Here is a 57671-nt window from a genome sequence, read left to right on the forward strand (position 1 = left end):
GTGACGGGACTTGAACCCGCGGCCTCCGGCGTGACAGGCCGGCGCTCTAACCAACTGAGCTACACCCGCATGGTGTGTGGCGCGGTTTTTAGCAGCCACCCCATGGGGGCGCAAGCGGTTTTTGACCGGAATTTCAAATTTCTTTGTCGTTTCTTCTGTGGGTAGAAACCCGCCGTGATTGAGAAGCGTCAGGGTTCCGTTGTATCGGGCATTCCGGCATGCAGGCAGACGTCATGGTGCCGCGATACGGGGCGCAACGGACGGGATCAGGCAGGGATATTCGGATCGGGATCAGAAAGGCGGAAACGCAAACATGAAGGTTGCGTCTCCAGAAGCCTATTCGCGAGGCTGTTCGTAGCGTTCGGCGAGTTTGGTCAGGGCCGCAACAGTTGCCTGTTCAACGGTCGAGCCAAAGCCGGTCACGCGGCCCGCAAGAATGACATAGAGTGAGTCAATATGCAGCTGGATGACCAGCAGCTGTTTTTCATTGGCGGTGGTGCGGTCCGCCACGAAGTTTTCCATTGATTTGGCGATCTGCGTCATCAGCGGATACTGGAAGGTGCCGCCAAGGGCCTTGACCGAATAGGCAAGGTCGGAGCTGGTCGCAACCGCATCCTGGCGTTTGGTTTTGTCGCCAAGCGCCTGAATGATCATGCGACGGCAATCCATCAGATCCTTGCCGATATCACGCACAAAGGTTTCCGAGCTGCGCTGCACGACTTTTTCCAGCTCTTCGAGCTGTTCAGGCGACAGATTGATGTCAAAGCCCTTGACGAAGTTGACAGCCCGCCGCTTCAGGTCAGTCTGTGCGGGGATGATCTGAACATTCTTCTTTTTCATAGGCTCTTCCGGTTTCACGATTGCTCCGCTTCCCCAGTCATAATGGGTCATTCGTCAAGGCTCCTTCGGTCAGGGCCGTCGAACTGGACCTGTCTGCGGCGACGGTCGGGGCCGAAATATGTTCCGGTATTGATGAAACGTCTGGGCCGCGCGATCACCGACACCAGTCGGCTATAAAGTGCCTTGGCATTGAAAGGCTTGGCAAGAAATTCCGTAATGCCAAGGTCACGTGCAGTGGTCACGTAACGGTGTTCCGAATGTGCAGTCAGCATAATCACAGGAATGAACCTGTTGGGCGAATTGGTCGAATTGCGCATGACGTCAAGGAATTCAAGGCCATCCATGCCCCGGAGTCGCCATTCGCACACAACGATATCAATCTTTTCACTGCGCAGAACATCAAACGCGTCATTCGGTGTCTTTACGCGCTGAATGTGACTGGCGCCGAGATAGGCCAGCGTGTCGTACACTACTTGAGCTGAAATCTTGTCCCCGTCAACGATCAGAAAACTGATTTTACTAAAGTCGATTTTCGCGTTCATCCGGCCTCGTTTCCTGAGCATCATCACGAAATGCGTCGCTGTTCAGGGACCAACAGCAGCAAATCATTTCGGTTGCTGTTGTATAAACCCTTATACCTTTGTCTGGTTTCCAGCAAGGTCAAACCGCCCGTGAGAAGCCCCGAGAATCTGACAAATACTGACGCCGGACCAGCCGCTGGTTGTGAACAGAAAGCGCGATAGTCTTTTTTTTATTGGTGCTCGTACCCGAGTTGCACGCCCACCATATTGGGGGCTTTGGGCAATAGTAAAGGGGCTGATAGATTATTTCATCGGTTCGGTTGTGCCATCATCATCAATGACTTGCACGGCAACGCCGGATTCCTCGAACATCTCGGTCGAGATTTTCATATCCTGTTCCCAGCGTTCCAGAAAATCGGCGGTCAGTTTGGTTTTATCGACGAAAACCTCGGCGATGCCGGCCTGGATAATGGCGCGCGCGCAGTCGCAGCATGGAAAATGGGTCACATACAGCGAACAGCCATCAAGGGATGTGCCGGTATAACTTGCATTATAAATGGCATTGCGTTCGGCATGTTCGGTATAGGCGTATTTTTCAGGACGCTGATGGCGGCTTTCGACTTCGTCATCGACGCCGCGCGGGAATCCGTTATAGCCGACTGCGCGGATTTCCTTTTTCGGGCCGATGACAACGGCACCGACCTGGGTGCTGCGGTCTTTTGACCAGTCTGCGATGTGGGCGGCGAGGCCCAGAAAACGGTGGTGCCATTTGCTCATCGAAAGAAGCCCTGTTTGCGTCACTGAAAAGCGGCAATCGACAGGTGATTGCCCATTGCCCGGATGCGTGTCCGGTTACCTTTTAAGAGGGGGCTTCTTGTAATTGTCCAGTGAAAAATCACATTTTTGTAAAGGCATTTAATGAAAAGCCCCTGTTCAAATAGGGGCTGATTGACTATTAAGGGGTTACCCCCAGAAAAAGATCAGGACGCCTTGACGCCTCGCCGCAGATGCAGGCCGAAGCGGCAGGGCTCACGTGTAAACCAAATAACAAGAGGTAGTAGCCGATGCGCCGTCAACGTAAGGCGAAAATCATCGCGACCCTGGGGCCGGCGAGTTCCAAGCCAGAAATCCTTGAGAAAATCGTAAAGTCGGGCGTCGATGTATTTCGTCTGAACTTTTCGCACGGGGAACACGCTGAACATCTGGCCCGGTTCGAAGCCATCCGCGCGGTCGAAGAAAAGCTCGGCCGTCCGATCGGAATTCTGATGGACCTTCAGGGGCCCAAGATCCGTGTTGGCACCTTTGCCGATGAAAAGGTCGAACTCGAAGCCGGCGATACCTTCACCTTTGATATGGACAAGACCCCGGGCACCAATAAGCGCGTCTCCTTGCCGCATCCCGAGGTCTATGCCGCATTGAAGCCGGGTGCGAACCTGTTGCTTGATGATGGCAAGCTGCGCATGCGCGTTGAAAAATGCGATGACAAGTCAGCCGAATGTACCGTGATCACCGGTGGTCCGCTGTCGAACCGCAAGGGTGTCAATCTTCCCGATGTGATGCTGCCATTGTCGCCGCTGACCGAAAAGGACCGTGCCGATCTGGTGTATGGTCTTGAGATGGGCGTTGATTTTGTCGCCCTGTCATTCGTGCAGCGCCCGGAAGATGTCGCCGAAGCCCGCAAGATCATTCAGGGTCGTGCCGCCATCGTTTCCAAGCTCGAAAAGCCGCAGGCGATCGAGCATCTCGACGAGATCGTCGATCTGTCTGACATGGTGATGGTCGCCCGTGGTGACCTTGGCGTTGAATGCCCGCCCGAAGATGTGCCGATTCTGCAGAAACGCATCATCAAGGCCTGCCGCGAGGCCGGCAAGCCGGTGATTGTTGCGACCCAGATGCTTGATTCGATGGTATCCAACCCGGCACCGACCCGCGCCGAAGCATCCGACGTTGCAACCGCGATCTATGACGGTGCCGATGCCGTGATGCTGTCAGCAGAAAGTGCGGTTGGTAAATACCCGCTTGAAACCGTTTCGATCATGGACCGTATTCTGGTGCGTGTGGAACAGGATGAGCTGTATTTCCGCATGCGTGACGCCAACCGCCCGGATCCGGAACATAACGCACCGGATGCGATCAGTGCGGCGGCCCGTCAGGTGGCAAAAACCATCGGGTCCAAGGCAGTTGTCAACTATACCACGTCGGGTTCAACCGCATTCCGTGCCGCGCGTGAGCGTCCGGAAGTGCAGATCCTTGGCCTGACGCCGCGGATTCAGACCGCACGTCGTCTGGCGCTGTGCTGGGGCGTGCATCCGGTCTTTACCCGTGATGCGACCAACTTTGCCGAAATGGTCGGCATTGCCTGTGAAGTTGCCCAGCGCGAAGAATTCGCCGGACCGGGTGATTCGCTGGTGATTACCGCCGGTGTTCCGTTTGGTACTCCGGGGGCGACCAACATCCTGCGTATCGCATGGGTCAGCAACTGATCTGATATGATTTGATCCGGTAACGGATATCAAAACGGGCGGCCACAACGGTCGCCCGTTTTTTTATGCCCGAAATTTCCAAACGTGTCGTATCCGGGGTCTCGCCCGGAATTGGAAAAACCGTGAAGCCGGGACGGTCAGCAAATGGGGGCGAAGCGGACCGGGGAGGTGACCAAACCGGATAACTATCGAGTAACTTCCGGGCGATGATCGGGGGCGAATATCAGCGGTTTGTTTAGGGCGCTGTATTGTTAATGTTTTTTTGAGTCTTTCCGCCGATAGTCTAGAGGTAATCAAGGCTGTGTCTGATGGCATCGGTCCTTGATGTTGGGGATTTAAATTTAGACGTCTTGTCTGGTTGTTTATCACGGTCAGTTCTGGTTAAACTGTTCTGACAAAACATAAAAACGACGGGTATCTGCACTAATTGATACCCGATCCGCCGCCAGGCAAGGGACCAGGGGAATTGCTGCGATAATGCTGAGTTGGATGTTCAATCGGCAGAAAAACACCGGCGACGGGGGGCTTGACGATAAAGCCACGGCGAAGCTGCGTGATCTTGCTGACACTGTCCGTACAGTCGCACCCGATGCTTTTTCGGCTGATGCAGGAAATGCACGTGGGCGGTCGATCCCGCGCAAGAATTCCAGCGAAGAAATTTCAGAACAGACTGCTCTTGAGCATGCGGCCCGTTTGTCGAACGAAATGGCCTATGCCGAAGAAGACGAAGACGCACCGGATTTTGACAGCGATGTCCGTATGGATGTTGCCCGCCGTTTGCGCCGTCATCTCAATGATGTCAGCCCGTCAGAACGCCTTGAAATGGTCGAGGAGTTTGTCGCTGCCATTGCCAATATGGGTGATTGCTATCGTCCGCAGGTCATCAATCTGATCGAGCAGGAACTGGGACACACGCCCTATATGACCCGTCAGGCGGCAAGCCGTCTGCGTCAGGATATTCAGGCGATTGGCCGTGTGTCGATTGGCGAATATATCGAACTTCTGAGTGATTCCGACTTCCTTGATATCATGCGCGGGCGCGGTGAATTTGTTCAGACCGCCGCAGAACGCGCACGCGAAGAACAGGAAGCCGCGGCCAAGGCACGCCTGATCGAACAGCAGGCCGAAAAAGAAAAAAGCAGTCTTTTGAACCGGTTGTTGTCATCTGATGATGCGCCGCGCAACGTTGTTGCGATGACGCCCCATTTCACAGAGCGCAAGGTTGCCAAGCCCAAATCACCGGAAGGAGATCTTTTGGGCGGGCAGAGCCGCATTTCGCGTCAGGCCCAGCGCCGTATCGCCCATTTCATCATGGCATCGCTGTTTGATACCCTGGTTGAGCAGGGGCGTATGCGCACCGAAGTTGCCCGCGCCTTGCGCCAGTCGGTTCGCCAGCGGATTGAAAAGGCACGGTTTGAAAACCGCATGCCGCTGCATCCGGCGGATGCCGGGATGCCGGTCGAGATTGCCGATGACGTGATGCTTGATCACGATCATGAAACGGCATCGAACCAGAAGATGACGATCGACCAGTATATTCTGGACGCGGTTTCGCGGAATGAAGATGCGCTGGTTGTGCAGTCGCTGGCCCATTATGCGCAAATCCCGATCAGTGCGGTTTCCAAAATCCTTGATTCCGGAAGTGCGCGTGCGATCACGGCACTGGCATGGCGTGCGGGCATGACCGCCCCGTCATCGGTCGTGCTTCAGATCAGCAACGGTATCCCAGAAGCCAATATCGAAAGCCCGGCCGCCGGGGGACGTTATGCCATGGCATCGACGGATATGGATTGGTATATCGACTTCTTTAACGATACCAAGCCCGCCGCATCGGCATCACGCCCGCGGGCCGAAAAGGAGAGTGCGCAAGCACCGGCTGCGTCGAACAAACGCAATCCGAACCCGAATATTCGCCCACGGGCAGGCCGCAACAATGGCGGCCTTGAAGGGCTGGTCTCTGACAGGCGGCTCAGCAAGGGGCCCAAAGGGGACTGAGTGCCATGAGCAGCAATCACGGCATCTCATATGACGCGTTGAAATACGCGCTGACCATCAAGGAAAGCTATCAGAGTGGCGAGCCGCTGACAGTGACCGGGGCGGCGAAGCAACAACGTCTTTTGATGCCGGAACATTTGCTGAGCAATGATCTGGCCTTGATGCAATATGATGACCCGCTGGCGCTTGCTGTTATCGCGACCCGCGATCCGGAAAGCCCGATGGCACTGGCCGCGGCGATCCGCATGGGGCCGCATGCAAAATGCAAGGAACTGATTACCGGCGTGTTTGAAGTGGTTTCGGATGCCACCAAACATGAACTGGTGGCCGATTGCGCCAAGCTTCTGACCAAGAATGCGTTCAGCCCCGAAGCATTCCATCTGGTGCGGACCCGCGCATCCAACCATGTTGTCGAAATTCGCGAAGCATATCGCCGGGCGATGGCCGACAATCTGCGTGCGCTTCTGGATGGCAAGATGGCAGCACGCGAATTTGTCGAAGAATTCATCGAACTGGCATCGAACGGAAACCTGCGTATTGATATTTATCGCCGTCTGGTGATGAAGCTTATGCGGTCCGATGCGGTGCGTCCGAGCGTGAAGTTCATGTTGCTGGAACGCCTTGACCGGTTCCCACAGATGGTGAAGTTGCAGATTGTTAACGAGGTTAACTCTGCACCTGATACGCCGGAATATCAGACCCTGAAACAGGAACTGCGCTGGATCTACGAGACCAAGCAGAAACAGCAAACCCCGCAACCGATCAATGCCAGCAAGCCGCAGCCCAGTGCTGCTGATCTTGTGGCGCGATCCCAGATCGATTTCGGTGCCGCTGCGGGCATGCATCAGCGCAACAGCATCATAAAGCCGGCCGAGCCGACCCTGCGACGCAATGCCAACCCGTCAATCATGCGCAGCGGCGGGTTCAGCACGCGCGAACTTTCATCCTGGCTGAACTAGCCAAGACCAGGCTTACCACCACATCCACGCAAAATCCCATCCCGATAGATGGCCGAAGTCACGCGATGTGACGTTCAGGCGGGCGGGTGTATTTACTTTAAAAGTCCCGGGTCTTTTGGTCTAGCTGACCAGGCGCGAGCGTGTCTGGGCTTCGTTAAGTGTGGTGTGCAGTCCGATCTGCTTTTCCAGATAGACCGTGCAAATGACCCGCAGCAGGGAAGCAAAATTCGGGATGTCGCCACGTTGCGCGACAACCTCGTCATAAATCTTGCCCAGAAATTGCGGGGTGCTGAAGCCTTCGCCAGCCGAAATTTCATCGAGAATCTGCCAGAAGCGCAATTCAAGGCGCAGACTGGTGACAACGCCATTGATCCGCACGGACCGGCTGACGCATTGATAGAGTTCGGGTTCGGTACCGGAATAGATTTGACACATGAGGACGGCCTTTCCTGCAATGCTGCCCGTTTTGCGTCCCGCGAAAAAGGTGCCGGGCAGCTTATGGTCCGGGCCTGTTGCCAAGTCTGCGCAGACCCGTCAGTGCATGGTCAGGGAAAAATCGCCCAAGCGCAATCAGCGAATGGGCGATTGATCATCACAATTTTATGTCGGTCCCGAGGACGGCAAGGAAAGCTGCGAGCCATTTGGGGTGGGCAGGCCAAGCCGGTGCGGTGACAAGGTTGCCATCCGTGCACGCATCATCAATCGCGATATCGGCATAAATCCCGCCGCCAAGTTTGACTTCGGGGGCGCAGGCCGGATAGGCGGAAACCTTGCGGCCCTTGATGATATCAGCGGCCGCCAGAAGCTGTGCGCCATGACAAACAGCAGCAATCGGTTTGCCGGCATCGTTGAAATCGCGCACCAGTCGAATGACGTCTTCGTTCAGGCGAAGATATTCCGGCGCACGGCCACCGGGGATAAGAAGGGCGTCATAGTTTTCAGCACGCGCTGAAGCGAAATCGGCATTCAGTGCAAAGTTATGACCGCGCTTTTCGCTATAGGTCTGATCGCCTTCGAAATCGTGAATGGCGGTTGCCACGGTATCGCCAGCCTTCTTGTCGGGGCAGACGGCATCGACTTTGTGCCCGACCGCAAGCAGGGTCTGGAACGGCACCATGGTTTCGTAATCTTCGGCGAAATCACCGGTGATCATCAAAATCTTTTTGGCAGACATCGTTTATATCCTCCCGGGCGTGTTGTGATTGTCGTTGAGGGATGGAAATCATACGCCTGCAAGTAACCGGGCGGGTAACAGCGGGCTACTACATGCCCGGTGCAAAGGCCATGGGGGTGTATGGCGGGGGATATATACCGGGCCGTGGGATTGCCATGGGAGTGCCGAGGGAAAGAACAGGGGCGCAGGGAAGGGCCAGGTATGCGCCTTTGCGGTCGGGCTGCCAGGGGGATGGCATGGCATTTGACAGGCATAGTGCGTGATGTTCCTTCCTGTGCCTGTGCCTGTGCCTGTGCCTGTGCCTGTGCCTTGTGCTCCAGTGTTCAAGGCAGCGGGCGGTGCATCGGCCCCGGCCTTGAAAATTGCCATAAAAAAAAGAGGCCCGTTATCGGGGCCTCTTTCATGTGATCAAGGATCAGGAACCGGTCAGCTTTTGCTTTCGGGTGCCTTTTTCGCAGCGGTGGTTTTAGCCGCCGTGGTTTTGGTGGTCGATTTTGCAGCGGTTGAACGCGAACGGGTGGCCGGTTTCTTGGCCGGTGCCTTTGCAGCCGGTTTGGCTGCTGTTTTGGTCGCGGTGCTTGCAGTTTCCGAAGATTCGATGATGTGCAGGTCACGCTGCGGGAACGGAATCGAGAAGCCGGCAGCTTCCAGTTCGGTTTTCGATTTGCGTGTCAGATCAAAGAAGGTCGGCCAGAATTCGGACGTTGCCACCCAGCCGCGTGCGGTCAGGTCGACCGAGCTTTCGCCAAGGGTCGCGACGAAGCTCATCGGTTCCGGGTCCTTGAGAACGCGCGGATCGGATGCCACCAGGTTTTTCAGGAAATCAAGTGCCGCATCAACATCGTCGTCATAGGCGATGCCGACCTTGATATCGAGACGACGGGTCGGGTTGCGAGAATAGTTTTTGATCGCGCTGTTCCAGATCTGCGAGTTCGGGGCAGAAATGAACACACCGTCGGGCGTCTTGAGCAGAGTGGTGAACAGGGTGATTTCAACGACGGTACCGGAAATTGAACCGGCTTCGACGAATTCGTCAATCTTGAGCGGACGCAGGATCAGGATCATGACACCGGCGGCGATGTTTGACAGCGTGCCTTGCAGTGCCAGACCGATTGCCAGACCGGCAGCACCGAGGACGGCGATGATGCTGGTTGTTTCCACACCAAAGTTCGAAAGAACCGCGACGAGGACGAATACCAGGATTGCATAACGCACAATGCTTGCTGCCAGCGGCTTGAGAGTCGCATCGACAAATTTTGCATTTTTAAGCGAGTGGCGTACCAGTGCCGAGGCGCGTCCGGCAAGCCACCAGCCAACGGCTAGAATGACAATTGCGCCTAAAAGATCCATGCCAAAGCCGAGTGCGAACTGCTTTAGCATCAGTGTGATCTTGGATACATCGGTTTCAATCATTTCATCCTCGTGCGCTCAGTGTCATGGTTGTATTATTTGCTACTCATACATCAGTATGACACAATAAGAATTACAGGTTTATGTGTTCTTGAAAAGTGTGTAGCAAAACACAATTCTTTTTACACGTATGGAACAAATCGCGTTTTCGGTCGTTTTGAGACATAATCTCACCATCTTTGGTGATAAAGTATTTGCTGAATAACAACCTTAAGACAGGGGTAAGACATGCAGATTCGTCCGACTATTCTTTGTGCTCTTGGTGGCGTTGCGCTTCTGAGTGCGTGTAGCAGCGTAGATAATTCCGGGACTGCGGTTATGTATGGCGGTAACCCGCTGACATACAGCAATTCTGTATCATCTGCGATCTCTGGCACCGAGCCGACGACCGCATTCGGCAAGGCGCTGAAAGCCGAGTATATCGCTTATGCACAGCGCGAAGCTGACGAGTGGTACGACTTCTTTGATGCCGATTTCTTTGCGAAAAAGGCCGGCAAAGTAGCAAGCAACGAAACCATTCTTCCGGAAGATCCGGCAAACTGGCGTTTCTCGGCTGAAGAAATTGCACAGAAACGTGCAGTTCGTGACGAGCTGATCGGTTTGCTTGATGATGGCAAGCGCGAAGAAAAGCCTGACACCGCAGCAGTTGCACAGGCCCGTTTCGATTGCTGGATCGAGGAAAGTGAAGAAGGCTGGCAGACCGAGCTGATCAGCCAGTGCTGGAAAGACTTCGAAGCTGCGATGGCAGAACTTCGTGCGGTAGAGCCGGCACCGGCTGCTGCGGCACCGGTTGCTGCGAAAGAAGCACGTCTGTTCACGATCTTCTTCGATTTCGACAGCGTTGCAATTACCCCGGTTTCGGAGCGCGTTCTTGATGCAGCGGCCGAACAGTGGGCAACTTCGATGGGTAATGTTGCGATCGTCGGTCACGCCGATGCATCGGGTTCGGCAGCCTATAACCTGAAACTGTCCGAACGTCGTGCACAGGCTGCTCTGTCGCAGCTGACCGGTCGTGGTATCAAAGCTGACATGATCGAGAGCGACGCGGTTGGTGAAGGTGAACTTCTCATCCCGACTCCGGATGGTGTTCGTGAGCCGCGTAACCGTCGTGTGACGATTTCTGTCGACTAAGCTTCGACATTTACCAAATCTTTGGCAACGAGGTGGCATTATGCCACCTCGTTGTTTTTATATGTGCTTTTACCTGTGCCGAAGAATTTCGCAGGAATTACAGTTGAAATTCGGATTAATCTGCATAATCTCAGCGAAGTATTCCGACACGTATCAGTGAGAGGCGGGGACATATGCTAAAGGCCATTGCGGCGGTCTTTTCGCGACGCTCGGGGGGCGTGACACTTGCACTGGCGATTGCGTCAGCGGCAATTACACCGGCTGCGATGGCAGCGGATAAAACCCCAATCGTACCTTTTGAAAAGTTTTATGCTGATCAGCGAGGTGACGGAAAGTTGCTGCGCTTTAATGCGTTTTCCGGGGAAATTCCGGGGAAACGAATCAAGGCGCTGTTGCGATCGGGTCAGGTTGTTGGTGACCGCATCCTTCTTTCCGAAGATGTGGCGGTCTATTTCCCGGATGGCTATATCGTCCAGTCACAAGCCCGGTTCAGCAAATATATCCCCAAACCCAATGTCGTCCCCGGTACTGTTGCCAGCCGGGATCATCTGTCGGAAAATCCGCGTTACGCGCTGGTGGAACGTTTTGACACGATCCTTGGCCGTGAATGCGCCCGTACAGAATATGCCAACGGTTTTGCCGCATTGCGGATCAAGTCGGACGGGGTGGTGTCGCTGGTTCTCGAAACATCGGGGCTTTATGACCAGATCGTTGACGAACAGACCACGACCTATAGCGTGACCAGTGCCGTACAGCCGGTCTTTATCGGCAATCAGGGCCTGATGCCCGAACTGATGGCAAAATGCGGTCGCGGCTGATCGCGCATTTGTCTGACTGAATTGCAAAAGGCACCGGGTTCCGGTGCCTTTTTATTTTGGCGACTCGCCATAGCAAATTTTGAAAAATCAGCGGATCAGAACAGCCGGGGAATTTCGATGGCCGGGCAACGGTTCATCACGGCGACCATGCCATGATCGATTGCCCTGGACGCCGCATCGGGGTTCAGCACGCCAAGCTGCATCCAGACCGATTTGGCCTTGATTGCGATGGCTTCATCCACGACGCCGGCGGCATCGTCACTATTGCGGAAGATATCGACCATATCGACCGGCTCGGAAATGTCGGCAAGGGTGGCGACCACCGTCTGACCGTGAATTTCCCCGCCTGCCTGACCGGGATTGACCGGGATCACATGATATCCGCGATCAAGCAGGAATTTCATCACCCGGTTTGACGGGCGATCAGGCTTGGGACTGGCGCCGACAAGGGCGATTGTTCTGGTCGTTTCCAGAAGCGATTTAAGGGCGGTATCATCCGGGTTTTCGAACTGGGGCATTTTGTTCAATCCATCAATTGTTCTTGGTTGATAGTTATATGATCGGCGATCCTGTGCAACTGTTTGGCGCGGGTCACAGGTTGAAAGGCGGGCTCGCGGAAAGTTGATGGCGAGTTTAAATGACGCGGCACATCAAATGCGCTTTGAGTAGGTCAAGGCAGTTTCCGGCTTTGCCGGGATGCCGTGTTTGAATTTGGCGCGCGCTTGCGTGCGCTACAACACCATAGGCTTGACTGCATGTATCCATGGCTTGATCCGTCCGGACGGTTTTCCTTTTTCAAACTGGTGGTCTTTGTCGCGCTGCTTGTGCCCGGTGTGGTTTTGCTGTGGCCGGTGATTGCACAGGGCGGGGCGACGATCCCGGTCAAGGAAGCCATCCTGCAAAGTGGTGACTGGACGATCAGAATCCTTTTGATATCGCTTTTGATCACGCCATTGCGCCGGATTACGCGATTTTCAAAGCTGGTGCAGGTGCGCCGCCAGATCGGTGTTGCGGCCTTTTGTTACGGGATGGTTCATCTTGGGCTTTATGCTATCAGTCAGAACCTTGATCTTGGGCGGATCGCAAGCGAGATCGTCCTTCGGATTTATCTGACGATCGGGTTTGTCGCCCTGATCGGACTTGCTATCCTTGCCGCAACCTCGACCAAGGCGGCAATGCGCCGGCTTGGTGCGAAATGGGCGCGCCTGCACAAACTGGTTTATCCGATTGCGGTTCTGGGAGCGCTGCATTTCTTTATGCAGTCCAAGGTCGATGTCAGCGAAGCCACCCTGATGGCCGGGTTGTTTGTGGCCCTGATGCTGTATCGGTTTGCGCATTGGCGGGGCTGGTCATTGCGGTCGGCCGTGACGCTTGTTGTGATCGCGGTGATCGCAGGCCTTGCGACAGCGGGGATTGAATATGGCTGGTACGCGCTGGCGACCGGTATTCCGGCCGGGCGCGTGGTGGCGGCCAATCTTGAATGGATGTGGCCATTGCGCCCGGCATGGAATGTGTTGCTGGCCGGTCTTGTGATGGTGGTGATTTACCCGTTTGGCCGCGATGGCGCGGGACGGGCGATGTTATCGGCGCTGATCGGTGCCGGGTCTAGACCGCAGCACTCGCGCGGCGGGTAAGGGCAGTCAGCAAGCCCGCACCAATCATCACCCCGCCACCAACCCGGGTCAGACGACGCATGGCATCAGGATGGCGGAACCGTTCACGCAGGGCGGCGGCCATCACCGCCCAGATGGCGACATTGATCGCAGCCAGAATGACAAAGGTTGCGGTCATGACGACGAACTGTGGCAAAACCGGGCTTCCGGCCGTGATGAATTGCGGCACAAAGGCAATGAAGAACACGATGCCCTTGGGATTAAGGGCGGTGACCACATAGGCCTGAAGGAACATGCGCGACGGGCGGTTGCGTTTGGCATCCGGGTTGTCCTGCAACGCGCCGGGATTATCGCGCCACATCTTGATGCCCAGATAGACCAGATAGGCAGCGCCGCAGAATTTCAGGATGGTAAAGGCCTCGGCCGAGGTGGCAAGAAGCGCACCAGCCCCGGCCAGCGAAATGGTCATTGCAGTCAGATCGCCCAGGGCAACGCCGGGAACAGTCGCCCAGGCGGTTTGCCGTCCCTTGCTCAGGGCGTAGCTGACCACCAGCATGATGGTCGGGCCGGGAATGATCAGTATGACGGTGCAGGCAACGACAAAGGCAAGCCACAATTCAAACGGCATCGGAGTTACTCCATCAGGGCGTGATAGGTCGCCACCATCGCAGGACCAATGCCGGGCAAACCCGACCGGGCACCCGGGCAGAACCGCGATGGCAGCAGATATATGAGCAAACGCAGAGTTCAGATGCGAATGCAACCCTTCAATCCGTAATCAGGCGGTCATTCATGGCGCCATGTCGGGTGGCGCTTTTCAACGAAGGCGCCGATGCCTTCGCGGGCGTCGTGTTTTTGCATGTTGGCGGTCATGACATCGGATGCATAGGCATATGCATCGGGCAGGGGCATTTCGATCTGTTTGTAAAATGCCTGTTTGCCAAGGCGCACGGTCATGCCGGATCTTGCGGCAATGCCCGCGGCAAGGTCATCTGTTGCCGTTTCAAGATCATCATCATCAACCACGTCCGATACCAGCCCCATCGCAAAGGCGGTGTCGGCCGGGACCGGATCGCCTGTCAGCAACATGCGCATGGCGTGCTTGCGCGCGATATTGCGGCTCAGTGCGACCATCGGGGTCGAGCAGAACAGACCGATATTGACCCCGGGGGTGGCAAATTTGGCCGAACGGGCGGCAACGGCAAGATCACAGCTTGCCACCAGCTGACAGCCAGCCGCGGTTGCCATGCCGCGGACACGGGCAATGACCGGCTGGGGCAGGGTGACGATCCGCATCATCAGACGGCTGCACTGGGCAAACAGGCTGGCATGCTGATCACAGTCGGTGACGCCGCTCATTTCCTTAAGATCGTGACCGGCACAAAAAACCGGGCCATCGGCGGCAAGAATAACGCACCGGATATCGGGGTTTTGGGCGATGTCGTCAAAGGCATCCTGAAGGGCGGACATCATTGCCGCTGACAGGGCGTTGCGCCGGGCGGGGTTGGACAGGACAAGGGTGACATAACCGTCGTGATCATGGCGGGTCACCAGCGGGGATGACGGGGTGGCGGTGGTCATGGTGTTCCTCCTTGATGCGTGTGCGTGGCATCGTTTTTGATTTTCTTCTACTTGTGATCGTAGTAGAATTGCACGCATCGGGTCATCAATAAAACCGTTTACAAGCATCGGGATATTCGGTGTTTGAAGAATAAACCGAACGGTGAAAAACGCATGGTTGTGGATGAGTGACAGTCAAACGCGGCGTCCTGGTCGGGCGCCGAACCGGTTTGTTTCAGCGCGTAAATGGCAGGAAACGATAAAGTCGCAAAAGCCTGTCCGGGAAACGCCGATCAAACGGTTTGATCGCAAGGACGTAATGGAGCGCGATCTTGAACGGTATCGCGCCGAAGCGCGTGCGCGGTTGCTTCGTAACGGTTTTGACATCCCGCCCTTTTTGATGCCCAAGCCCAAAATCATCGATGATGACAACGAAACCCCCGATCCTGAAACAGTCGAGGTCACGGAAACCCGTCCGCCGGCGATGCTGGGGCCAAAGCCGTCCCCGATGGTCAGCGACAAACAGATCGCCGCAGCCAGTGCCGCCAGTGCCGAACGCGCACAAAATGCGACACGGCCCAAGCCCAGCCGCCATGTTCATGTGCAGAACGCCGCATCCGGTGCCGCAGCACTGCATGGAAACCCGGCCGCCCAGGCCAGCCACGAAGCGGCCCAGGCCGCCGCATTCGCCGAAGAAAAGACCGCGTATGACGAATATGTCGAAAGCCTGAATGGCGGGGCGACATTGCTTGATCGGGTGCGACAGTCAGACGATGGTGACGCATCATCGGGCAATGACATTCAGGGACGTGTTGATGACTTCAAGGAAAAGGAAGTCCGGCAGTCACGCATTGATTTGCCTGATAACACGGCCAACTGGGCCGCGCGTGGCGAAATGGACCGCAAGCGTCTGGAAATCCTTGAAAAACAGGAAAAGGCCAAGGCAAAAGCCGCGCGGTCAAAACGCAAGGCACGCGACCCCATCACCTGGGACAAGTTTCTGCCACGTGCCGCGGCCTATATGATTGCAGCGGTTGCCATCGGCTATGTGCTTGTTCTGACAGTCAGCGAGTTTTCGGCAATTTTGGGGAAATAGTCGGCTATTGTCGAACTGTTGCCGTAATCCCCATATAAGTATCAGGATAGTCAGACGGTTCCGGCCCACTGGATTTGCCCATCGGTTTGCCCCACAGGTTTTGTGCAGGCAGGCCGGTTGCGGATAACAAATCCATACACCTGAAAATCAGGGATCGGTCGGTGATATGCTGCTTGGGGCATGCTGTTTGGGGGCAGCATCCGGATCATCGTCAGCCTTTGAAAAGGCAAAGCATCGGGACAGACGCGACAGACCATCAATGAGGGGGCCGTCATTTTCGTGGTGCACAGCATCGCAGCGTGAAAATGACCGGAATTTTCGACATACCCTTGTTGCAGGAGGCAGCGAGTGACGCTGTGAAATCGCCATGATGCGTGACGAAACCGGTCAGGAAGACCGCCGCCCTGTCTATCTTCCGGAAAACCGCCATCATTGGGCATCCAATGATGAGGTCGACAAACCTGTTGTGGATTTGTCGCGCGGGCCCGTCCGGGCAAGGTTCAAACATAAAGCAGCCTCGCAACCGCCGATGTCATCGGGTGAATGGATGCGACGCAAATTGCCGCATATCGGTGCGACGGCGATTGTCGCCATTGTTATCGGGGGTGTGGTGCTGGCCACATTTACCGATCTGGCGTCGATCGTTTTGCGGTAATCGTGATTCCGTACCTGTACCGTGATATGGCCGGGTGTGAACCGGCTTTGCTGCGGGCGCGCCATTGTTGCCTGATCCAGGGACGTCAATAAACAGATGGCGATAAACAGATGGCGAAAAACACACGGTGACAAAATGGATCGCGGCAAACAGTCCGCATCCAATGGTGGGGAAGAGATGCAGAAACCGTAAAATATTGACGTTAACGTAAACGTTATGTCAGGCTGTCGATCTGGATCAATAATGCCAAAGCAAAACTGGCAATTTGGGGAGGTCTGCTGTCATGAACAATTCGCACGCCCGCACCGGGATCACCCCGGCCGATTTTGATGCCATCATGCGCGAAAAGGTGCCGTTTGTCGGCGATATGGGCGTTATCACGGAAAGTCTTGAAAATGACACGGCGGTCCTGCGGTTGCCGTTCAGGGAACGCTATTTGCGGCCCGGCAATGTGGTAACGGGCCCGGCGATTTTTGCTTTGGCCGATATTGCGCTTTATGCGGTGGCCTGGCTTGTGGTGCCCAAGGCGGATCTGGCGGTAACGACCGAGGCGACGGTACATTTCCTGTCGGGGGCGAAGCCGGGCGACCTGATTGCCGAGGCCAGGATCCTTAAGGCGGGCAGGCGGCTTTTGATTGCGGAATGCCATATTCGATCAGCCGTTGATAACAGTCTTTGTGCGCATGTGATCGGCACATATGCCATGCCGCCGGCGGAAAAATAGCGCGAAATCGTGTGGTAAAATAATACCTCTTTACGTAACTAATTGATTTACAATGAAATATTCCTGTTGTTTTCCTGTTGAATGCTGGCATAATGCGCCGACTTTCAACGAGGGAAGATTCCCTCCGTGAAACCCAGTTTTCGAGTATTGAAATAATGAAAACCTTCACTGCGACACCGAGCGACATCGAGCGCAAATGGTTCGTGGTCGACGCTGAAGACGTCGTCCTTGGCCGCCTTGCTGCTGTTGTTGCCAACCGTCTTCGTGGTAAACACAAAGCTATGTTTACCCCGCACATGGACTGTGGCGATCACATCGTCATCGTCAATGCCGAAAAAGTCAAACTGACCGGCCGTAAACTTCAGAACAAGAAGTTCTACTGGCACACCGGTTACCCGGGCGGCATTAAAGAACGCACCATGGACAAGCTCCTGAATGGTGAGCACCCGGAACGTGTGATCATCAAAGCTGTTGAGCGTATGATGTCCCGTGGTCCGCTGCGCAGCCAGGTTCTTTCCAAACTGCACGTCTATGCTGGTACCGAGCACCCGCATGAAGCTCAGAAGCCGGAAGTCCTCGACGTTGCGGCTATGAACGAAAAGAACAAGCGGAGTGGCAAATAATGGCCGACACCAAAACTCTTGAAGATCTCAAGGATCTGGCACAGGGCGGCGAAACCGCAGCTGCTGCTGAAGGCACCCTGCCGGAACCGAAGATCGACGCACAGGGCCGTTCCTATGCAACCGGTCGTCGTAAAAACGCAATTGCACGTGTCTGGATCAAGCCGGGCTCGGGTAAAGTCACCGTCAATGGCCGCGAGTTCGAAGACTACTTCGCACGTCCGGTTCTGCGCATGGTCATCAACCAGCCGTTCGGCGTAACCGATCGTAAAGATCAGTTCGACGTCGTTTGCACCGTATCTGGTGGCGGTCTGTCTGGTCAGGCAGGTGCGGTTCGTCACGGTATCTCCCGTGCGCTGACCCTGTTCGAGCCGGCACTGCGTGGTTCGCTCAAAGCTGGCGGGTTCCTTACCCGTGACTCGCGTGCAGTCGAACGTAAAAAATACGGTCGTGCAAAAGCTCGTCGTAGCTTCCAGTTCTCGAAACGTTAATACGTTTCCAGACATCTGGTACGATACAGTATTGGAAAAGCGTCACTTTCGAGTGGCGCTTTTTCTTTTGCGGGGCAGGGTGCCGATACCATTGGTTCTTCAAACCTGCACAAAAAAGAAAACGGCGCTCTTTCCAAGGAAAGGCGCCGTTTTTTACGGACGAATTGTGGGGAAGCTTGGCGCGTGCCCCAACAATCTTGTGCGTTACTGCCAGCGGTCCGAGAAATCGCGCGGGACCATCAGGATGTCACGATCAACCGTGTTGATATCGGTGTGACCACAGAATGCCATCGAAACTTCAAGTTCCTTATGGATCAGTTCAAGCGCCTTGGTGACACCTGCTTCGCCCATGGCCCCCAGGCCATAAACATAGGCGCGCCCGATATAGGTGCCTTTGGCACCAAGGGCCAATGCCTTGAGCACGTCCTGACCGGAACGGATACCGCTATCAAGGTGAACTTCGATCTTGCCGCCGACCGCATCCATGATTTGCGGCAAGGCGCGGATCGAAGACAGCGCCCCGTCAAGCTGACGCCCGCCATGGTTTGAAACGATAATGGCGTCGGCACCGACATTCAGGGCTTCGACCGCGTCACGCGGGTCAATGATCCCCTTGATGATCAGCGGGCCATCCCACATTTTGCGGAATTCGCGAATACGATCCCAATCAAGGGAATCATCAAATGCCTGGGCGGTCCAGTCACCAAGCGATGAGGGATCAGCAACGCCCTTGGCGTGACCCACGATGTTGCCAAAGAAACGGCGCTTGGTGCCAAGCATGCCAAGACCCCATTGGACCTTGGTCATCATGTCGGCGACCGATTTGATCGTCAGTTTGGGCGGAGCAGACAGGCCGTTTTTCAAATCCTTGTGACGCTGCCCCAGCATCTGAAGATCGACCGTGATGACAGCGGCCGAACATTTTGCGGCCTTGGCCCGGTCAAACAGGCGCTGCATGAAGTCATCATCTTTGAGCGTATAAACCTGCAACCAGAACGGCTTGGATGTGTTTTCGGCCACATCCTCGATCGAACAGATCGACATGGTCGACAAGGTATAGGGCACGCCGAACTTTTCGGCCGCACGGGCGGCCTTGATTTCGCCATCGGCACACTGCATTCCGGTCAGTCCGACAGGGGCAAGGGCGACCGGCATGGAGACGTCCTGACCGATCATCTGGCTTTTGGTGGTGCGGCCCGACATGTCGATTGCGACGCGCTGACGCAGGTGGATATCCTGAAAATCGGTGGTGTTTTCGCGGAATGTCTGCTCGGTCCAGCTTCCGGATTCTGCGTAATCGTAAAACATGCGCGGGGTGCGCCGTTTATAGATACGTTTAAGGTCATCGACGCAGGTAATCACTGGCATGAGTTCAACTCCGAATAAGGTGCGCGTGGTAATGGTAATACCACTTTCCCAAGTTATCGCAAACCGAATTGAAAAACAGCCCCTTACTGACCATTTCCACATGCTGGAAACAGCGCGATGCGATCACGGGAAAAGAATTTTAAAAAGAAGGGTCGGAAATTGCGAAGTTTGTGATAAGAACAAGTTCAGGAACGATAATTTCCGATTTGCAAAGGATCACAAAATGGTTGGGAACATGCGACGAATTTTCAAAACATAGCTTTTTGAAACTCTGTTGGACATCCTTGCTGTTTGTGAAGGGCCGCTAATAGAGCGGTCTTTTTTTATGCCAATTCGAAATCCTGAAAATCCCAGTTAACCCCCAAAGAAAGGGACCACCGATATGCAGTACAGAAAGCTGCACGACGCCGATCTTGATGCCGCAAACGCATTTCTTGCCGACCATGCTGCGACCAGCATGATCCTGCGCGGAAATCTGCGAACTGCCGGTATCGAGCGACGCCGTCATCCGCTTTCTGGAAGCTGGTTCGGTGCTGTGGCAAATGATGGTGCGATCCGGGCCATTATTGCACAGTTCGGCAATGGCAATGTCTTTGTCCAGGCGGCGGATAACCAAACGGTCCCGATGCAACTGACCGAAGCCTTTCTTGCCGATCCGTTGCGGCCCGTAGCTGGGGTGTTCGGCGAGGCCGATCAGGCGGCGGATATGCTGGTCCAGCTTGGCCTTGCGGGCAGTGAATTTGCGATCAATGCATCGGATATTCTGTATGGGCTGGATCTTGCCAATCTGGTGGTGCCGGTCAATGCGCGCGCGGATGACTTTCAGATGGTTGATGCCGAAAAGGTTGAACGCAGCACATTGCTAAGCTGGCTGCGGGCCTATGAGATCGAGGCATTGGGGGCCGAAGACACCCCGGTTCTTGACAGCAAGGTCGCATCGCGCCTGGTGCAGTCCCTTGATGCGCGCAATCTGTGGGCACTGATTGTTGAAGGAAAGGCGGTAAGCCTTTCGGGCTTTAACGCCCAACTGCCCGACATGGTACAGGTCGGCCCGGTCTGGACACCACCTGAATTCCGGTCAAACGGCTATGCCCGGATACTGGTTGCCAAAACACTTCTGGCCGCACGGGCACGCGGGGTAACCCGCGCGATCCTGTCCACAGACAGCGAAGCCGCGGCAAAGGCCTACGAGGCTCTTGGTTTTGAGAAAATCGGGCGCTACCGCTTGGCGCTTCTTAAAAGCCCGATGCAGCTTGGTAAAATGTCCGCTGCATAGCTCAAAGAAGCCTGCATATCGCAAGGACAATGCCCGATTTGACCATCGAATATGTGCCTGCCGTCCGGTATGATCGGGGGCAGGCATTTTTCCATCCGGTGCTGGATGGGCATGTCGCACAATGGTTAAGCTTGCATAAAGGGTGCGCGGCGATAATGGCCGGCAAAGGGTACTTGTGAAAAGCGGCTGTGTTGCTGCTGATTGTTGTTAGAGGAAGGTTCATGACGAATTACTTCGTGATCACCGCCGGTCGAACAGGCTCGGCCTGGTTGGCTGATTTTCTGTCGGCGAACCTCAAGATCGAGGCGATACACGAACCGCTTGGTATCGAGGATTTCGGCACCCGGATGCCCGACATCCGAACCATGCGGACCTATAACAACCATGGAAATACCCGCTTTGTGCAGGAATTCTGGGAGCGGAAATTTCAAACCATTCCCGATGGGACCTATGCCGAAACCAACCATACCCTTTGCAAGTGCGGTTTGGTCGAAAACGTGATTTCGAATGGTCGGGCGGATTTCACGACGCTGATCATTTTAAAAAGAAACATCGTCAAACAATGCGTCAGTTATCTGGTTCGTAATGATTTCGGGAATATTACGCTTGCCTGGCAGTGGTACTTGCATCCGTCCTATTCGCGAAAAATCATCAATGCTGATGCATTTTCGCAATTCGGGCCGTTGGGCATGCCGCTTTGGTATTGCTATGAAATGGCCACGCGGCAAGAATATTACCGCCAAAAATATGCCGATCAGATCAAGATGGTCGATGTGTCACTTGACGAGGCGGTCCATGAAGAAGGGGCGAAGGCCTTTTTGACTGACCTCGGTATTGATGGCGCGTGCGTGATGCCGCCCAAAAAGAATGCAAACAAGGCACAGCCGAGCCAGGAACTTGTTCAGCAGGTTACGACAATCGTTGAAAAAATCACATTTGACCCGGCCAAGGTCGCAGGGGATGCCATCAAGGCCGGGTTTACGTTTGAGCCCTGAGTAGTGGGCGCGTCTGATTAAATCGCCTTGCAAGCGGTAGATCACGGGCGGGGTTCCGAGTATCGGGTAAATATGAACCGGATTGATGTCTGTTGTGATCCAAAAACAGTTATCGCATTTGATGTCAGGTTTTTGGCGCCAAACCGTCGCGATGGTTTTGGCTGTTGCGGTCATGTCGGCATGTTTGGTGATATCAGCACAGGCGCAGGACCTGGCGCAGGTGTTATACCGGTTTGAAAACCGTGCTTTGACACTTGGCCGGTATGGGTCGGTGGCGACGTTTCAGCAGCGGTTGTTTGCCCAGGCTGCCAATTGTGCGGGAAAGCCTGCCAGCAGCTATGGCAAGGCGGACGGGATTGTCGGGGTAAAGACCCGACAGGCGATCCTTGATCTGCAACCGTGTCTCAATTCGGCGGTGCGTGCCGCGGTCGGGGCGGAGAGTTACGGGGCGATTACCACCGGGCTTTGGCGGCTTTTGATGCCGTCGCAAATAGCGCCGCCGGACGCGATCGAGCGGGCCAATCACCTGACATTCGCACTGGAAGGCACGGATTACGACGTCATCCAGTTCAATTTTTGTCAGTCGCCCAATCCACGCAGCGGCAAGCGGTTTCTTGAAGGGGATCCGTATTGCTTTACCAATGATCCGCGCGCCTATCTGACCTGGGGACCGCGCGGGGCAACTGCCGGGGCAGGCGCGGAAATCCAGCAGATCCTGTTTGCCGCCGAACGGGCCAATCCCGGCTTGTTGCGCAATGTGTTTGGTCCCTTTACCGAAGATATGCACAGACTGGCGCTTGGCAATAATGATGCGGCGTTTGATGTGCTGTGTGCGATCTGGGTCAATGATCGTGAGCGGGCCGATTTTACGCGGCGTTTTGCCGCCTATGGGGCGCGGCCCGAAGTGCAGGAGGCTTATCATCGGGTTTATGATGCGGCCAATGCCGATGGCGGGAAAATAGCGCGATTTTTCAAATTATATAAATCAATAAAACCGGTGATAAAGCGCGACCCGACCGAGATTGATCTGGCCTTTTTTATCGACCGTGCAACCCATGGGTCGGTACCGCCCGGTGATATCAGCAAGCTTGTCGATCAGATGACCAGGTTTGTGACCCGCACGCGCAATTTGCCAAGTCCCGGAAATCTGCGCAAGCAGCTTGCAGCCTGGCTTCCGAGCCATCACAAATATAATGACCGACTGGCCCGTGATGCGATCTTTTTGGTCGACGATCCCGAGGTGGTTGTTTCGGACGCCCATCGACGGATGTGGTTGCAACGATCCGGATTGAAGGCCAGTGACTTTGGTCTTTCCGATCAGCGCTTTGTCACCGATTACCCGGTCGCAGCGCCCACCGGCTACGAGAAGATCGAGAAATTCTATACTGTTTTGCCGCAGGATAAACGCGCCTGTCCGTCCACAGTGCGCCGGGCGCGCAAGAAATAGGGCAGGGCCGAGCCCCCCGTGTCAAAACCTCCATCTCGAAACCCTCATGTCAAAACTGCATGGGAATATTGCGGTTTCTCAGGGATATTTGTCGCCTAATTGCTTGCATCTGATGGGCTTGTTTGCCAACATCCGCACGTTATCAATACCTGCGCATTTGCAGGCATGGCTTTAGGAGCAAGATTTAAATGAGTGACGTGTCGGTTGACCAGAAGGTCAAAGTCGGAATTCTCGGTGCCAGTGGCTATACCGGGGCAGAGCTGGTTCGCATTCTTGCGCATCACGATGCCGCGGAAATTACCCTGTTGACCGCAGACCGACGCGCCGGCCGTCCGTTCGGGGAAGTTTTCCCGCATCTTGCCCATATCAAATTGCCGACCATGATTTCGATTGCCGAAGCAGATTGGTCGACTGTCGACATGATTTTCTGTGCATTGCCCCATGGCACGACACAGGAAGTCATTGCCGGTCTTCCGGAACATGTGAAGGTGGTCGATCTTTCGGCTGATTTCCGTCTGTTTGATCCGGCGACCTACAAGGAATGGTATGGCGCGGAACATGCCGCACAGGATTTGCAGAAAGAAGTGGTCTATGGTCTGACCGAACTGCACCGCGACAAGATCAAAAAGGCGCGTGTGGTTGCCAATCCGGGGTGTTATCCGACCCCGGTGCAACTGGCACTGACGCCGCTTCTTGAAGGCAAGATGGTGCATGCTGATGACATCATCATTGATGCCAAATCCGGTGTGACCGGTGCCGGTCGTTCGCCAAAGGAAGGCACGCTTTATGCCGAGGTGACCGAAGGCATTCATGCCTATGGCACCGGCGGGCATCGCCATGCCCCGGAAATCGAGCAGGGCCTGGCATGGGCATCGGGTCAGGATGTTGTGGTCAACTTTTCACCGCATCTGATGCCGATGAGCCGCGGCATCCTTGAATCCATCTATGTCAAAATGACTGATGGCACCACGGCCGAAGACATTCAGGCCGCCCTTGAAAAGCGTTACGCAGACGAGCCGTTTGTCCGTGTTTTGCCGTTCGGTGTCACGCCGCAAACCCGCCATGTGCGTGGTTCGAACTATGTCCTGATGGGGGTCGTCAAGGACCGTGTGCCGGGCCGTGTGATTATTGTTGCGGTCGAAGACAACCTGGTCAAAGGCGCATCGGGGCAGGCCGTGCAGAACATGAACGTGATGCTGGGGCTTCCGGAAACCATGGGGCTTGAGATCGAGCCACTGTTCCCGTAAGCGACGGCTGGCTAGCGAGCTTTGAAATTGCAAAAGGCGCATCCATTCGGGTGCGCCTTTTTGGTTGTGTACGGTTACGGGCGCATGGCGCGTTCGAGGACCTTGAATATTTCGGGGTTCTGACATTGCGCGACGTTAAAGCGCATCAGATTGCCAGCCGATTGCGAGATGCTGAACACGTTGCCCGGTGCCAGAACCACGCCATCGGCAAGGGCGTTGCGTGCCGTTTGTGCGGCATCGATCCCGTAGGGCAAAGCACACCACAGGAATATCCCCGCATCGGGTGTAATTGCCGGGCGAATGCCAAGGGATGCCAGTTGTTTTGCGGTGCTGGTCATAGCGTGTGACAGTCGGGTGCGCAATCCGTCCATATGCTTGCGATAGGTGCCGTCCTTCAAGACCAGATGGATCAATTCGGGGGCAAGGTTGCTGCCGGAAAATCCGGTTGCGACCTTAAGATCGATCAATTGGTCAATCCAGTCACTGCGACTGGCGATATAGCCACAGCGCAGGGATGCCGACAGGGTTTTTGAAAAGCTGCCGATATGAATGACCCGGTCCATGCCGCCAAGGGCGGCCAGGCGCGGCGCGGGTGTGGTTTCGAAATCCGCGAAAATGTCATCTTCGATGATAATCAGGTCATGTTGGTCGGCAATGTTCAAAATCCGATGCGCAGTTTGCGGGGACAGGGACGCGCCGGTCGGATTATGAATGCCGGAATTGGTGATATAAAGGCGCGGTTTATGGTCGGAAACCACACGGGCAAAGGTATCAATATCGGGGCCCGTCGGGGTGAAGGGGACGCTTATGATATTGGCGCGATGGGCACGCAACAGCGCACAGAAATTGAAATAGCACGGATCATCAACCAGAACCGTGTCACCCGGTTCAATCAGAAAACGGCACAGCATGTCGATTGCCTGGGTTCCGGATTCTGTCAGTAAAATCTGATCGGGGTCGGTCACGATGCCATACCCGGCCAACCGCCGGGACAGCAATTGCCGCAAGGGCGCAAGCCCAAGCGGCGTGCCATATTCAACCAGAACATCGTCAGAAGCCCGTGCAAGGGTGCGCAAGGCGCGCCGGATTGATGTTTCGGGCATCCAGTCCGCCGGCAACCAGCCGCAGCCGGGTTTGAGCATGTCGGGTCTGGCATCAAGCGATTGTCGCGATACCCAGAACGGATCAACCGCCCGGTCAAGTTTGGGGCCGATCCGCGCGATCGAAAACGGGGCGGTGTGTCCCGAAACGTAAAACCCCGAACCGCGGCGCGATTGAATGGTGCCGTCGGCGACCAGACGGTCATAGGCTTCGACCACGGTTGAATTGGAAACACCCATCTGATGCGCACAGGACCGAATAGAGGGCAGCTTGTCCCCGGCAAGAAGATTGCGCGCCGAAATCCGGTCGCGAATGGATGCCATTACCTGTGAAACAAGCGTGCCATCCTGCACGATTTCCGGCATGTGTGGCTGGGATTGAACGGTCACTGTATTGCCCTTGTGTCCAGTACAGTTTGATATTTTTGTACTGTATTGTGTCTGGCAAGTGTGACCAAGACAAGACAAAGATGTCGCCATCATTCAGATGGAGGATCTTGTGACACAGGTAATAGCGCAATCGGTTTCCCGGACGCGTGCGGGCTGGTTCAGTGGCCTGATGGGGGTTGTGATCTTCAGCGGGTCGTTACCGGCAACGCGGTTGGCGGTCATGGATTTTGATCCGGTCTTTGTCACGGTTGCACGCGCGGCAATCGCCGGGATTATTGCGGTTTTGATCCTGATGGTTTCAAGGCCGGTGCGCCCGATACGGTCGCAATGGGTATCGTTGTTGGTGGTTGCCGGGGGTGTGGTTGTCGGCTTTCCGCTTTTGACGGCACTGGCGCTTGAACATATCAGCTCGGCTCGATCGATTGTCTTTATCGGGCTTTTGCCATTGGCAACTGCGATTTTCGGGTTTTTGCGCGGTGGTGAAAGGCCACGCGCCGTTTTCTGGCTTTTCTCCATTATGGGAAGCGGGCTGGTGGCCGGATTTGCCGCAACAGGTAGCGAATCGGGCGCGTTTTCAGGTGATCTTTATATGCTGGGGGCAATTATCGTTTGCGGGCTTGGCTATGCCGAAGGTGGCAAGCTGTCGCGACAGCTTGGTGGCTGGCAGGTTATTTGCTGGGCGCTGGTGATTTCGGTGGTGCCAATGGCGGTTTTGTGCGCGGTGACGTTACCCGAACAGATGGGGGCGATTGGAATGCCTGCCTGGCTTGGGCTTGGCTATGTGTCGCTGTTTAGTATGCTGATCGGGTTTTTCTTCTGGTATCGCGGTCTGGCTTTGGGCGGAATTGCCACGGTCGGGCAATTACAGCTTTTGCAGCCCTTTATGGGCTTGATATTGGCGGCACTGATTTTGGCCGAACCGGTCAGCCCGGCGATGATCGGGGTGACGGTTGCGGTTGTTTTATGTGTGGCGGGTGCGCGACGGTTCGCGTGACGGAAAGCGGGCGCAATGTCAGGGCAGTACGCCGCATTCCGGTTGCGGACCGGGGCCTACTGATTGGGTTGGGGGCTGTCTGATTTGGCCGATTGCGGAGTGTCTTCGGGGCTTTTGTCTGGCCAATAGAGTTTGTGCAAACTGGCGACAAAGCCTTCATCAAGCAGGTCCTGCATGATCTCGGCGATTTGATCCGTGCGTGACATTAGCGGGGATTTGCGCGAAACCGCCAAATGGATGTCATTGTTATGGCCTGATCGAAATGGTGCCTTGATGATGGTGTCTTCAAGATGGTTGCGGCGGATTTCAAAGTCGGCGTTGGAGTCCGAACCGACAATTGCATCAAGCCGGTTGGCGGTCAGCATGCGCAGCAAGATGGTTTCGCTGCCGGCTTCGAATTTGTCGAGGGACGTGTCGCTGTCAAACGGTTCGAAATAGCGCGAATCAACAACCGCGCCGACCGTCAGATTGCGAAGGTCGTTATATTCCTCGATCAGGACCGGGTTTTCGCGATTGATGTAAAAGACCGGGGTGACCTGACTATAGGGCGGCTTGATATAGTGGGCGAATTGCGCACGTTCTTCGGTATAGGCAAAGCTTGTCAGAACGTCGATATCCCCGTCTTCAAGATTTTTAAGGCAACGCCGCCAGGGGCAGGGATGCAGATCAAGCTGCAAGCCAAGCCGGTTGGCAATCGCAGCCAGAAGGGCAACGTCAATGCCATGACGTGAACCGTCTTCATCTTCGATCACGAAGGGTTCCCACACCGAAAATGCCGCAATCAGCAACCCGCTATCTGTATGCCGGGATTGCCGTTCATGGGCATGCGCCACGCCAGATGACAATGCCCCGCCAACCAAAAGCCCAAGACACAGCACAGCCACAGACATGCCACGCGCCAAAGGCGGTGCGGCAGGGCTTGCTGTTTTTGTACGGGCGATTGATGCGATCATGAGCAAGATTTGTTACGACGGGGTTTCCTTCTATCCATGTTAGAATTTAAACTCTCAAATCAAGTGATGCTGTACCGGAAGTATCCTGCTTGCGGTTGGTTCGAGAGATGTGAACACCAGTTACGAAAGGTCATGTGACCATGCGTTTGTCCTATCGCGGGGTAAAGCCCACCATTGATGAAACAGCCTTTATTGCCCCGAATGCGACCATCATCGGTGATGTCGAAATCGGTGCAGAGACAGGCATCTGGTTTGGCTGTGTCATTCGCGGGGATGTTCACGAAATCCGTATCGGATCGCGCACCAATATCCAGGATCTGACCATGGTACATGTCGCCAAGGGCAAGTTCGGGACCTATATCGGGGATGACGTGACCATCGGACATGCGGCGATTATTCATGCCTGCACGCTTGAGGATCGAAGCTTTGTCGGGATGGGGGCGACCGTGATGGATGGTTGCGTGATCGAGCAGGGCGGCATGCTGGGGGCCAATGCATTGCTCGCACCGGGCAAACGTATTCCGGCAGGCGAACTTTGGGCCGGTGTGCCTGCGCGCAAGGTGCGTGATCTGACACAGGAAGAAATCGAATTCTTCAAGGTGTCTGCCGATCGCTATGCCGATTTGGCACAGGAATATGTCAAATCCATCCCCGAAGACCTGAAATAGGGTACGGGAATTTTCGGCAATGTCTGCCCGCATATGTCTGTTTGGATATATCTGGGGGTTTCTGCGTAGTCCGGGTGAAGACGCTTGGACTGCGCAATATTTTTTTGCATCATGGCCTTCAAGTGCGAAAAAGGGGAAGCGTTCGCAATAATCAAAAATGAAGGCATGTCCGATAACAAAACAAACGGGACATGCTGCGACGTGAAGAGGCGTGGGAAGATATGGCGGTTCGCCATTTGATGCCTGGCATCGCGATGTTGCTTGTGTCCTTGTTGGGCGGCATGCATGCAAGTGTTGCGGAACCAATTACGGAATGTTCGCGGCCATTGGTGATCCGGGCATCGGAAACCTATAGCCCGTTCAGCATGAAAGATGTGAACGGCATGGCAACGGGCATTGATAACCAGTTCATTACCCGGATCCTGCGTGAAACGGGATGTGATGCCCGGTTTGTCTTCATGCCCTGGAAACGGTCGCTTTATGCCATTGAACATGGCGATATCGATATTCTGCCATCGGCATCCTTTACTGCGGAACGGGCAGAATACGGATTATTTTCCGTGCCATACCGCAATGATGTCATCGGATTTACCGTTCGCAAAGGCGATGCAAGACGTATTCAGATTGAAGGTCTTGATGATATTGCGCGCCAAAACCTTGTGATCGGGCATGTGCGCGGGGCCTATCGCGGCGAAGATTTCAAAGCCTTTAGTGCGAAGGTGGAAAATGCCCCGTTTATCATGGATGTGTCGATGGCCCCGCATGGCATGCAGCTTTTGATGGCGCGCCGGGTTGATCTGTTGCTTGGTATTCCGGCGGCCTATGTTGCGCAGGCAGACGAGCTTGGATTTGCCGGTGGTGTTGAAGAACATCCGTTTATCCTGGCCAAGGAGCCGGTGCGTTTGATGTTCTCGGCCAAGACCATTGCTCCGGAACTTGCACAAAAACTGTCAGAAGCGATCGAGCACGAAATCACCACCGACGGATATCAGCGCCTGTTTGGAAATCAAAGTGTTAGCACCAATTAGTTGATTCCGACCGACAGGTTTGTGATGCCCGCAAATGCGCGGTTGGATTGATCTGTATTGCGAAGGAGCCGGACTTGGTTTAGCAAGTCAGGACATTCGGATTTAACAGACAACCTGCCGCGCGCCACCACGCCCGGGCACAGGAAATGGACCGGGAATATGACACGTTGGCAGGCAAATGCCGTTATTGTTTTCGTTGCCCTGATCTGGGGCACGACCTTTGTTGTTCAGCACACCAGCATGGAAAATATCGGCCCGCAATATTTTACGGGCGTGCGTTTTTTGCTGGGGACACTGGCCGTATTACCCTTTGCCTTGCGCGAGTTGCGCAAACTTGACCGTGCGGGCCGTCGGCTTGATCGGGTTGATATCCTTGGCATGATTGCCACGGGCATTTCGATGTATCTTGCCAGCATCTTCCAGCAGATCGGCATCATGGGCACCACGGTTACCAATGCGGCTTTCCTGACGGCATTTTATGTGCCCGCAGTACCAGTTCTGGCCTATGTGGTGTTTCGCAATCGACCGCACTGGTCGGTCTGGCCGGGCGGGGCGATGTGTGTTTATGGCACCTACCTTTTAAGTGGCGGGGATCTTTCGGGGCTTGGCACCGGTGATTTCTGGGTGATGGGCAGTGCGCTTTTCTGGGCGGTTCAGGTGGTGATGATCGGGGTGATGGTAACGCGCACCAATGCACCGGCCCTTGTTGCCGCGACCCAGTTCTTTATCACCGGCATTCTTGGCATGGCGATGGGGGCGGTGACCGAAACCTTCAGCTTTGCCGATATCTATAATGCCGGGTTTGAGATCCTGTATGCCGGGATCATGTCAGCCGGGATTGCCTTTACCCTTCAGGCCGTGGCCCAGAATTATACCGAGGCATCGGATGCCGCGATCATCATGAGTGCCGAGGCGGTCTTTGCCGCAATTGCCGGGGCATGGTTCCTTGGTGAACGTTTGGCACCGGCGGAATATGCCGGTTGTGGTGTGATCCTGGCGGCGATTATCGGGGTTCAGTTATTGCCAATGATGCGCCGCCGCCCGTCTGTGGCGATCTGACCGATCCGTCTCATACCGGATTGATGCCAAATATCATCAATGGCGGGCCGGTTAACGGGCCGCCATTGACTTTTATCAAGGCAGGGTTCAAGTCTGTAGGCGTAAATGCGTTGCGTTCGCGATCATGCGGGCGGCCGTCATATACATTCTTTTCCGTGATCAGATCAAAGTGCCTGCCATGCGTCACCACAACCGCCATTCGTTTCGTTTTGCATTGATCGTTTCTGCGATGAGTGTCGGTATCATTGTGCCGGTGTTGCAGGTGGCCAAGGCCCAGGCAGAGACCCCGGCCGAGACCCCTGATGCATTTTTGCATCGTCTGGCAGCACAGGGAAACATGCAGTCCGCATCCGATGTCGGGGCGACAGAAGTTGCGAATGCAGCAAATTCCCCATTTGCTGACAAGGCGGAACTTGGCGAGGCGCTTTATTTCGACCCCAATCTTTCGGCCAATCGCACGCAGGCCTGTGCGACCTGTCATGAGCCGTCCGCCGGGTTCAAGGATCCGCGCATTGACGTGGCAAATGGTGCCTTTTCACTGGGCGATGATGGCAAAAGCCTTGGCGATCGCAATGCGCCGATGGCGGCCTATGCGAAATTTTCCCCGACATTCCATGTACGTGATGACGGTGTCGCCGTGGGGGGGCAATTCTGGGACGGGCGTGCTGCGGATCTTGCCGAACAGGCTGGTGGGCCGCCGCTTAATCCCATTGAAATGGGCATGCCCGACAAGGCCAGTGTCGTTGCGCGCCTGATGGAGGATGAAGATTATGTCGCGGGCTTCAAGGCATTGTTTGGCGATGATGTCTGGTCAGACAGCGAGACGGCCTATGGCGCGATGACACAGGCGATTGCCGCCTTTGAACAGGGGGACGAATTCGCCCCGTTCGATTCTAAATATGACCGGTTCCTGCGCGGCGAATATAAAATGACCCCGCAAGAAGAGCTGGGCAGGGTTTTGTTCTTTTCGCAGCAATTTACCAATTGCAATACCTGCCACATGCTGAAAACCAGCCCGACGGCAGAAGGCGAAACCTTCACCAATTACGAGTTCCACAATATCGGTGTGCCGCGCAATGTCGCGACCCGCAAGGCCAATGCCAAGGATGTCAGTTTTACCGATAACGGGCTTTTGGATAATCCGGCAATTGATGACCCGGCCTATCGCGGCAAATACAAAACCCCGTCGCTGCGCAATGTCGCGGTGACGGGGCCTTATATGCATAACGGCGTGTTTGCCGATCTGGAAACCGTGGTGCGGTTCTATAACAAATATAACAGCAAGGCCAAAGCCAACCAGACCAACCCGGAGACCGGTCAGCCCTGGGGAGATGCCGAAGTGCCCGAAACCATTTCGCTTAAGGAGCTGGAGCAGGGCGATGCCCTTGACAGCAAGCGGATCAAGGCCATCGTTGCCTTCCTTAAAACCCTGACCGATGCGCGGTATGAACCCTTGCTGACCGAGCAGGCCAAAGCCGCGAATTAGGATTTAAGTGTTTCGATCACCGCACTTTGGGCAAGGTCGCCAAGGCCATCCTTTGTGGCGGTTTCAAATATATTTGCCGCCGCCTGTCCGACCGGAACGGTCATGCCGAATTCCCGGGCCATGGTCAGGGCATAGGATGCGTCCTTGGCGCGAAGGGCGGTGGTGAAATGGATGCCTTCGTTATGGTTGCCACTGATCATGCCGGGCATGGTCATCAGCCCGGATGCACTGGCATTGGCACCGATTGCAAAAGTTTCGGCAACGGTTGCGCCATCAAGCCCGGCTTTGCTGGCAACAGCCACAAGCTCGGCCGCAGCAGCGATATGAACAGCACCCAAAAGATTGTGCATCAGCTTATAAGCCGTGCCCGATCCGACCGGACCAAAATGCACGGTGCGTTTTCCGGTATCGTCAAGGATCGGTTGGATACGGTTAAGGTCAGATGCCTCGGCCCCGATCAGAAAGATCGTGTTGCCGGCTTCGATATCAGAAGGAACGCCGGTAACCGGCGCATCGATATAGGTATGCCCGGCAGCCGAAACGGCCTTGGCAAGATCAAGCACAAAGGCATGTGAAAGGGTGGAACATTCAATGGCGACCGTCCCGGCATTCATGGCCGCAAGCGCGCCATTTTCACCAAGCCAGACGGCCCGTGCAGCATTGTCATCGGCCATGAACGAGATGATGGTATCCACACCATATGCCGCCTTGGCCGGCGTGGCACAGGCAACCGCGCCAAGCGCAACAAGCGGGTCAAGCTTGTCCGGGCTGCGGTTCCAGACCTGTATTCGGTAACCTTTTGAAAGCAGGCGTTTGATCATCGCCGATGCCATGCGCCCGGCCCCCAGAAAGCCGATTGTCTTGGTCATGGTGTTTCCCCGTCAAATGATTGATGTTTATCGTTATGGAATAAAAAAAACGCGGTCTGTGCCATGTCTGACCGCGTTTTCAACAAAGTGCGATCTGCCGGTCAGGACAGGGTGACTTTCACATATTCACCGGGTGCCGGACCAAGCACCTTGAGCTTGCCATCACCTTCCTTGCGGGCGGGAACCTTGCCGCCTGAACGGCGGCTGATCCAGTTTTGCCAGTCGGTCCACCAGGAACCTTCATGCTGGGTGGCCTTTGCCATCCAGTCATCGGGATTGGCCGGGGTGCGGTTATAGGTCCAGTAGCAATATTTCTTGGCCGCCGGCGGGTTGACCACCCCGGCAATATGGCCCGATGCCGACAAGACGAATTTGACCTGACCTGACATAAGCTGTGTCCCGGCATAGGTCGCCTGCCATGGCGCGATATGGTCTTCGCGGGTCGACAGGAAATAGACCGGGATTTTGATATCGCGCAGGTCAATCGGTTCGCCAAGGATCGAAATGCCGCCCGGTTCACGCAACAGGTTCTTGTTATACATGTTGCGCAGATAGAAGCTGTGCATTGCCTTGGGCATGCGGGTGGAATCGGAATTCCAGTACAGAAGATCGAACGGGAAGGGATCCTTGCCCAGCATGTAGTTTGACACCACAAACGACCAGATCAGGTCATTGGCGCGCAGCATGTTGAACGACATCGACATGTCCCGGCCATCCAGATAGCCCTCCTTGGACATGTTGCGTTCAAGGCTTTCGATCTGTTCATCATCGACAAAGACCGAAAGTTCACCCGGCTTTTCAAAATCGGTCAGGGTGGTAAAGAAGGTCGCCGATTTGATCCGTTCATCCCCGACCTTGGCCATATAGGCAAGGGTGGAGCTTAAAAGCGTTCCGCCAAGGCAATAGCCGATCGCGTTGATTTCGTTCTCGCCGGTGGCCTGTTCGATCATATCAAGGGCAGCAAGGATGCCTTCCTTGGCGTAATCTTCGAACGATTTTTCGGCCAGTTTGCTGTCGGGATTGACCCAGGACAGGACAAAGACCGTGTGCCCCTGATCGACAGCCCATTTGATAAAGGAATTTTCAGGGCGCAAATCAAGAATATAGTATTTGTTGATCCATGGCGGCACGATCATCAGGGGGCGCTTGGCGACCTGATCGGTGCTGGGTTTATATTGCAGCAATTCCATCAAGGGGGTTCTGCCAATGACCGATCCCTCGGTGGTGGCGACATTTTCGCCGATCTTGAAGGCATCCAGATCGGTCATGCGGATCTGCAATTTGCCCTTGCCGCGTTCAAGGTCGCTTAAAAGGTTCTGCAATCCCTTAAGCAGGTTTTCCCCGCCGGTTTCAATCGTGGTGCGCAGGACTTCGGGATTGGTCATCAGGAAGTTGGTCGGCGAAATCGCATCGACAAACTGCCGTGTATAGAATTCGACCTTCTGGGCGGTTTTTTCATCAAGTCCGTCCACTTCATGGACAAGGTTCTGCATCCATTGCGATGACAGCAAATAGGACTGCTTGATGAAATCAAACAGTTCATTGTTTTCCCATGCCTCGTCGCGGAAGCGCCGGTCGCCCTTTTGCGGGGTGACGACGGGCTCGGAGTCTTCGCCAAGCATGCGCAAGGTGGTGTTGTGCCAAAGGGTATAATATTGCTGCCAGAGTTCCATCTGGGCTTCGACCAGCTTGGCCGGGTTTTGCATCATCTGGGTGGTCAGTTCGGCGAATGCAGAACCGATATTCAGCGGGTCGGGGTCGGAAATTTCCGGGTCTTCTGCCTGTTTTGCAAGGAAGTCAGACACAAGTCGTTGACTTCTTTCGGCAATTTCTGCCATTGCTGCAGACAGTTTTTCGGGATCCGGGTGCGTGATTTCGGTTTCGATGGCCTGTTGATCGCTCATGGGGCATTCCCTTATGATACCGCCGCAGTTACCTTGTGACTTCAAAACGTTTTTGGGTTCTTTGCAATATCGCAAGACTTTTGACGTTTTATGTGTTCGGTATCTGAATGGCGCTCCGGGTTGAAACTCTGCTTGATCCCAAGCTTATCATGGTCTTAGCCTAGCGCGTCGCCAAGGGGTAGTACAAGAATTATAAGGTGACGTTTCTGCGGATATTTTCACGCAAAGGTCATCCAACTGAATTTGGAGCAGCGAAAACAAATGGGCGTTCTGAAATCGACGACAGGGCAGTGGTCGTGGCAGGAAACTGCAAGGGGGAAGCTGCGGATGGTTCTGCAGACCGGCTCTGCGCTGGCGGTTGTGCTGGCATTGGGCGCCTGTTCTTCTGTTCCTGACGCAATCAACCCGATCGAATGGGGAAAATCGGTCGGTGACATGTTTGACGGCGACGACGAAACCGCCGGTGCCAAATCCGAAGAACCGATTCCGGGCGAGGACGGGGAATACCCGAATCTTTCCGATACGCCGAGCAAGCCGATCGTTACCGGTGACGCCGAACGCGATGCGCTGATCGCGGGGCTTGCAGCCGACCGTGCCAATGCCCAATACACCCAGTCCGGCCGTCGTCAAAGCAGCCCGCCGGTCAATGCGCTTCAGTCCGCACCGCAGGTGCCGGTGGCACAGCCGGTCATTGAACCGGCACCGACCACCCCGGTTGCTGCAAGCGAAATGGCCGCACCAAGCGCGCCTGCGACAACGCGGGCTGTGACGTCGGCGCCAACGGGCTCGTCGATTGCCGATCAATGGAATGCCAAATCCCCGGTTTCCGGTCCGGTACCAACCCCGGAAGCCGCACCTGAACGTCCGGCGGTGGTTGCCGGTGCCGCGGCGGGCGGTGCTGCGGGCATGACCGCTGAAGAAGCCCGCGCGCAGCAACTTGCGGCCTTTGAAGCCGCCCAGGCCAATCAGGGCAGCGGTGCTGAAACATCCTCATCAGCTGCATCGGCATCCGCATCTGCACCAGCATCACAGGCGTCATCTGGTGATCCGGTGATGGATCAGTATCAGCGCCGCCTGGCCGAAGGGCAGGGCGTGTTCGCCAACGAACCGGCTGCTGTGGTCGATTCCGGGCAGGGCTTTGACTATTCGCTTTATGCCGATGACGGATCGGTTGTGGTTGATGAAAGCCAGTTTGGTGGCAGCCAGGCGGGATATGGCGAATCCGGTTCGGTTGATATGACCGTGACCAACGGGGCGCTTGCGGCCCGGCTTGGTGTTGGTTCTGTCGATCAGTTGCCCCCGGCCATCAATGGCATGCAGATCGCCCAGATCCAGTTTGGCCACGGTTCGACCAATCTGGGCGGATCGGACTATTCGGTTCTGCAACAGGTTGCCAATACCTGGCAACAGACCGGTGGTGTGCTGCGCGTGATCGGCCATGCGTCGATGCGGACCGGCAATATGTCGCTTGAACATCATCTGGAAGTTAACCGCCGCGTTTCCGAAGGTCGCGCCGCAGCCGTGGTTTCGCGCCTGCTGTCGCTTGGCGTATCGCGCGAGGCAATCTTTGTCGGGGCGGATGGATCGGCTGATCCGCGTTACTACGAAGGTGTTCCCGCGGGCGAAGCCGGCAACCGCCGTGTTGAAATCTATCTCGATTACTGATCACGTGCCCCGGAACAACCGGGGGATCGTTTAATCAGACAGCGCGAAGGGAGCAATCCTTTCGCGCTGTTGTCGTTTCAAGACGGTTTCGCGCCCGGTTACCATCCATCCGCAAATAATCCTGATTTCCGGGAAAATCGCCGAATTTGCGCGGCGGGCTTGCCGCAAATGCGAATTAACCATGGATCGTGCGCAATAATTCGTTGAGTCTGATTTCCATAAAAGGTACATCCTTCGAATTGTACGCCGCTCAGGGCCATTTTTTATGGCCTAAACGCAATTTTCGTGAATTCGAGGATGTGCTTTTCGCATAAAATTCGAAATTCGGCAATTTGATGAGGATATAGGATAATGTCCCAAGACTTCCACCGCATAAAACGTCTCCCGCCATATGTATTCGCAGAAGTAAATGCGATGAAAGCGGCGGCGCGGCGAGCGGGCGAGGACATTATCGATTTCGGCATGGGCAATCCGGACCCGGCCACCCCGCAGCATATTGTCGATAAACTGGTCGAAACGGTTCAGAACCCGCGCACCCATGGCTATTCGATGTCGCGCGGCATTCCGGGCCTGCGCAAGGCGCTGGCAGCCTATTACGACCGCCGTTTTGGTGTGGATATCGATCCGGAAACCGAAACGGTTGTGACCCTTGGTTCCAAGGAAGGTCTGGCCAACCTGGCGGCAGCGATTACCAGTCCGGGTGACATTTTCCTGGTGCCCAACCCGTCCTATCCGATCCATGCGTTCGGTTTCATCATTGCCGGTGCGGCCCTGCGTCATATTCCGATCGGTCATGATGATCAGGGCACGTTCAGCACCGAAAGTTTCATGGAGCAGCTGCATCGCGCGGTCAAACACTCGGTCCCGAAACCAAGTGCGGTGGTCCTGAACTTCCCGGCCAACCCGACCGCACTTGTGGTTGATCTGGCATTTTATCAGGAAGTGGTCGATTTCTGCCGCAAGCATGAAATCTATGTGCTGTCTGATATTGCCTATTCCGAGATTTATTTTGATGGCAACCCGCCGCCCTCGATCCTTCAGTGCAAGGGGGCAAAGGACATTGCTGTCGAATTCTATTCGCTGTCGAAAACCTATTCGATGGCGGGCTGGCGTATCGGGTTTGCCACCGGCAACAAAAAGCTGATCAATGCGCTGACCCGGATCAAGTCATACCTTGATTACGGCGCCTTTACCCCGGTTCAGGTCGCGGCAACCGCGGCCCTTAACGGTCCGCAGGATTGTGTCGAGGAATTCCGCAATCTGTATCGTGAACGCCGCGACATCTTTATCGAAGGCGCGGCAAGCGCGGGCTGGAATATTCCGTCTCCGGCGGCAACCATGTTTGCCTGGGCCCCGATCCCGGATGCATTTGCCGAACTGGGATCGCTTGATTTTTCCAAGCTTCTTTTGCAGGAAGCAGGGGTGGCTGTGGCTCCGGGTCTTGGCTTTGGCGAATACGGTGATCGCCATGTTCGAATTGCGCTGGTGGAAAACAAACACCGCATCCGGCAGGCCAACCGGAACATCAAACAGTTCTTTGCCAAATGTCCGGATGCAAAATCTGCACGTGAACTGTTGAAGAAATCTTTCTGATATCCGATAAAGCATTCTGTGTTTCGCCCGGGACATGTCCCGGGCGTTGCTTTATCAGGACGCGTTGACCGGATGCGGTCATCTGCGCGCTTGCGCAAACAACCACGTGCTAAGGAGTTATCGTGAAAGACGTCGTCAAAATCGGTGTGGCAGGCCTGGGTACGGTCGGTGCCGGAACCGTTAAACTGCTGAGTGAACATCGCGACATTCTGGCTGACCGTTCGGGCACCCAGATCGTCGTCACAGCGGTATCGGCGCGTGATCGAACTCGTGATCGTGGTTTTTCGACCGAAGGTCTGACCTGGTACGACGACGCCCGTGATCTTGCTGCTGACGGTGAAATCGACATTCTGGTCGAACTGATCGGCGGATCGGACGGCATTGCCTATGATGTCTGCAAGGCCGCCCTTGAAAATGGCAAGCATGTGGTGACTGCCAACAAGGCACTGATCGCGCTTAAGGGTGTTGAACTGGCCCAGATTTCTGACGCCAATAATGTTACCATCGCCTATGAGGCCGCAGTGGCCGGCGGTATCCCGGTGATCAAGGCATTGCGCGAAGGTCTGGCCGGTAATGCGATTTCGCGTGTCACCGGTATTTTGAACGGCACCTGCAACTATATCCTGACCACCATGCGTGAACAGGGCCGTGACTTTGCCGACGTTCTGGCCGAGGCACAGAAACTTGGCTATGCCGAAGCAGACCCGACCTTTGACGTTGATGGCATTGATGCCGCGCACAAGCTGGCAATCCTTGCCAGCCTGGCATTCGGGGTCGAGGTCGACTTTGATGCGGTTGCGGTTGAAGGTATCCGCAGCGTTTCCGCCCTTGATATCCAGTTGGCCGAAGAACTTGGCTATCGCATCAAGCTGCTGGGCATTGCCAAACAGACGCCCGAAGGCATCGAGCAGCGCGTTTCCCCGGTCATGGTGGATCGCGCAACCCAGATTTCCAAGGTTGAAGGCGTGTTTAACGCGGTTGCCCTTGAAGGGGACTATGTCGGTCCGGTGGTTCTTCAGGGCCGTGGTGCCGGTGAACGCCCGACCGCGTCGGCCGTGGTTGCCGATATCGTCGATATTGCTGCCGGGCGCAGTGCTCCGGTATTTGGCGTGCCGGCCGAACGACTTAAGAAAAACGTTCGTGCGTCGCTCGAAAAGCATACCGGTGCCTATTACTTGCGTCTGATGGTGTGGGATCGCCCGGGTGTCATGGCCGAAGTGACCGCAACCCTTGCCAAGCATGGTGTGTCGATGGCCTCGATGATCCAGCATGGCCGGGCCGAAACCGAAGGCGGTGTTGTGCCGGTGGTGATTGTCGCCCATGAAACCACCGAAGCTGCGATGTCGGGGGCGGTGAATGATATCGCCGCATTCGAAAGCAACTCGCAGCCGCCGGTATTGATGCGGATCGAAAGCTTCGCATCTTAACGGGAATATCACGATATACGCGCCTCGCACCTGTCATGATGCGGGGCGCTGTTGTAAAGTTTCGACGCAAAATCAACAAAATCAAAAAATAGAAGACAACAACGAGACAGGGCCCCCAGACCCTGCACACTAGACAAGGAAGACAAAATGGATCGAAATCTCGCGCTTGAAACGGTTCGCGTGACCGAGGCGGCTGCACTTGCGTGCTCCGGCCTTATGGGGCGTGGCGATGAAAAGGCAGCCGACCAGGCGGCTGTCGACGCGATGCGCAATGCGCTGAACAGCATGGATATCAAGGGTACGGTCGTGATCGGCGAAGGCGAACGCGACGAAGCACCGATGTTGTTCATCGGTGAAGAAGTCGGGTCGGGCAATGGTCCGGAAATCGACATTGCGCTTGATCCGCTTGAAGGCACCACCATCTGTGCGACCGGAGGTCCGAACTCTTTGGCGGTTGTTGCGATGGCCGAAAAGGGCGGCTTCCTGAATGCGCCCGATACCTATATGGACAAGATCGCGGTTGGCGGCGGACTTCCTGATGATGTGGTTGATCTTGACGCAACCCCGCTTGAGAACCTGAAAAGCCTTGCTGCTGCCAAGGGCTGTGATGTTGCCGATCTGGTTGTCTGCATTCTGGATCGTCCGCGCCACCAGGAAATCATTGCCAAAACCCGTGAAGCAGGTGCGCGCATCATGCTGATCGGTGATGGGGATGTTGCCGGTGTGATTGCGACCTCGCAGAAAACCTCGGGCATTGATCTTTACATGGGGACGGGCGGCGCACCGGAAGGCGTTCTTGCCGCAGCAGCCCTTCGTTGCATTGGTGGCCAGTTCCAGGGCCGTCTTGTTTTCCGTAATGATGACGAAGTTGCCCGCGCCAAGAAATGGGGCATCGAAGATCTTAGCCGCAAATACAAACTGACCGAACTTGCCAAGGGCAATGTCATGTTTGCGGCAACCGGTGTCACCGATGGTGCCATGCTGCGCGGTGTGCGTCGTTTCGCCAATGGTGCGGAAACCGAAAGCATCGTGATGCGTTCGCAGTCGGGTACCGTACGTTACGTTCGCGCGGTTCACGATTTCAGCCGGAAAATCTGGTACAAGTAAGAAACCCGCGAAACGGATTTCGAAAAGGGAGTGCCGCGTTCTCAATCCGGGCACTCCCTTTTTTCGTTTAAGGACTTGCAGGGCAGGGCGGTCTGGGTTACATCCTCCGCCCCCTTCAAAATAGCCTGTTATCGGAGCCTGCCTGATGTCTGAAATTATCGCCCTTGATTTCGGTACGACCAATTCTGTTCTTGCGGTCGCAGACAGCGCAGGCAATGTGCAATCAGCCAAGTTTGACGTCGGTGCCAACAGCTTTGATACATACCGCACCATCCTTTATTTCTGGGAAGAGCAGGAACTTACCGCACCGGGTGCGCCGACCCATACCAAAAGCTGTTCCGGCCCGTATGCAATTGCCGAATATCTTAAGGAAAGCCATGATTGCCGACTGATCCAGTCGATGAAATCCTATCTGGCGACCAAGGATTTTGAAGGGACCGACATTTTCGGGACAACCTATTCGATCGAAGATCTGATCGGAACGTTTCTTACGCAAATTCATCATTTCGCGCAGCACAGCCTTGGTTGGCTGGGGCATCGGGTGATTTCCGGACGTCCGGTTGCCTTTGCGGGCAATAATCCCGACAACGACTTTGCCGAAATGCGCCTGCGCGGTGCCTATGAGCAGGCCGGGTTTGATGTTGAGGCGATGGTGTATGAACCGCTTGCTGCATCCTATTATTACGGGCGCGAACTTGATAAACCCGAAACCGTTCTGGTGGCCGACTTTGGTGGTGGTACCAGTGACTTTTCGCTGATCCGCTTTACGCCGGGTCTTGGTATTCGCGGTGTGCAGCCACTGGCCCATACCGGTCTTGGCATCGCGGGTGACCGGTTTGACTATCGCATCATTCAAAAGGCCGTCTGGCCGCGCCTGGGCTTTGGGTCGGAATATAAATCGATGGGGGCGACTCTGCCGATCCCGCGGCAATATTACACGGCCTTTTCGCGCTGGCATGAACTTGCCATGATGAACCAGCCCAAAACGATCAATGAAATCAAAAGCCTGATCCGCTCGGCAACCCGGCCTGACGATATCGAAGATCTGGTCGCCATCATCGAAGATGAAATGGGCTTCCATCTTTATCAGACGGTGTCCAAGGCCAAAGCGGAACTCTCGGATAGTGACAGCACGATCCTGCAATTCTGCCACGGCGGGGTCGAGATCGAAGAAAAGCTGACCCGTGCCGATTTCGAAACCGCCATCGCACCGGACCTTGCCGAGATCGAACTGGCGGCCAAAGCCTGCCTTGAACAGTCCGGCATTGATGCAAAAGACGTCTCAAAGGTCTTTATGACCGGCGGTACATCCTATGTCCCGGCAGTGCGCAAAATCTTTGAAGACGGCTTTGGCAAGGACCGCATCGAAATCGGCCAGCCGTTCCTGTCGGTTGCGCACGGTCTTGCGCTGATAGCAGCGGATGAGGGGATTGTCTGATCAGCAGGCGAAATCCCCGCCACACATGACGTCAAGCAGCACGATCGCACTGACCAGAAGCCCGATGGCAAGGCCGCTTAGGGCATAAAGCCAGATGCCAAGTGGGTGGCGTCGGAAAATCCATGGCAAAATGCCTCCGGCAAGGCACAGCACCGGAAAGGCCAGAACGCTGTAAAGCAGCAGTTCGGTAAGAAGATTATCCTCAGACCCGGGGGCGTCAAACATCATTGGTGAAAACATCACCAATGGCATCGACATGACGGCACCAAGCACGGACAGGATGGTCAATCCGATCCGCAGACCTTTTTTGTGGGGCATTGCTCGTATCCATTTTTTTTCGCTGTTGTCACAGTCTGCACAGCTTTGAGTTGTCTGCAAGTGATCGTCGAACCAGCAACTTTTCCACGATGTGCAAACGCGCCTTCTTTTCGGTTTGAGAAATCGCACCTATCTTGAATCCATAAATGCCCGAACCGCAATGGAACAACGGGCCTGATGGTGTTCAGGGAGGAACGCACATGAATACCGAAAGTGATGCACATGTGATTGAACGGCTGACGGGGCAGATCCTGCCGGCTTTGCCGCTGTCTGCGACCAATGACCAGATGGTCGATCTTTCAAGTCTTTCCGGTCGGACTGTTGTTTATGCCTATCCCAGAACGGCCGAACCGGGTTTGCCGTCGCCGGATGGCTGGGATGAAATTCCCGGTGCCAAGGGCTGCACGCCGCAATCCTGTTCGTTCCGCGATCATGCGGTCGAGTTGCGCGCGGTCGGTGTTGAAAATCTTTACGGGCTTTCGAGCCAGACAACGGATTATCAGAAAGAGGCCGCCGAACGGCTTCATCTGCCCTTTGCGCTGTTGTCCGATGCCGATCACCGGTTCAAGGAAGCCATGGCCATGCCCGATTTCGAAGCAGGCGGCATGCGGCTTTTCAAGCGCCTGACCATGGTGATTGATGATGGCAAGATCACCAGGGTTTTCTATCCGGTCGATGATCCGGCCGCCGATGCCGAAAACGTCCTGAAATGGTGTGGTGAAAACCCGCGCTGATGAAATCCGGTGCCCGGGAACGAAGTTTTCAGATCGGCAAATTATCCGGTTTAAGCTGGCCCGAGATTGCGCTATTTCATAGGGCATGACAGAGCACGCAAAAGAAACGACATTCATGGGCATCGAGCGATCCGTCACCGGGAAATGGTGGCGTGAGCGCGCAACGGATGAACGCCTGGCAACCACGATTTCGCAGCGCTTCGGGGTGCCGGAAATCGTGGGCCGGGTCATGGCAAATCGTGGCATCGGACTTGACGATGCCGAAAGTTTTCTGTCCCCGACATTGCGCGACCTGATGCCAGATCCATCGTCATTGCAAGACATGGATATGGCGGCATCACGCATCGCCGATGCCATCGAAAAGCGCGAGCAGATGGCGGTATTTGGCGATTATGACGTTGATGGTGCAACCAGTACCGCGCTTTTGAAACGTTTCTTCCGGGCGCTTGGCGCAGATGTGCCGGTACATATTCCCGACCGTATGACCGAAGGATACGGTCCCAACGCCCCGGCATTGCTGGAACTGCAGCGCAAGGGTGCGAACCTTATCCTGACGGTCGATTGCGGGGTGACGGCCTATGGCCCGTTACAAGAGGCAAGGGATGCCGGGATCGAGGTCATTGTGGTTGACCATCACGCGGCCGAACCGGAATTGCCGCCCGCCGTCGCGGTGGTCAATCCGAACCGGCTTGATGATGAAAGCGGGCTTGGTCATCTGTGTGCAGCCGGTGTGGCGTTCCTGTTATGTGTGGCGATCCTGCGCGAATTGCGCAGTCGCGGCTGGCTTGAAAAGGCAGGGGTTCGAGCACCCGATTTGCGCAACTGGCTTGATCTGGTTGCGCTGGGAACCGTCTGTGATGTCGTGCCGTTGCGCGGGTTGAACCGGGCCTTTGTGACCCAGGGGCTCAAGGTCATGAAACATCGGTCCAATATCGGCATGACGTCACTTGCCGACATTGCCGGGGTCAATGAAACGCCAAGCGCCTATCATCTTGGATATGTGCTGGGGCCGCGTGTGAATGCAGGCGGGCGTGTTGGCGAAAGTTTCCTTGGTACGACCTTGTTGTCGGGGGATAATCCGGCGCAGGCGCAGGATATCGCGCGCAAGCTTGACGAATATAACCGCGAACGCAAGGCGATCGAGGATATTGTCCTTGATCAGGCGATCAGCGCGGTGGAAGGCCGGTCGAAAGTCGGATCCATGGTGCTGGTGGGCGGCGAGGACTGGCATCCCGGCGTGATCGGGATTGTGGCCAGCCGTCTCAAGGATCGCTATCACGTGCCGTCGCTGGTCATGGGGCTGGTGGATGGTGTGTATAAGGGATCGGGCCGATCTGTACGCGGTATTGATCTTGGTGCGGCGATTATTGCTGCACGTCAGGCCGGGCTTCTGATCAACGGGGGCGGTCACGGCATGGCGGCGGGCTTTACGCTTGATCCGGAAAAGCAGGACGCGTTTGAAGCCTTCCTTGAAGAACGGTTCGCGAAAATCATCGAAGAAAACGATATTCGTCCCACCATCACGGTGGATGGGGCCCTGCATGCCCATGGGGCGACGATTGAACTGATTGATGCGCTTGAAAAGCTTGGCCCATTTGGTGCGGGCAATGCCGAGCCCCGATTTGCCTTTGTCGACTGCCGTGCGGTAAAGGCCGATGTGGTTGGGGCCGATCATGTGCGCTGTATTCTGACCGGGACCAATGGCAAGGGGCGGCTTAAGGCGATTGCGTTCAGATGCCTTGATAATGACATGGGTCAGACATTGATCAAGCATGGCGGTCGGCCGTTGCATGTTCTGGGGCATCTGCGCCGCGATACATGGCAGGGCCGTGACGGCGTTCAGCTGATCATTGATGACGTGTCTTTGCCGGTCTGAAATCTGTTCCGAGTTCGGGCGGAGAACATCCGCAACGCGAAATCACCGGCGCGATGCCGGTGAATGCGTTCGCCTGTGATTAAGGGCAACTGTCGGAATTTGTTGCCGAATCCCGGCTGCGGTGGCGGGCGATGATGGTCGAAATCGCTTCTGCAAGGATGTAACCGGAATTAATCGGGTGTCGATTTTTTTCGATCTTTTCGACGATCTCGTCATGGGCCTTGAGGATATCGAGCGCGATCTGCGCACCATTGTCGATGCCCTCGGCCGCCAGAAAACCGCTGATCATTGCCATCAGCATGTCCCGGTGAATGGTGTCGGGCGCAACAGATGATCCGGTGGGGTGGATATCGTCGGAAAGATCGGTTTTACCCTTTCCGGTTGCAATCCAGTTCAGATTGATGCCTTTTATCAGGGCCATTCGCGAAACGCCGACAAAGCGTGGCTCAGATTGTGCCTGGCACCAACGGTTCAATTGTTCGGGAATGACGCCTGCAATTTCGGCAGCATCCTTTTTGCGGTCAAACAGGTTTACAACTTGACGGATACGTTCCCCCATTTCCGCATCCAGGACCGGAAGAGGCGTGGGGTGATTATGCTTCGTCATGCTGGGCACTGCAAATTTTGTTAGAATGAACTGGCAGCCCCGCAACCCAGGGATATTTGGTATATCGAATTTTTTTAGTTGAATGACGAAATTTTTCGTTGTAAATCTTGCTCATGTTCAACTTTAACTGTTCCTGCGCCAACTGCCTTTGGATATACGATTCGACTTTTCGGGCGTGATCATGTGACTGGGTCATCCCGTGAATATTGGAATATGGTTATATCAGTATAACCTTAGGCTTCTGGTGCGTTTATGGTTTTGAACGGGTTTGTGAAGCCCCGATCTGACTGATGTTTTCGGTCTGATGTCGCGGTTTCCTTTCCGGGTCAGTTTCCTGTCCATATTGAGTCTAGATATGAATGCGTCCACTGACAATCCAGATGTATGGTGTTTCTGGCGCGCAAATTGTTTGCCTGCTGGTTTTGTTGTGGGCAAATTTATCAAACGAAAACAATATTTTCTGCGAAACTGTCCGCAACGCAACCTTTGGCGGAACATTATATCTTTGCGGTATAGTCTCTGTGTTCGTCGATGGTCGCTTGTCCGGCGATTTTTTTGTTTTTTGACTGTTCTGGTTTGGTTGGGAACACCGGCACAGGCATCGCCGCAAGAGCCGCTTCAATTTGCCGCGGCACGCAATGTCAAAGTTTATACCGAAGATTTCGCACCGTTTAATTATGTCACGCCAAAAGGACTGGCCGGGGCAGGGGCGGAAATCGTGCGCGCCATGGCGGTTCTGGTCGGATATCAGTCCGGGTTTGAAGTTCTTCCGTGGAAGCGGGCATTGCAAATCGTCAAGACCGAACCGGACACGGCGCTGTTTTCCATTGTCCGGACCCCCGAACGCGAAGACGAATTCAAATGGGTCGGGCCGATTTTTATTACCCGCGGCTGGCTTTATCGCATGGCCGATAACAAAATCGATGTCAGAGACCTTTCCGAAGCCAGAAAGGTCAGATCAATCGGTGTCCAGGCCGGCGGTGCGGCCGAACGCAGCCTGCGTGAAATGGGGTTTGAAAACCTTGAATCACTTTATACGCCCGGGAATGCTTTGCGCATGCTGTCCGAAGGGCGCATTGATCTGTGGGAAGCATCCGACATTGCCATGAATTTCCAGCGCGAGATGCTTGGTATTGAAAAAGGATCGGTGGTCCCGACGGTCGAGCTGGGGCAATATGATATGTATCTTGCCTTTTCCAAAAGCACACCTGATGCGACGCTCGAACCATGGCGCAGGGCGCTTGAAATAGTGCAGGGCAGTGGCATGGCCGATGTTATTGCCCGGCAATACGGGCTTGGCGATCAGTCGGTCAATCTGACCGCGCGCACCGCCCAATAATTTCCATCAAATGATCCAATTGGCTGGCCGATAAGCTGTTGGCAAAACGGCTCGGCGAAAAGCACAAAACGTGTTTATCCGGGGCGCTGTGATGCAAAGGCTTGCTGTTCTGCGGTGATGGGATTATCCCAGATAACATCATGACAGAACACACAAAACAATCGCCCCACACTGCGCGTACCAGCCATTTCATTCTGGTGCTTGCGCCCATTCTTCTGGCTTTTTCATTAAGCCAGTTTTTCCGTTCGGCCCAGGCGCTTCTGGCCGAGCCGTTGCGTGTTGAACTTGCCATCACGCCCGAGCAGCTTGGTCTGGTATCGGGCAGTTTTCATTTTGCCTTTGCCCTGATGCAAATTCCGGTCGGCGTGATGCTGGACCGTTATGGTCCGCGTGTGACCAACGGGTTTCTGATGATGGCGACCGTGGTTGGGGTCATCATCTTTGCCAGCGCGCATAGTGTGCTTGGTCTGATGATCGGGCAGGCGATCATCGGGCTTGGCTGTTCGGCGGCATTTATGGCAGCACTGGTGCTGGCTGCGCGCTGGACCTCGCCGGAAAAATTTGCTGCGGCATCGGGACTTATTGTTTCCTTCAGCCTGTTGGGGGTTCTGGCATCGGCAACGCCGCTTGCCGCCCTGGTCGAGACCCATGGATGGCGGACGGTCTATTACGGTCTGGCGGGGCTTAGCACGCTGGCCGTGATGCTTGATCTGTTATTTGTGCGCGATACACCGCCCGGCTATCAGGCCGATGATCAAAAAGGCGAAACCGTGTTTGAGGCTCTTAAGGGCATGGTGTCGGTCTGGAAGAATCGTCAGGTCTGGTTGTTGTCCGGGGTGGCGTTTTTCAGTTATCCGGCCATTCTGACCGTGCGCGGGCTTTGGGGCGGGCCGTATCTGCATGATGTGTTCGGATTAAGTGCGGTGGAAGTCGGCAATATCCTGTTGCTAATGACGATTGGCATGATCCTGGGACCGCCGACCTATGGCCAGCTGTCACGCAAACTTCCGACAAAGACCCATGGTCTGATCGTGTTTGCCGTGTTGCTGGGGGCTGCAACGTGCCTGTTGCAGGCCTTTGTCGGGCCGTGGGGCACGGGTATTGCCGCGGCACTGATGCTGCTGCACGGGTTCCTTGGATCAAGTGCGACGCTAAGTTATGCCGCATCCCGTCAGGCTGTGCCCGAACGGCAGATCGGCCGGGCATTGACCACCGTCAATCTTGCGACCTTTGCCGGGTTGTTCGTGCTTCAGGGGCTTGCCGGTCTGATCATCGGGCAATTCGAAGACGGCGCGCCGGACGGTTATCGATGGATGTTTGTCTTCCTTGGAATCGGCCTTGGCGCGGCGGGGATCAGTTTCTGGTTCGGGGGAAAACGCAAAAAGAGCTGATTTGAAATTATTTTTTCCATCCGCGCCGATCTTGCAGGTGGGGACATATATCCTCATCTGCGAGAAGGATGGTTGAAATGAACCGTCAGGTTAAACAGTGAGGCCGGGTTTTTCCGGGATAGGGCGGTATATGGCCCTATTTTCGGTGGGGGATTAAAAAAAACGTCACAGGGGCGAAAAAGCCGCTTGACCTGACCCGACCCAATCGCTAAAAACCGGCCTCGTTAACGCGCTGCGTCCCCTTCGTCTAGAGGCCTAGGACACCGCCCTTTCACGGCGGCAACAGGGGTTCGAATCCCCTAGGGGACGCCACTCGTTAACAGACTGACTTCGATTGGTGCGTATGTGTCCCCTTCGTCTAGAGGCCTAGGACACCGCCCTTTCACGGCGGCAACAGGGGTTCGAATCCCCTAGGGGACGCCACCAACGAAACAGTCACGACATAAGCACTTTGTGCCTTGTGTCCCCTTCGTCTAGAGGCCTAGGACACCGCCCTTTCACGGCGGCAACAGGGGTTCGAATCCCCTAGGGGACGCCATTTTATAAAGATCAGTTCTTTATAAGCAGATGCTCGTCCGATATATCGGCGGGCATTTTTTGTTGCGTGACCGGATTTTCAACCCGCTTTGCCGCAATGGTGAAGACGGCGATAACACCGCCATCCGGGTTATGTTCCAGCCAGATATGTTCATCATCTTCCCAGCACAAATCACGACACAGGGTCAATCCGACCCCCGAACCCAGTTCGCCTGATGTGCCTTCGGCCGAGTTGAAGGGGGCATTGTTGTTGGCAAAATCGGCAATCATCTGATCACTGACGCCAGCCCCGCGGTCGACAACCCGGATATGGATCTTGTTTCCGATGGCAGATGATGACACCGAGATCGTGCTGCGCGGATTGGAATATTTGATCGCATTGACAAGAAGATTGCGGCAGATCATCTGTGCGTGCGGCGCGATGCCAAACCCGACAAGTTTTTGCGGGCTGTAGGCTACATTGATCGATTTGGTTTCCAGAAGCGGACGGGACACCTTGATCGTGGTTTCGATCAGATCGTCGATATCGATCTCGGTCTTTTCCGCCTTGCCGGCATCAAACAGGGTTCGCCCCCAGATCAGCAGATCATCAAGAAAACGAAGCGTTTCCGACGTTGATGAATGCAACTGGCGAATATTGCCAAGTGCCTGTGCCTGATTACCGGCAACCAGATCCTGCTGGGCCAAAAGCGACAAGCCTGCCAATCCCTGAAACGGGGTGCGAAGATCGTGGGCCAGAACCGTAAACAGGCGGTCCTTTGCCTTGGCTTCGGCACGCAGGGATGTGTTGAGCGCAATAATGATCATGGCGGTAAAGCCGACTGCGGTCAGCAAAAGGAACAGGATGACGTCAAGGAATGCAAACATATGAACGGTTGATGCGTTCATGAAATTGGCGATTTCCTGTTCGACCAGCCATGTATAGATCGCCCGAAAACAGTGAAAAATCCCGTGTGCCGCAAAGGTGATGGCAACAACCGATTCCGGGGCCGAACGTTGTCCTTTGCGCTGAAACCACAGAGCACGAAACGATCCGAATGACATGATCGCCAAAGCAACGGAAATGACGATGACGCGTGCGGCAATGTCGGGGGCCACTTCGCAATAATAGGTAAAAAGCAGTGCGACCGTACTGATGATGGCCGCAGCGGCCAGAATGTTTGGTTTGCGTTTGGTGTAGAATTCAATGCCAAGCCAGTAAAGGGCATGGGATGCACCGATAAAGGTATTGGCAATGATGATGGACATCACATCGGGAATGGCCCCCCTGAATCCCAGAAGAACAAACCCGATGGCCGCACAGACACCACCAGCCGCCCAGAATACGGTGCCGGCACCTTGCCGCGATACCATCCACAGCGATGTCAGCGTGATGGCCTGAACAATTGCCGCCAGTGTGGCAATGAAGGCAAGGGTACGTATATCCAACTCAACGCCAAACAATTCAGACTCCCATCCGAACGAATGCGGGCCGCCTGCTGTGTCGGGTCTGGGTGGCCGCGATTAAATAATTCTAAGTCAAAGTTTCTTCTGTTTTGCATTTTGGGTGGTAATGGCCGCATTACAACAACCAGAGAAATCAATTACAGCTTAAATGATGCAATTGTTCAGAACGGGAACCGTTTTTGGACCGGCTTGCGTTTATGCAGCCGAAACCGCCGGGTCAGGCTTTCGCGCAATTGTTCGGCAGTGGGTCGGGGCAGTTCGATGGCCTTGCGCGGGCGGGGGGCATCGGTCGGGGTGTCTTGCGGGGCAGCGGGATTGTCCGGTGATGCCGGTTCGGCAAACAGGTCAACCGGGTCGGCCTGGTCCGCGGCAAACAGGTCAGCAACCCCGACCCCCAGAAGCCGGTATTTCGTGCCGTCGACTTCCTTTTTCAGCAAGGTAAGTGCCGCATCAAGAATGACATCCTCGCGGATGGTCGGATATGTCAGGCGCATGTTGCGGGTACGGGTTTTGAAATCGGCCGATTTCAGTTTCAACACCACCGTATGGCCCGCAATTTCCTTACGCGCAAGGTCGCTTGCCACGCGCGCGGTCAGGCGGGTGGCAATATCGGTAAGCTGTGCAAGATCGGCGATATCGTCATTGAATGTCGTTTCCGATGACAGGCTTTTGCGTTCGGTGCTTTGTTCAACCCGTCGATTGTCCTGCCCGCGCGAGAAATAATAAAACCGTTTGCCAATACTGCCATAGCGCCCCTGAAGGGCATGGATATCAAGTTCCTGAAACTGTCCGATCCGGGTGATGCCATCAAGATGGAGCTTGCGTTCCATGGCCGGGCCGACCCCCCACATCATGCGCACGGGCTTGTCGGCAAGAAAATTCACAGCTTCCTGCGCCCCGATCATGGAAAAACCGAATGGCTTGTTCAGGTCCGACGCGATCTTTGCCAGAAACTTGTTATAGGACAGCCCGATCGAGACCGTGATGCCAACCTCGTTGCGGATGGTGGATTGCAGTTCAATCAGGCATTCGGCCGCGGACTTGCCATGTGTTTCCTGTGCCGTGGTCAGATCCATGAAGGCTTCGTCAATCGAAAGCGGTTCGATATCGGGTGTAAGTGCGCGCATCATGTCGCGAATGCGATAACCTTCGCGTTGATATTTCTTCATATCAGGCGGCAGGAATATCCCGTCAGGGCACAGTTCGCGCGCCTTGAAGGCGGGCATGGCAGAACGCACCCCGTATTTGCGCGCCACATAGCAACAGGTCGAAACAACCCCGCGATGTCCGCCGCCAATAATCACCGGCTGATCGGCCAGTTCGGGGCGGTCGCGCTTTTCGATCGAGGCATAAAACGCATCGCAATCAAGATGCCCGATCGACAGGTCTGGCAGTTCGCCATGGGCAATCGCGCGTTTGCACCCGCAAACCGGGCAGGGCACATAGGAGCCCGCACCGCTTTTGGGCAGTGGCCGGTCAATATGCAGTCGCCATTTGTGATGGCAGTCGGGGCAAAGCGCGTACAACATGCCTATTTGTACTTCTTTTGTTCCTTGAATGCCAAGGGCCGAAATGCGCAAAGCCACCTCAAACCCCAAGGTTCCTGTCAGTAACTGTCAGGAGGCCAAACAAAAAGCCGGGAAATTCCCGGCTTGTTTGCGGTGCCTTGGAAAAGGCAGGATTACTTTTGCTTTTGCGCGGCCTTCTGGGCGCGTTTTGCGCGGCGCTGGCGGGCGATCATATTGTCGATATAGCGCCCCTGGAACAGGGTGATGCCCAGTGACTGACCGAATTTGATCGCAGTCGGCGTATCACAACGGCACAGGATAACGCGTTCGCGGCCCGAGTTTTTTACAAGGGTATCCATTTCGCCGTATTTCTTGCGGATGACGTTGTCAGTCATTTCTTCGCGCCAGGCGACTTTGATGAAGTCGGCCTTCAGGCTTTTGCGATCGACAAAGGACAGGGATTCCACCGTCAGGTTATCGATCAGAATGCGATAACCGCGCTTGTGGAAGTCATCACGCACACTGAGATAGGTCTCAAGGTTTGAAAACAGATCGACCTGATTAAGCTCGATAATCACGTTGCCGGGCCACTTGCGTCGGACCGTCTCGTCAAACTTGTCAAAATCCTTGGAGGTCAGGGTGCCAAGATTGAGATTGATCGAGAACGAGCTGGCATGTGTCTTGAACGTCCGTTTGCACAAATAATTGAGCATCCGTTTATCGAGCACTTCTGTCATGTGCTGAAACAGCCAGCGGTTCGATGCCAGATCGATATTGGGCATCAAGGCATTGCGCAAATCCGCGATCGATACAAAGAATTCGTCAAAGACCGGGTGCAGTTCCTTTGACCCGCCATGGGCAAAAACGCAAACCGGCTGTTGGCGGATATGTTCGGACAGATCGGCCGAATGGATTGTTTCTTCAAGCTGTGCAAGGTTTTCCGCGTTGATCGGCTTAAGGGTTTCGTCCTTTTCGCGCTGCATCGCGGTGCGCATGTTGCTGCTTTGCTGCAACTTCTTTGCGCGCTCGTCGAGATGCTGGCACAGCAACAGGAATTCCTGGAATTCGGTATTGAGGTTGTACCAGGTGCAGAAACCGGTTTCTTCGCTTTCGTCCTGGGACAGGGGGTCGTCACGGAAAAGATAACGCAATGTATCGACTGCCGGTTCGACATCGGCAATCGATTTGTCTTTCCAGACGAAAATCAGATCATTGTTGGTCAGGACAAAAATGCGCCCGACATACAGTTTGACGTAACTTTCAAAGGTATTGGTCGCGACGCGAATATGATAGTCGCGGCGATGGAACGGTTTCATGCGTGACAGGTGAATATGCACGGCACGGTGCCCGTATTTACGGGTTTCAAGCCGTTGGACATAATCCAGCAACAGGTATTCCTGAAGGGCCTGTTGGCCAAATTGCTGCGGTTCGATCACGCGCGACCCCTGAAAGAGAAACTGTTTTTATCGTTACGGGTTGGTTGCATACACCCAAGAACGAAGTTTGATCAAATCATAATGTTCTGAAGCACAGGTTAATGGGGCGAACCATCATTATTTATATGAATTATAGATATAAAAGAGCAAGGGCATGATGCACTGCCAAACGGATTTAATCGGCAAACTGGATCGATGCTTTTGCAAAGCCGGGCAACAGTGATTGCCGCTTTAACGAATTCTTGGCAAGCAGGATGCAAAATCAATGTGATATGGGGAAATCATTGCCGGTTTTTCGCTGGTATTGGGCCAGATGTTGCCGCATGATTTCCAGGGACATGGTTTAGACAATAGGGGATTGGCGCCATGCAGGTATCCGCAAAGCGGACCGGGAACTGGCTGAAAATCGGCAAGGGGATTGCCGTGATCGGCATGGTTTCATGGGTGTCGGCCTGTGCGCCGCTGCTGGATCAGGACTTTTGGGACGAAGCGACGTCCTTTGCGGATGACAATTATACTGCCCTTGGCCTGCAGCAACTGGCGACGGGGGATTATGCATCTGCCGAAAAGCTGTTTGACGAAGCCTTGCGCAAAAATCCGCAAGACGGTCATGCGATGCTGTGGCGTTCGGTGCTTTATCAAAATACCAACCGCCCGGATCGTGCGCGTGATGGCTATGATACGCTGATTGCCATGAACCCGCCGGGTACGGTTTTGATGTCAACCGCATCAGGCACACAGCCGCGCCCGTTGCGCGATGCCGCCGAATTCAACCTCAAACGGTTGCAACGCGGTCTTCCCGGATCGCTCAGCATCAATGATCAGATCGTTACCGGCCCGTCAGGGCTTGGCACAGGGGGCGGATCGGCGATGGCCGCGTCCCCGATGGCCGCCAATACCCAGCCGGTCATGACAAGTTCACCGACCCGCGCAATGGACATTCCGGCCGGTGCGGCACTGTCAGGTGGGGACGAGGCGATTGCAAAACGTTTTTCGATTTTGCGCAATCTGCAATCGACCGGCCTGATCACGCCCGAAGAATATTCTGCGCGCCGTTCGGCCAATCTTGGTGCGTTACTGCCCATGAGCCAGCCCGCACCATCGGCATTCCTGAACAATCCACCGCCCGATGGATCACAGGTCGAGCAACGCCTTAATCAGTTGAACCGTGCGCTTCAGATCGGGGCGATCACGGTGCAGGAACATGTGGCGGAACGCACCGCCATCCTCGATGCGTTGTTGCCCGCCCAACCGCGCCAGCGTGCTGTTCCGCCACCCGCCCCGCAGGGCCTGATGGATGCGGCCCGGCAGATCGCGCGGATCGAGGATCTGCAAGATATGAAACTGGTCACGCCGGACGAATTCAAACGTGAACGTGATGCGATCGAAGCGGCAATCGTCGAACCGGCCAAGGGCAATGTCGTGACCCTTAATTCCGGCGAACCGGTGCGCCGTGTGGCGACAGGCGAAAGCCGCCCGGTTCAGGCTGGCGAGGAAATGGCAAAGGCCGCCGCACCGGTTGCTGCGAGTGGCAGCAAGTCGGTGCATCTGGCATCCTATCGCAATGAAGGGCAGGCCGAACGCGGTTGGCAAATCCTGTCAGGCCGTTATGCACAGCTTGCGCCGCTTCAGCATGGGGTGACCCGGGCCAGCATTCCGGGCAAGGGTACATTTTACCGCCTGATGGCAACGGGGCTCAGTGACAGTGCGGCCAGCTCGCTTTGTGCGGAACTCAAACGTCGCGGGCAGTTCTGCGAAGTGAAGTAGGGCACATGGCATCACGGGCAAAATGCCCTATATACTTATCGAAATGACGCCGGTGGGGATGAACGTAACCACCGGCGTTGTTGTTTTTGGTCGACCTGTCGACGGGAAGGTACGGGCAAGATGATCTTTATCTTCAGTGATTTTGGTGTGAACGGTCCCTATAGCGGGACAATGCGTTCGGTCGTGATGCGCAATGCGCCTGAATGTGCTGTTTGTGATCTGATGGTTGATGCGCCGGATCGTAACCCCAAGGCGTCAAGTTATCTTCTGGCGGCCCTTCGTCGTGAATTCCGTCGCGGTGATGTGGTGCTGGGTGTTGTTGATCCGGGGGTGGGCAGTGCACGCAGGGGGATCGTTGTCAGAGCAGACGGCGTGACATATGTCGGGCCCGATAACGGTCTGTTTGAAATGGTGATCCGCAAATCCGATGATGTTCAGCTGCGCTGTATCGACTGGCAGCCGGAAAACCTTTCGGCCAGTTTTCATGGTCGGGATATTTTCGCACCGGTCACGGCCTGTGTCGCCACCGGCCAGGAATTTGCCTGCCATGATCTGACCTTGGATCAGCGTTATGGTGATGCCATGGAATGGCCTGATGAGCTTGATGAAGTCATTTACATTGATACATACGGTAATCTCATGACCGGACTTCGCGCATGCGGACCGGAAGATACGGTTGCTGTGAATGATCAGGTCGTTCCAATGGCGCGTACATTTTCGGACGTGCCGGTGGGCAAGCCTTTCCACTATGTCAATTCGATCGGTTTATGTGAAATTGCCGTCAATTGCGGGCGGGCAGATCGGCTTTTTGATGCGGAGATCGGAACAAAGGTTTGCATCACACCGGCAAATTTGCGCAATCCCTGATTGGTTTGTGAAAATAAAATGCTATCTTTCAAGGATGTTACAGCATTGATCCGTATCGCACTGTCAACGGATGGACGGGGTCTTTTGAATGTCGATTGAGGTTAAATTCTGGGGAGTTCGCGGAAGCATTGCCTGTCCGTCGCCCGACCATGTGGTGTATGGCGGGAATACGAGCTGTCTGGAAATGCGGGTCGCGGGCAAGGTGCTGATCTTTGATGCCGGGACCGGCATTCGCAACCTTGGCAAGGACCTGATCCGGCGCAAGGTGACCGAAGCCACCATCTTTCTGACCCACACTCATTGGGATCATATCAACGGATTTCCGTTTTTCGTTCCGGCCTATAACCCGAAGGCGGCCTTTCATGTCATGGCCGGGCATTTGACCGACGAGGGCGGGGTTGAACGTGTGTTTTCCGCGCAAATGGCCAATCCGACTTTTCCCGTGCCGCTTTCGGCGATGCAGTCAAAACTGACATTCGAGGATTTTACTGTCGGTGATGATCTTCATCCGGGCGAGGGGATTGTTATTCGCACCGCACCGCTGCGCCATCCCAATGGTGCAACCGCATTTCGGGTCGAACATGGCGGACAGGCGGTTTGCTATGTCACCGATACCGAACATGAACCGGGAAAGCCTGATGAAATTATTCTCGATTTCATCCGGGATGCGGATCTGGTGATTTATGACAGCACTTACACCGACGAAGAATTCCCGCAAAAAATCGGGTGGGGGCATTCCACCTGGCAGGAAGGCATTCGTCTTTGTCGTGCGGCCAATGCAAAACGGCTGGCACTGTTCCATCATGATCCGGACCACAATGACACAGCTATGAGCGCCATTGAACAACAGGCAAAATCAACCTGGTCCGGCGCCTTTGCTGCCCGTGACGAGATGGTGGTGGTGATCGAGTAGGCTTGCTGGTTGCTGCCCGCCTGGGACGTCAGATGTTTCCTTGAACTATCAAGTCACCCGTGGAGCAAGCTGATGCCAGGCAGATCAGAACACCCGTGAATATTTCGGGAATACGCGGATTTCAATGCGCCGGTTTGCCTGACGGTTTTCTTCGATCGGGTTGCCTGCATCGTCATTGTTTGGCAGTTTGGGTTTGGTATTGCCATATGATATTGCCCGCATGCGTTTCTGGTCGGGATCAACACCCAATGCCCCGAAAAAGCGGACAACGGCGATGGCACGGCCCGCCGCCAATTCCCAGTTTGACGGAAAGCGCGGGGAACTTATCGGGCTGTCATCGGTATGGCCGGTGACTTCGATCTGAAAGCCGAGATAACGGGGTTCTTTTAAAAGGTCCGCGACGTCTTTTAGAAACAGGACAGCATCGTTGGTCAGATTGGCCGATCCCGGCTGAAAGAAGGCGCCGCTTCCCATTTCCATCAGAATGCCTTCGTCGTCGGTCGATACATTGACCGCGCTGTCCATGGCCATATTGAACACAACGTCCTTGAGATCGGTTTCAAGAACCTGGGTCGGACGCACCACATCGCGTTTGCCGATCTGCTCGGCGATACCGGCCTGGACTTTTTCAAACACCGGCAATTCAACTTTGGAAAAGCTGACAAGCATGACAAAGAACGCCATCAAAAGAGTGATGGCATCGGCATAGGTGGCAAGCCAGTCTTCGTTGACTTCTTCTTCGACGGTGCGGGGGATACCCTTTCTGCGGCGTGCCATGGCAGATTTTCCTATTTCGCGGATTTGTCGATATTGAAGTGAATGGCCGGA

General features: G+C 55.1%; 54 protein-coding genes and 3 tRNA genes (1 of these 57 running past the window's edge). 36 read left to right on the top strand and 21 right to left on the bottom strand.

The genetic code is table 11. From position 1 onward, the window contains the following. Nucleotides 1-336: 336 nt before the first annotated feature. The 3 genes from AUQ42_RS11435 to AUQ42_RS11445 form a co-directional block, all read right to left on the bottom strand. On the bottom strand, nt 337-840 hold the full coding sequence (locus AUQ42_RS11435) for a transcriptional regulator (protein WP_228195980.1): 504 nt from the start codon (nt 838-840) through the stop codon (nt 337-339). A 47-nt stretch (nt 841-887) separates the two neighbouring features. Further along, entirely contained in the window at nt 888-1382 is a 495-nt protein-coding gene (locus AUQ42_RS11440) for a response regulator (RefSeq protein ID WP_068519226.1), read from the bottom strand. Nucleotides 1383-1664: 282 nt separating this feature from the next. Further along, nucleotides 1665-2138: a dCMP deaminase family protein gene (locus tag AUQ42_RS11445; RefSeq protein ID WP_068519227.1), complete on the bottom strand. Its 474-nt coding sequence runs from the start codon at nt 2136-2138 to the stop codon at nt 1665-1667. A gap of 287 nt (nt 2139-2425) precedes the next feature. Here AUQ42_RS11445 and pyk point away from each other — a divergent pair, with 287 nt between their 5' ends. The 3 genes from pyk (at nt 2426) to AUQ42_RS11460 (ending at nt 6798) form a co-directional block, all read left to right on the top strand. Next, nucleotides 2426-3844: a pyruvate kinase gene (gene pyk / locus AUQ42_RS11450; protein ID WP_068519228.1), complete on the top strand. Its 1419-nt coding sequence runs from the start codon at nt 2426-2428 to the stop codon at nt 3842-3844. Between the two features lie 477 nt (nt 3845-4321). Then, on the top strand, nt 4322-5839 hold the full coding sequence (locus AUQ42_RS11455; protein WP_068519229.1) for a hypothetical protein: 1518 nt from the start codon (nt 4322-4324) through the stop codon (nt 5837-5839). Between the two features lie 5 nt (nt 5840-5844). After that, nucleotides 5845-6798: a hypothetical protein gene (locus AUQ42_RS11460; RefSeq protein ID WP_068519230.1), complete on the top strand. Its 954-nt coding sequence runs from the start codon at nt 5845-5847 to the stop codon at nt 6796-6798. 120 nt (nt 6799-6918) lie between these two features. Here the strand turns inward: AUQ42_RS11460 and AUQ42_RS11465 are convergent, their stop codons facing one another. From AUQ42_RS11465 to AUQ42_RS11475, 3 genes are all read right to left on the bottom strand, one after another. Next, on the bottom strand, nt 6919-7233 hold the full coding sequence (locus AUQ42_RS11465) for a ribbon-helix-helix domain-containing protein (RefSeq protein ID WP_068519399.1): 315 nt from the start codon (nt 7231-7233) through the stop codon (nt 6919-6921). 157 nt (nt 7234-7390) lie between these two features. After that, nucleotides 7391-7972, bottom strand: a complete 582-nt coding sequence (locus AUQ42_RS11470) for a DJ-1/PfpI family protein (protein WP_068519231.1) — start codon at nt 7970-7972, stop codon at nt 7391-7393. A 426-nt stretch (nt 7973-8398) separates the two neighbouring features. Then, nucleotides 8399-9385, bottom strand: a complete 987-nt coding sequence (locus AUQ42_RS11475) for a mechanosensitive ion channel family protein (protein ID WP_068519232.1) — start codon at nt 9383-9385, stop codon at nt 8399-8401. A gap of 225 nt (nt 9386-9610) precedes the next feature. On the opposite strand from AUQ42_RS11475, the gene AUQ42_RS11480 reads away from it, so the two are divergent. Then, complete coding sequence (locus AUQ42_RS11480) at nt 9611-10513, top strand: OmpA family protein (RefSeq protein ID WP_068519233.1); 903 nt, start codon at nt 9611-9613, stop codon at nt 10511-10513. A 173-nt stretch (nt 10514-10686) separates the two neighbouring features. Beyond that, the gene (locus tag AUQ42_RS11485; protein WP_068519234.1) at nt 10687-11331 is read left to right on the top strand and encodes a hypothetical protein; all 645 of its coding nucleotides are present in this window, start codon (nt 10687-10689) and stop codon (nt 11329-11331) included. Nucleotides 11332-11426: 95 nt separating this feature from the next. Here AUQ42_RS11485 and AUQ42_RS11490 read toward each other — a convergent pair whose 3' ends face one another. Next, entirely contained in the window at nt 11427-11849 is a 423-nt protein-coding gene (locus tag AUQ42_RS11490) for a CoA-binding protein (RefSeq protein ID WP_068519235.1), read from the bottom strand. Nucleotides 11850-12086: 237 nt separating this feature from the next. On the opposite strand from AUQ42_RS11490, the gene AUQ42_RS11495 reads away from it, so the two are divergent. Further along, nucleotides 12087-12965, top strand: a complete 879-nt coding sequence (locus AUQ42_RS11495) for a sulfite oxidase heme-binding subunit YedZ (RefSeq protein ID WP_068519236.1) — start codon at nt 12087-12089, stop codon at nt 12963-12965. Here AUQ42_RS11495 and AUQ42_RS11500 read toward each other — a convergent pair. Together AUQ42_RS11500 and AUQ42_RS11505 are read right to left on the bottom strand one after the other, a co-directional pair. Continuing rightward, the gene (locus tag AUQ42_RS11500; RefSeq protein WP_068519237.1) at nt 12937-13572 is read right to left on the bottom strand and encodes a LysE family translocator; all 636 of its coding nucleotides are present in this window, start codon (nt 13570-13572) and stop codon (nt 12937-12939) included. The genes AUQ42_RS11495 and AUQ42_RS11500 overlap by 29 nt on opposite strands. 158 nt (nt 13573-13730) lie before the next feature. Further along, nucleotides 13731-14525: an enoyl-CoA hydratase gene (locus AUQ42_RS11505; RefSeq protein ID WP_068519238.1), complete on the bottom strand. Its 795-nt coding sequence runs from the start codon at nt 14523-14525 to the stop codon at nt 13731-13733. A gap of 163 nt (nt 14526-14688) precedes the next feature. Between AUQ42_RS11505 and AUQ42_RS11510 the strand changes: the two genes are divergently transcribed. The 5 genes from AUQ42_RS11510 to rpsI all read left to right on the top strand — a co-directional run bounded on the left by AUQ42_RS11510 (nt 14689) and on the right by rpsI (nt 18090). Next, entirely contained in the window at nt 14689-15600 is a 912-nt protein-coding gene (locus AUQ42_RS11510) for a hypothetical protein (protein WP_068519239.1), read from the top strand. A gap of 367 nt (nt 15601-15967) precedes the next feature. Further along, nucleotides 15968-16255 carry a hypothetical protein gene (locus tag AUQ42_RS11515; RefSeq protein ID WP_068519240.1) on the top strand — a complete coding sequence of 96 codons (288 nt, stop codon included), beginning with the start codon at nt 15968-15970 and terminating at the stop codon, nt 16253-16255. Nucleotides 16256-16538: 283 nt separating this feature from the next. After that, entirely contained in the window at nt 16539-16979 is a 441-nt protein-coding gene (locus tag AUQ42_RS11520; protein WP_068519241.1) for a PaaI family thioesterase, read from the top strand. Between the two features lie 155 nt (nt 16980-17134). Continuing rightward, nucleotides 17135-17602, top strand: coding sequence for a 50S ribosomal protein L13 (gene rplM, locus AUQ42_RS11525; RefSeq protein WP_008890948.1), 468 nt, complete (start codon nt 17135-17137; stop codon nt 17600-17602). Continuing rightward, a complete protein-coding gene (gene rpsI, locus AUQ42_RS11530) occupies nt 17599-18090 on the top strand; it encodes a 30S ribosomal protein S9 (protein ID WP_101246004.1) in 492 nt (163 codons plus the stop codon). The genes rplM and rpsI overlap by 4 nt, the downstream gene beginning before the upstream one ends. A gap of 204 nt (nt 18091-18294) precedes the next feature. Here the strand turns inward: rpsI and AUQ42_RS11535 are convergent, their stop codons facing one another. After that, entirely contained in the window at nt 18295-19458 is a 1164-nt protein-coding gene (locus AUQ42_RS11535; protein WP_068519243.1) for an alpha-hydroxy acid oxidase, read from the bottom strand. A 382-nt stretch (nt 19459-19840) separates the two neighbouring features. On the opposite strand from AUQ42_RS11535, the gene AUQ42_RS11540 reads away from it, so the two are divergent. The 4 genes from AUQ42_RS11540 to argC all read left to right on the top strand — a co-directional run bounded on the left by AUQ42_RS11540 (nt 19841) and on the right by argC (nt 24423). After that, nucleotides 19841-20734, top strand: coding sequence for a GNAT family N-acetyltransferase (locus AUQ42_RS11540; RefSeq protein WP_068519244.1), 894 nt, complete (start codon nt 19841-19843; stop codon nt 20732-20734). Nucleotides 20735-20955: 221 nt separating this feature from the next. Beyond that, nucleotides 20956-21729 carry a hypothetical protein gene (locus AUQ42_RS11545; protein ID WP_068519245.1) on the top strand — a complete coding sequence of 258 codons (774 nt, stop codon included), beginning with the start codon at nt 20956-20958 and terminating at the stop codon, nt 21727-21729. 121 nt (nt 21730-21850) lie between these two features. Then, nucleotides 21851-23176 (top strand): hypothetical protein, encoded by a 1326-nt coding sequence (locus AUQ42_RS11550; RefSeq protein WP_068519400.1) that lies wholly within the window; start codon nt 21851-21853, stop codon nt 23174-23176. A gap of 188 nt (nt 23177-23364) precedes the next feature. Further along, nucleotides 23365-24423: an N-acetyl-gamma-glutamyl-phosphate reductase gene (gene argC, locus AUQ42_RS11555; protein WP_068519246.1), complete on the top strand. Its 1059-nt coding sequence runs from the start codon at nt 23365-23367 to the stop codon at nt 24421-24423. Between the two features lie 74 nt (nt 24424-24497). Here the strand turns inward: argC and AUQ42_RS11560 are convergent, their stop codons facing one another. Continuing rightward, nucleotides 24498-25889, bottom strand: a complete 1392-nt coding sequence (locus tag AUQ42_RS11560) for a PLP-dependent aminotransferase family protein (RefSeq protein WP_068519247.1) — start codon at nt 25887-25889, stop codon at nt 24498-24500. 121 nt (nt 25890-26010) lie between these two features. Here AUQ42_RS11560 and AUQ42_RS11565 point away from each other — a divergent pair, with 121 nt between their 5' ends. Beyond that, the gene (locus AUQ42_RS11565; protein ID WP_068519248.1) at nt 26011-26907 is read left to right on the top strand and encodes a DMT family transporter; all 897 of its coding nucleotides are present in this window, start codon (nt 26011-26013) and stop codon (nt 26905-26907) included. Between the two features lie 56 nt (nt 26908-26963). Here the strand turns inward: AUQ42_RS11565 and AUQ42_RS11570 are convergent, their stop codons facing one another. Further along, the gene (locus AUQ42_RS11570; protein WP_197460838.1) at nt 26964-27797 is read right to left on the bottom strand and encodes an ABC transporter substrate-binding protein; all 834 of its coding nucleotides are present in this window, start codon (nt 27795-27797) and stop codon (nt 26964-26966) included. 203 nt (nt 27798-28000) lie between these two features. Here AUQ42_RS11570 and AUQ42_RS11575 point away from each other — a divergent pair, with 203 nt between their 5' ends. The 4 genes from AUQ42_RS11575 to AUQ42_RS11590 all read left to right on the top strand — a co-directional run bounded on the left by AUQ42_RS11575 (nt 28001) and on the right by AUQ42_RS11590 (nt 32101). Continuing rightward, on the top strand, nt 28001-28528 hold the full coding sequence (locus AUQ42_RS11575; RefSeq protein ID WP_068519250.1) for a gamma carbonic anhydrase family protein: 528 nt from the start codon (nt 28001-28003) through the stop codon (nt 28526-28528). A gap of 191 nt (nt 28529-28719) precedes the next feature. Further along, the gene (locus AUQ42_RS11580; RefSeq protein ID WP_068519251.1) at nt 28720-29556 is read left to right on the top strand and encodes an ABC transporter substrate-binding protein; all 837 of its coding nucleotides are present in this window, start codon (nt 28720-28722) and stop codon (nt 29554-29556) included. A 159-nt stretch (nt 29557-29715) separates the two neighbouring features. Continuing rightward, nucleotides 29716-30615 (top strand): DMT family transporter, encoded by a 900-nt coding sequence (locus AUQ42_RS11585; protein WP_068519252.1) that lies wholly within the window; start codon nt 29716-29718, stop codon nt 30613-30615. 178 nt (nt 30616-30793) lie between these two features. Next, a complete protein-coding gene (locus AUQ42_RS11590; protein WP_231856749.1) occupies nt 30794-32101 on the top strand; it encodes a cytochrome-c peroxidase in 1308 nt (435 codons plus the stop codon). On the opposite strand, the gene AUQ42_RS11595 is transcribed toward AUQ42_RS11590, so the two are convergent. Together AUQ42_RS11595 and AUQ42_RS11600 are read right to left on the bottom strand one after the other, a co-directional pair. Beyond that, nucleotides 32098-32970, bottom strand: coding sequence for an NAD(P)-dependent oxidoreductase (locus AUQ42_RS11595; RefSeq protein WP_068519253.1), 873 nt, complete (start codon nt 32968-32970; stop codon nt 32098-32100). The two genes, AUQ42_RS11590 and AUQ42_RS11595, sit on opposite strands and share 4 nt — an antisense overlap. A gap of 101 nt (nt 32971-33071) precedes the next feature. After that, nucleotides 33072-34874 carry an alpha/beta hydrolase gene (locus tag AUQ42_RS11600; RefSeq protein ID WP_068519254.1) on the bottom strand — a complete coding sequence of 601 codons (1803 nt, stop codon included), beginning with the start codon at nt 34872-34874 and terminating at the stop codon, nt 33072-33074. 327 nt (nt 34875-35201) lie between these two features. Here AUQ42_RS11600 and AUQ42_RS11605 point away from each other — a divergent pair, with 327 nt between their 5' ends. From AUQ42_RS11605 to AUQ42_RS11625, 5 genes are all read left to right on the top strand, one after another. Continuing rightward, nucleotides 35202-36539 (top strand): OmpA family protein, encoded by a 1338-nt coding sequence (locus tag AUQ42_RS11605; protein ID WP_231856750.1) that lies wholly within the window; start codon nt 35202-35204, stop codon nt 36537-36539. Nucleotides 36540-36890: 351 nt separating this feature from the next. Continuing rightward, the gene (locus AUQ42_RS11610; RefSeq protein ID WP_068519256.1) at nt 36891-38132 is read left to right on the top strand and encodes an LL-diaminopimelate aminotransferase; all 1242 of its coding nucleotides are present in this window, start codon (nt 36891-36893) and stop codon (nt 38130-38132) included. A 122-nt stretch (nt 38133-38254) separates the two neighbouring features. Then, nucleotides 38255-39559, top strand: coding sequence for a homoserine dehydrogenase (locus AUQ42_RS11615; RefSeq protein ID WP_068519257.1), 1305 nt, complete (start codon nt 38255-38257; stop codon nt 39557-39559). Between the two features lie 147 nt (nt 39560-39706). Further along, a complete protein-coding gene (glpX, locus tag AUQ42_RS11620) occupies nt 39707-40666 on the top strand; it encodes a class II fructose-bisphosphatase (RefSeq protein ID WP_068519258.1) in 960 nt (319 codons plus the stop codon). A 145-nt stretch (nt 40667-40811) separates the two neighbouring features. Further along, nucleotides 40812-42104, top strand: a complete 1293-nt coding sequence (locus tag AUQ42_RS11625; protein ID WP_068519259.1) for an Hsp70 family protein — start codon at nt 40812-40814, stop codon at nt 42102-42104. Here AUQ42_RS11625 and AUQ42_RS11630 read toward each other — a convergent pair whose 3' ends face one another. Then, nucleotides 42105-42422, bottom strand: a complete 318-nt coding sequence (locus tag AUQ42_RS11630) for a hypothetical protein (protein ID WP_231856751.1) — start codon at nt 42420-42422, stop codon at nt 42105-42107. Nucleotides 42423-42622: 200 nt separating this feature from the next. Here AUQ42_RS11630 and AUQ42_RS11635 point away from each other — a divergent pair, with 200 nt between their 5' ends. Continuing rightward, nucleotides 42623-43156: a peroxiredoxin gene (locus AUQ42_RS11635; protein ID WP_068519260.1), complete on the top strand. Its 534-nt coding sequence runs from the start codon at nt 42623-42625 to the stop codon at nt 43154-43156. An 85-nt stretch (nt 43157-43241) separates the two neighbouring features. Beyond that, the gene (gene recJ, locus AUQ42_RS11640; RefSeq protein WP_068519261.1) at nt 43242-45032 is read left to right on the top strand and encodes a single-stranded-DNA-specific exonuclease RecJ; all 1791 of its coding nucleotides are present in this window, start codon (nt 43242-43244) and stop codon (nt 45030-45032) included. 79 nt (nt 45033-45111) lie between these two features. Here the strand turns inward: recJ and AUQ42_RS11645 are convergent, their stop codons facing one another. Continuing rightward, on the bottom strand, nt 45112-45639 hold the full coding sequence (locus AUQ42_RS11645; RefSeq protein WP_068519262.1) for a hypothetical protein: 528 nt from the start codon (nt 45637-45639) through the stop codon (nt 45112-45114). Between the two features lie 359 nt (nt 45640-45998). Here AUQ42_RS11645 and AUQ42_RS15930 point away from each other — a divergent pair, with 359 nt between their 5' ends. The 6 genes from AUQ42_RS15930 (at nt 45999) to AUQ42_RS11675 (ending at nt 48907) form a co-directional block, all read left to right on the top strand. Next, complete coding sequence (locus AUQ42_RS15930; protein ID WP_197460839.1) at nt 45999-46205, top strand: hypothetical protein; 207 nt, start codon at nt 45999-46001, stop codon at nt 46203-46205. Further along, nucleotides 46202-46978 (top strand): ABC transporter substrate-binding protein, encoded by a 777-nt coding sequence (locus tag AUQ42_RS11655; protein ID WP_068519264.1) that lies wholly within the window; start codon nt 46202-46204, stop codon nt 46976-46978. The genes AUQ42_RS15930 and AUQ42_RS11655 overlap by 4 nt, the downstream gene beginning before the upstream one ends. 140 nt (nt 46979-47118) lie before the next feature. Beyond that, a complete protein-coding gene (locus AUQ42_RS11660; RefSeq protein ID WP_068519403.1) occupies nt 47119-48369 on the top strand; it encodes an MFS transporter in 1251 nt (416 codons plus the stop codon). A gap of 236 nt (nt 48370-48605) precedes the next feature. Then, a tRNA-Glu gene (locus tag AUQ42_RS11665) sits at nt 48606-48681 on the top strand. Between the two features lie 35 nt (nt 48682-48716). Then, nucleotides 48717-48792, top strand: a tRNA-Glu gene (locus AUQ42_RS11670). A 39-nt stretch (nt 48793-48831) separates the two neighbouring features. Beyond that, nucleotides 48832-48907 (top strand) — tRNA-Glu (locus AUQ42_RS11675). 11 nt (nt 48908-48918) lie between these two features. Here AUQ42_RS11675 and AUQ42_RS11680 read toward each other — a convergent pair. From AUQ42_RS11680 to AUQ42_RS11690, 3 genes are all read right to left on the bottom strand, one after another. Then, the gene (locus tag AUQ42_RS11680) at nt 48919-50334 is read right to left on the bottom strand and encodes a sensor histidine kinase KdpD (RefSeq protein WP_156480877.1); all 1416 of its coding nucleotides are present in this window, start codon (nt 50332-50334) and stop codon (nt 48919-48921) included. A 179-nt stretch (nt 50335-50513) separates the two neighbouring features. After that, nucleotides 50514-51881, bottom strand: coding sequence for a DNA polymerase IV (locus AUQ42_RS11685; protein ID WP_068519266.1), 1368 nt, complete (start codon nt 51879-51881; stop codon nt 50514-50516). A gap of 152 nt (nt 51882-52033) precedes the next feature. Beyond that, nucleotides 52034-53296 (bottom strand): EAL domain-containing protein, encoded by a 1263-nt coding sequence (locus AUQ42_RS11690; RefSeq protein ID WP_068519267.1) that lies wholly within the window; start codon nt 53294-53296, stop codon nt 52034-52036. Nucleotides 53297-53662: 366 nt separating this feature from the next. On the opposite strand from AUQ42_RS11690, the gene AUQ42_RS11695 reads away from it, so the two are divergent. The 3 genes from AUQ42_RS11695 (at nt 53663) to AUQ42_RS11705 (ending at nt 56843) form a co-directional block, all read left to right on the top strand. Then, nucleotides 53663-55063, top strand: a complete 1401-nt coding sequence (locus tag AUQ42_RS11695) for an SPOR domain-containing protein (protein ID WP_068519268.1) — start codon at nt 53663-53665, stop codon at nt 55061-55063. Between the two features lie 120 nt (nt 55064-55183). Next, a complete protein-coding gene (locus AUQ42_RS11700; RefSeq protein WP_068519269.1) occupies nt 55184-55930 on the top strand; it encodes an S-adenosyl-l-methionine hydroxide adenosyltransferase family protein in 747 nt (248 codons plus the stop codon). 88 nt (nt 55931-56018) lie between these two features. Continuing rightward, complete coding sequence (locus AUQ42_RS11705) at nt 56019-56843, top strand: MBL fold metallo-hydrolase (RefSeq protein WP_068519270.1); 825 nt, start codon at nt 56019-56021, stop codon at nt 56841-56843. An 84-nt stretch (nt 56844-56927) separates the two neighbouring features. On the opposite strand, the gene AUQ42_RS11710 is transcribed toward AUQ42_RS11705, so the two are convergent. Together AUQ42_RS11710 and AUQ42_RS11715 are read right to left on the bottom strand one after the other, a co-directional pair. Beyond that, nucleotides 56928-57620 (bottom strand): flagellar motor protein MotB, encoded by a 693-nt coding sequence (locus AUQ42_RS11710; RefSeq protein WP_068519271.1) that lies wholly within the window; start codon nt 57618-57620, stop codon nt 56928-56930. Nucleotides 57621-57631: 11 nt separating this feature from the next. Then, a protein-coding gene (locus tag AUQ42_RS11715) for a motility protein A (protein ID WP_068519272.1) crosses the window boundary here: on the bottom strand, nt 57632-57671 show its end. Its footprint extends 755 nt past the window's final position; the window shows 40 of its 795 coding nt (coding positions 756-795); its start codon lies beyond the right edge, outside the window — the gene reads right to left on this strand; the stop codon is at nt 57632-57634.

The organism is Thalassospira sp. MCCC 1A02491, assembly GCF_001613785.1.
Classification (GTDB): Bacteria; Pseudomonadota; Alphaproteobacteria; order Rhodospirillales; family Thalassospiraceae; genus Thalassospira; species Thalassospira povalilytica.

Coding starts and splice junctions, on each gene's coding strand:
- AUQ42_RS11435 (WP_228195980.1), bottom strand. CDS start 840: ATGAAAAAGAAGAATGTTCAGATCATCCCCGCACAGACTGACCTGAAG.
- AUQ42_RS11440 (WP_068519226.1), bottom strand. CDS start 1,382: ATGAACGCGAAAATCGACTTTAGTAAAATCAGTTTTCTGATCGTTGAC.
- AUQ42_RS11445 (WP_068519227.1), bottom strand. CDS start 2,138: ATGAGCAAATGGCACCACCGTTTTCTGGGCCTCGCCGCCCACATCGCA.
- pyk (WP_068519228.1), top strand. CDS start 2,426: ATGCGCCGTCAACGTAAGGCGAAAATCATCGCGACCCTGGGGCCGGCG.
- AUQ42_RS11455 (WP_068519229.1), top strand. CDS start 4,322: ATGCTGAGTTGGATGTTCAATCGGCAGAAAAACACCGGCGACGGGGGG.
- AUQ42_RS11460 (WP_068519230.1), top strand. CDS start 5,845: ATGAGCAGCAATCACGGCATCTCATATGACGCGTTGAAATACGCGCTG.
- AUQ42_RS11465 (WP_068519399.1), bottom strand. CDS start 7,233: ATGTGTCAAATCTATTCCGGTACCGAACCCGAACTCTATCAATGCGTC.
- AUQ42_RS11470 (WP_068519231.1), bottom strand. CDS start 7,972: ATGTCTGCCAAAAAGATTTTGATGATCACCGGTGATTTCGCCGAAGAT.
- AUQ42_RS11475 (WP_068519232.1), bottom strand. CDS start 9,385: ATGATTGAAACCGATGTATCCAAGATCACACTGATGCTAAAGCAGTTC.
- AUQ42_RS11480 (WP_068519233.1), top strand. CDS start 9,611: ATGCAGATTCGTCCGACTATTCTTTGTGCTCTTGGTGGCGTTGCGCTT.
- AUQ42_RS11485 (WP_068519234.1), top strand. CDS start 10,687: ATGCTAAAGGCCATTGCGGCGGTCTTTTCGCGACGCTCGGGGGGCGTG.
- AUQ42_RS11490 (WP_068519235.1), bottom strand. CDS start 11,849: ATGCCCCAGTTCGAAAACCCGGATGATACCGCCCTTAAATCGCTTCTG.
- AUQ42_RS11495 (WP_068519236.1), top strand. CDS start 12,087: ATGTATCCATGGCTTGATCCGTCCGGACGGTTTTCCTTTTTCAAACTG.
- AUQ42_RS11500 (WP_068519237.1), bottom strand. CDS start 13,572: ATGCCGTTTGAATTGTGGCTTGCCTTTGTCGTTGCCTGCACCGTCATA.
- AUQ42_RS11505 (WP_068519238.1), bottom strand. CDS start 14,525: ATGACCACCGCCACCCCGTCATCCCCGCTGGTGACCCGCCATGATCAC.
- AUQ42_RS11510 (WP_068519239.1), top strand. CDS start 14,689: ATGAGTGACAGTCAAACGCGGCGTCCTGGTCGGGCGCCGAACCGGTTT.
- AUQ42_RS11515 (WP_068519240.1), top strand. CDS start 15,968: ATGATGCGTGACGAAACCGGTCAGGAAGACCGCCGCCCTGTCTATCTT.
- AUQ42_RS11520 (WP_068519241.1), top strand. CDS start 16,539: ATGAACAATTCGCACGCCCGCACCGGGATCACCCCGGCCGATTTTGAT.
- rplM (WP_008890948.1), top strand. CDS start 17,135: ATGAAAACCTTCACTGCGACACCGAGCGACATCGAGCGCAAATGGTTC.
- AUQ42_RS11535 (WP_068519243.1), bottom strand. CDS start 19,458: ATGCCAGTGATTACCTGCGTCGATGACCTTAAACGTATCTATAAACGG.
- AUQ42_RS11540 (WP_068519244.1), top strand. CDS start 19,841: ATGCAGTACAGAAAGCTGCACGACGCCGATCTTGATGCCGCAAACGCA.
- AUQ42_RS11545 (WP_068519245.1), top strand. CDS start 20,956: ATGACGAATTACTTCGTGATCACCGCCGGTCGAACAGGCTCGGCCTGG.
- AUQ42_RS11550 (WP_068519400.1), top strand. CDS start 21,851: ATGTCAGGTTTTTGGCGCCAAACCGTCGCGATGGTTTTGGCTGTTGCG.
- argC (WP_068519246.1), top strand. CDS start 23,365: ATGAGTGACGTGTCGGTTGACCAGAAGGTCAAAGTCGGAATTCTCGGT.
- AUQ42_RS11560 (WP_068519247.1), bottom strand. CDS start 25,889: ATGCCGGAAATCGTGCAGGATGGCACGCTTGTTTCACAGGTAATGGCA.
- AUQ42_RS11565 (WP_068519248.1), top strand. CDS start 26,011: ATGGAGGATCTTGTGACACAGGTAATAGCGCAATCGGTTTCCCGGACG.
- AUQ42_RS11570 (WP_197460838.1), bottom strand. CDS start 27,797: ATGTCTGTGGCTGTGCTGTGTCTTGGGCTTTTGGTTGGCGGGGCATTG.
- AUQ42_RS11575 (WP_068519250.1), top strand. CDS start 28,001: ATGCGTTTGTCCTATCGCGGGGTAAAGCCCACCATTGATGAAACAGCC.
- AUQ42_RS11580 (WP_068519251.1), top strand. CDS start 28,720: ATGCTGCGACGTGAAGAGGCGTGGGAAGATATGGCGGTTCGCCATTTG.
- AUQ42_RS11585 (WP_068519252.1), top strand. CDS start 29,716: ATGACACGTTGGCAGGCAAATGCCGTTATTGTTTTCGTTGCCCTGATC.
- AUQ42_RS11590 (WP_231856749.1), top strand. CDS start 30,794: ATGCGTCACCACAACCGCCATTCGTTTCGTTTTGCATTGATCGTTTCT.
- AUQ42_RS11595 (WP_068519253.1), bottom strand. CDS start 32,970: ATGACCAAGACAATCGGCTTTCTGGGGGCCGGGCGCATGGCATCGGCG.
- AUQ42_RS11600 (WP_068519254.1), bottom strand. CDS start 34,874: ATGAGCGATCAACAGGCCATCGAAACCGAAATCACGCACCCGGATCCC.
- AUQ42_RS11605 (WP_231856750.1), top strand. CDS start 35,202: ATGGTTCTGCAGACCGGCTCTGCGCTGGCGGTTGTGCTGGCATTGGGC.
- AUQ42_RS11610 (WP_068519256.1), top strand. CDS start 36,891: ATGTCCCAAGACTTCCACCGCATAAAACGTCTCCCGCCATATGTATTC.
- glpX (WP_068519258.1), top strand. CDS start 39,707: ATGGATCGAAATCTCGCGCTTGAAACGGTTCGCGTGACCGAGGCGGCT.
- AUQ42_RS11625 (WP_068519259.1), top strand. CDS start 40,812: ATGTCTGAAATTATCGCCCTTGATTTCGGTACGACCAATTCTGTTCTT.
- AUQ42_RS11630 (WP_231856751.1), bottom strand. CDS start 42,422: ATGCCCCACAAAAAAGGTCTGCGGATCGGATTGACCATCCTGTCCGTG.
- AUQ42_RS11635 (WP_068519260.1), top strand. CDS start 42,623: ATGAATACCGAAAGTGATGCACATGTGATTGAACGGCTGACGGGGCAG.
- recJ (WP_068519261.1), top strand. CDS start 43,242: ATGACAGAGCACGCAAAAGAAACGACATTCATGGGCATCGAGCGATCC.
- AUQ42_RS11645 (WP_068519262.1), bottom strand. CDS start 45,639: ATGACGAAGCATAATCACCCCACGCCTCTTCCGGTCCTGGATGCGGAA.
- AUQ42_RS15930 (WP_197460839.1), top strand. CDS start 45,999: ATGCGTCCACTGACAATCCAGATGTATGGTGTTTCTGGCGCGCAAATT.
- AUQ42_RS11660 (WP_068519403.1), top strand. CDS start 47,119: ATGACAGAACACACAAAACAATCGCCCCACACTGCGCGTACCAGCCAT.
- AUQ42_RS11685 (WP_068519266.1), bottom strand. CDS start 51,881: ATGTTGTACGCGCTTTGCCCCGACTGCCATCACAAATGGCGACTGCAT.
- AUQ42_RS11695 (WP_068519268.1), top strand. CDS start 53,663: ATGCAGGTATCCGCAAAGCGGACCGGGAACTGGCTGAAAATCGGCAAG.
- AUQ42_RS11700 (WP_068519269.1), top strand. CDS start 55,184: ATGATCTTTATCTTCAGTGATTTTGGTGTGAACGGTCCCTATAGCGGG.
- AUQ42_RS11705 (WP_068519270.1), top strand. CDS start 56,019: ATGTCGATTGAGGTTAAATTCTGGGGAGTTCGCGGAAGCATTGCCTGT.
- AUQ42_RS11710 (WP_068519271.1), bottom strand. CDS start 57,620: ATGGCACGCCGCAGAAAGGGTATCCCCCGCACCGTCGAAGAAGAAGTC.